Annotated in this window: 56 protein-coding genes (2 of these 56 cut by a window edge); 31 read left to right on the top strand and 25 right to left on the bottom strand. The window is 63.7% G+C overall.

Annotated features, from left to right (window positions below; all coding sequences use genetic code 11):
* A protein-coding gene (locus tag AC1RBA_RS05150) for a LysR family transcriptional regulator (protein ID WP_070288192.1) crosses the window boundary here: on the bottom strand, positions 1-703 show its 5' portion. The gene continues 215 nt to the left of window position 1, outside the view; the window shows 703 of its 918 coding nt (coding positions 1-703); it begins with the start codon at positions 701-703; its stop codon lies off the left edge, out of view.
* 119 nt (positions 704-822) lie between these two features.
* Here AC1RBA_RS05150 and mdcA point away from each other — a divergent pair, with 119 nt between their 5' ends.
* The 9 genes from mdcA to mdcH are packed head-to-tail and all read left to right on the top strand — an operon-like array spanning position 823 to position 8,130.
* A complete protein-coding gene (gene mdcA, locus AC1RBA_RS05145) occupies positions 823-2,496 on the top strand; it encodes a malonate decarboxylase subunit alpha (protein WP_492416994.1) in 1,674 nt (557 codons plus the stop codon).
* Positions 2,496-3,383: a triphosphoribosyl-dephospho-CoA synthase gene (locus tag AC1RBA_RS05140; RefSeq protein WP_492416992.1), complete on the top strand. Its 888-nt coding sequence runs from the start codon at positions 2,496-2,498 to the stop codon at positions 3,381-3,383. Before mdcA ends, AC1RBA_RS05140 begins: the two co-directional genes overlap by 1 nt.
* A complete protein-coding gene (locus AC1RBA_RS05135) occupies positions 3,370-3,678 on the top strand; it encodes a malonate decarboxylase subunit delta (RefSeq protein ID WP_492416990.1) in 309 nt (102 codons plus the stop codon). Before AC1RBA_RS05140 ends, AC1RBA_RS05135 begins: the two co-directional genes overlap by 14 nt.
* Positions 3,675-4,529, top strand: coding sequence for a biotin-independent malonate decarboxylase subunit beta (locus AC1RBA_RS05130; RefSeq protein WP_492416988.1), 855 nt, complete (start codon positions 3,675-3,677; stop codon positions 4,527-4,529). The genes AC1RBA_RS05135 and AC1RBA_RS05130 overlap by 4 nt, the downstream gene beginning before the upstream one ends.
* Entirely contained in the window at positions 4,526-5,338 is an 813-nt protein-coding gene (gene mdcE / locus AC1RBA_RS05125; protein ID WP_492416986.1) for a biotin-independent malonate decarboxylase subunit gamma, read from the top strand. Before AC1RBA_RS05130 ends, mdcE begins: the two co-directional genes overlap by 4 nt.
* A gap of 54 nt (positions 5,339-5,392) precedes the next feature.
* Positions 5,393-5,821 (top strand): malonate transporter subunit MadL, encoded by a 429-nt coding sequence (madL, locus tag AC1RBA_RS05120; protein WP_492416985.1) that lies wholly within the window; start codon positions 5,393-5,395, stop codon positions 5,819-5,821.
* Positions 5,814-6,578 carry a malonate transporter subunit MadM gene (gene madM / locus AC1RBA_RS05115; RefSeq protein ID WP_099408301.1) on the top strand — a complete coding sequence of 255 codons (765 nt, stop codon included), beginning with the start codon at positions 5,814-5,816 and terminating at the stop codon, positions 6,576-6,578. The genes madL and madM overlap by 8 nt, the downstream gene beginning before the upstream one ends.
* Entirely contained in the window at positions 6,578-7,186 is a 609-nt protein-coding gene (locus AC1RBA_RS05110; RefSeq protein ID WP_492416984.1) for a malonate decarboxylase holo-ACP synthase, read from the top strand. Before madM ends, AC1RBA_RS05110 begins: the two co-directional genes overlap by 1 nt.
* Positions 7,183-8,130 (top strand): malonate decarboxylase subunit epsilon, encoded by a 948-nt coding sequence (gene mdcH / locus AC1RBA_RS05105; RefSeq protein ID WP_492416982.1) that lies wholly within the window; start codon positions 7,183-7,185, stop codon positions 8,128-8,130. The genes AC1RBA_RS05110 and mdcH overlap by 4 nt, the downstream gene beginning before the upstream one ends.
* On the opposite strand, the gene AC1RBA_RS05100 is transcribed toward mdcH, so the two are convergent.
* Both AC1RBA_RS05100 and AC1RBA_RS05095 read right to left on the bottom strand, forming a co-directional pair.
* Positions 8,127-10,430 (bottom strand): TonB-dependent receptor, encoded by a 2,304-nt coding sequence (locus AC1RBA_RS05100; RefSeq protein ID WP_492416980.1) that lies wholly within the window; start codon positions 10,428-10,430, stop codon positions 8,127-8,129. The two genes, mdcH and AC1RBA_RS05100, sit on opposite strands and share 4 nt — an antisense overlap.
* Positions 10,431-10,768: 338 nt before the next feature.
* Positions 10,769-12,016, bottom strand: a complete 1,248-nt coding sequence (locus AC1RBA_RS05095; protein WP_492416979.1) for a PepSY-associated TM helix domain-containing protein — start codon at positions 12,014-12,016, stop codon at positions 10,769-10,771.
* 238 nt (positions 12,017-12,254) lie between these two features.
* On the opposite strand from AC1RBA_RS05095, the gene AC1RBA_RS05090 reads away from it, so the two are divergent.
* The 6 genes from AC1RBA_RS05090 (at position 12,255) to AC1RBA_RS05065 (ending at position 17,891) form a co-directional block, all read left to right on the top strand.
* The gene (locus AC1RBA_RS05090) at positions 12,255-13,085 is read left to right on the top strand and encodes an alpha/beta fold hydrolase (protein ID WP_230506006.1); all 831 of its coding nucleotides are present in this window, start codon (positions 12,255-12,257) and stop codon (positions 13,083-13,085) included.
* 11 nt (positions 13,086-13,096) lie between these two features.
* Positions 13,097-14,629 carry a hybrid sensor histidine kinase/response regulator gene (locus AC1RBA_RS05085; protein ID WP_492416977.1) on the top strand — a complete coding sequence of 511 codons (1,533 nt, stop codon included), beginning with the start codon at positions 13,097-13,099 and terminating at the stop codon, positions 14,627-14,629.
* Positions 14,630-14,639: 10 nt separating this feature from the next.
* Positions 14,640-15,482, top strand: a complete 843-nt coding sequence (locus AC1RBA_RS05080) for a hypothetical protein (protein ID WP_492416976.1) — start codon at positions 14,640-14,642, stop codon at positions 15,480-15,482.
* A gap of 183 nt (positions 15,483-15,665) precedes the next feature.
* Positions 15,666-16,187 (top strand): hypothetical protein, encoded by a 522-nt coding sequence (locus tag AC1RBA_RS05075; RefSeq protein ID WP_492416975.1) that lies wholly within the window; start codon positions 15,666-15,668, stop codon positions 16,185-16,187.
* A 42-nt stretch (positions 16,188-16,229) separates the two neighbouring features.
* Complete coding sequence (locus tag AC1RBA_RS05070; protein ID WP_492416974.1) at positions 16,230-17,123, top strand: hypothetical protein; 894 nt, start codon at positions 16,230-16,232, stop codon at positions 17,121-17,123.
* 69 nt (positions 17,124-17,192) lie between these two features.
* Entirely contained in the window at positions 17,193-17,891 is a 699-nt protein-coding gene (locus AC1RBA_RS05065; RefSeq protein WP_492416972.1) for an aspartate/glutamate racemase family protein, read from the top strand.
* Between the two features lie 80 nt (positions 17,892-17,971).
* Here the strand turns inward: AC1RBA_RS05065 and AC1RBA_RS05060 are convergent, their stop codons facing one another.
* The 5 genes from AC1RBA_RS05060 to AC1RBA_RS05040 all read right to left on the bottom strand — a co-directional run bounded on the left by AC1RBA_RS05060 (position 17,972) and on the right by AC1RBA_RS05040 (position 22,679).
* Positions 17,972-18,811, bottom strand: a complete 840-nt coding sequence (locus tag AC1RBA_RS05060) for a DUF3037 domain-containing protein (protein WP_492416970.1) — start codon at positions 18,809-18,811, stop codon at positions 17,972-17,974.
* Positions 18,808-19,548, bottom strand: coding sequence for a HipA family kinase (locus tag AC1RBA_RS05055; RefSeq protein ID WP_492416968.1), 741 nt, complete (start codon positions 19,546-19,548; stop codon positions 18,808-18,810). The genes AC1RBA_RS05060 and AC1RBA_RS05055 overlap by 4 nt, the downstream gene beginning before the upstream one ends.
* Before the next feature lie 166 nt (positions 19,549-19,714).
* Positions 19,715-20,932, bottom strand: a complete 1,218-nt coding sequence (locus tag AC1RBA_RS05050; RefSeq protein WP_492416966.1) for an MFS transporter — start codon at positions 20,930-20,932, stop codon at positions 19,715-19,717.
* A gap of 294 nt (positions 20,933-21,226) precedes the next feature.
* Entirely contained in the window at positions 21,227-21,643 is a 417-nt protein-coding gene (locus AC1RBA_RS05045) for an SRPBCC family protein (protein ID WP_492401568.1), read from the bottom strand.
* Between the two features lie 19 nt (positions 21,644-21,662).
* A complete protein-coding gene (locus AC1RBA_RS05040) occupies positions 21,663-22,679 on the bottom strand; it encodes an aldo/keto reductase (RefSeq protein WP_492416964.1) in 1,017 nt (338 codons plus the stop codon).
* A gap of 103 nt (positions 22,680-22,782) precedes the next feature.
* Between AC1RBA_RS05040 and AC1RBA_RS05035 the strand changes: the two genes are divergently transcribed.
* Both AC1RBA_RS05035 and AC1RBA_RS05030 read left to right on the top strand, forming a co-directional pair.
* Positions 22,783-23,706: a LysR family transcriptional regulator gene (locus AC1RBA_RS05035; protein WP_492416962.1), complete on the top strand. Its 924-nt coding sequence runs from the start codon at positions 22,783-22,785 to the stop codon at positions 23,704-23,706.
* Between the two features lie 30 nt (positions 23,707-23,736).
* Positions 23,737-24,195, top strand: a complete 459-nt coding sequence (locus tag AC1RBA_RS05030) for a DUF421 domain-containing protein (RefSeq protein ID WP_070218644.1) — start codon at positions 23,737-23,739, stop codon at positions 24,193-24,195.
* 19 nt (positions 24,196-24,214) lie between these two features.
* On the opposite strand, the gene AC1RBA_RS05025 is transcribed toward AC1RBA_RS05030, so the two are convergent.
* The 3 genes from AC1RBA_RS05025 to AC1RBA_RS05015 form a co-directional block, all read right to left on the bottom strand.
* The gene (locus AC1RBA_RS05025) at positions 24,215-24,688 is read right to left on the bottom strand and encodes a DUF6328 family protein (protein ID WP_492416960.1); all 474 of its coding nucleotides are present in this window, start codon (positions 24,686-24,688) and stop codon (positions 24,215-24,217) included.
* A gap of 73 nt (positions 24,689-24,761) precedes the next feature.
* Entirely contained in the window at positions 24,762-25,469 is a 708-nt protein-coding gene (locus AC1RBA_RS05020) for a hypothetical protein (RefSeq protein WP_492416959.1), read from the bottom strand.
* Between the two features lie 103 nt (positions 25,470-25,572).
* Positions 25,573-25,785: a hypothetical protein gene (locus tag AC1RBA_RS05015; protein WP_492416957.1), complete on the bottom strand. Its 213-nt coding sequence runs from the start codon at positions 25,783-25,785 to the stop codon at positions 25,573-25,575.
* A gap of 217 nt (positions 25,786-26,002) precedes the next feature.
* On the opposite strand from AC1RBA_RS05015, the gene AC1RBA_RS05010 reads away from it, so the two are divergent.
* Positions 26,003-26,467, top strand: a complete 465-nt coding sequence (locus tag AC1RBA_RS05010) for a YidB family protein (RefSeq protein ID WP_306798511.1) — start codon at positions 26,003-26,005, stop codon at positions 26,465-26,467.
* A 165-nt stretch (positions 26,468-26,632) separates the two neighbouring features.
* On the opposite strand, the gene AC1RBA_RS05005 is transcribed toward AC1RBA_RS05010, so the two are convergent.
* Positions 26,633-27,658, bottom strand: coding sequence for a LacI family DNA-binding transcriptional regulator (locus tag AC1RBA_RS05005; protein WP_492416956.1), 1,026 nt, complete (start codon positions 27,656-27,658; stop codon positions 26,633-26,635).
* A gap of 445 nt (positions 27,659-28,103) precedes the next feature.
* Here AC1RBA_RS05005 and AC1RBA_RS05000 point away from each other — a divergent pair, with 445 nt between their 5' ends.
* The 5 genes from AC1RBA_RS05000 (at position 28,104) to AC1RBA_RS04980 (ending at position 32,686) form a co-directional block, all read left to right on the top strand.
* Complete coding sequence (locus AC1RBA_RS05000; RefSeq protein ID WP_070218648.1) at positions 28,104-29,354, top strand: Hsp70 family protein; 1,251 nt, start codon at positions 28,104-28,106, stop codon at positions 29,352-29,354.
* A 119-nt stretch (positions 29,355-29,473) separates the two neighbouring features.
* Positions 29,474-30,103 (top strand): 3'-5' exonuclease, encoded by a 630-nt coding sequence (locus tag AC1RBA_RS04995; protein ID WP_492416953.1) that lies wholly within the window; start codon positions 29,474-29,476, stop codon positions 30,101-30,103.
* Positions 30,104-30,279: 176 nt separating this feature from the next.
* Complete coding sequence (locus AC1RBA_RS04990) at positions 30,280-31,668, top strand: tetratricopeptide repeat protein (protein ID WP_492416952.1); 1,389 nt, start codon at positions 30,280-30,282, stop codon at positions 31,666-31,668.
* 101 nt (positions 31,669-31,769) lie between these two features.
* Positions 31,770-32,246, top strand: coding sequence for a DUF4262 domain-containing protein (locus tag AC1RBA_RS04985; protein ID WP_070218649.1), 477 nt, complete (start codon positions 31,770-31,772; stop codon positions 32,244-32,246).
* Positions 32,243-32,686 (top strand): DUF6386 family protein, encoded by a 444-nt coding sequence (locus AC1RBA_RS04980; protein WP_492416949.1) that lies wholly within the window; start codon positions 32,243-32,245, stop codon positions 32,684-32,686. The genes AC1RBA_RS04985 and AC1RBA_RS04980 overlap by 4 nt, the downstream gene beginning before the upstream one ends.
* 18 nt (positions 32,687-32,704) lie before the next feature.
* Here the strand turns inward: AC1RBA_RS04980 and AC1RBA_RS04975 are convergent, their stop codons facing one another.
* Complete coding sequence (locus AC1RBA_RS04975) at positions 32,705-34,492, bottom strand: GGDEF domain-containing protein (RefSeq protein WP_492417174.1); 1,788 nt, start codon at positions 34,490-34,492, stop codon at positions 32,705-32,707.
* Between the two features lie 410 nt (positions 34,493-34,902).
* Between AC1RBA_RS04975 and AC1RBA_RS04970 the strand changes: the two genes are divergently transcribed.
* Positions 34,903-37,098, top strand: coding sequence for a prolyl oligopeptidase family serine peptidase (locus tag AC1RBA_RS04970; RefSeq protein ID WP_492416947.1), 2,196 nt, complete (start codon positions 34,903-34,905; stop codon positions 37,096-37,098).
* Between the two features lie 93 nt (positions 37,099-37,191).
* On the opposite strand, the gene AC1RBA_RS04965 is transcribed toward AC1RBA_RS04970, so the two are convergent.
* From AC1RBA_RS04965 to AC1RBA_RS04940, 6 genes are all read right to left on the bottom strand, one after another.
* Positions 37,192-38,079 carry an STM4011 family radical SAM protein gene (locus AC1RBA_RS04965; protein WP_492416946.1) on the bottom strand — a complete coding sequence of 296 codons (888 nt, stop codon included), beginning with the start codon at positions 38,077-38,079 and terminating at the stop codon, positions 37,192-37,194.
* Complete coding sequence (locus AC1RBA_RS04960; protein ID WP_492416944.1) at positions 38,073-39,452, bottom strand: STM4012 family radical SAM protein; 1,380 nt, start codon at positions 39,450-39,452, stop codon at positions 38,073-38,075. Before AC1RBA_RS04960 ends, AC1RBA_RS04965 begins: the two co-directional genes overlap by 7 nt.
* Positions 39,449-40,306 carry an STM4013/SEN3800 family hydrolase gene (locus AC1RBA_RS04955; protein ID WP_492416943.1) on the bottom strand — a complete coding sequence of 286 codons (858 nt, stop codon included), beginning with the start codon at positions 40,304-40,306 and terminating at the stop codon, positions 39,449-39,451. Before AC1RBA_RS04955 ends, AC1RBA_RS04960 begins: the two co-directional genes overlap by 4 nt.
* Positions 40,299-41,381, bottom strand: a complete 1,083-nt coding sequence (locus AC1RBA_RS04950; protein WP_492416941.1) for an STM4014 family protein — start codon at positions 41,379-41,381, stop codon at positions 40,299-40,301. The genes AC1RBA_RS04955 and AC1RBA_RS04950 overlap by 8 nt, the downstream gene beginning before the upstream one ends.
* A 21-nt stretch (positions 41,382-41,402) precedes the next feature.
* On the bottom strand, positions 41,403-42,329 hold the full coding sequence (locus AC1RBA_RS04945) for an STM4015 family protein (RefSeq protein WP_492416939.1): 927 nt from the start codon (positions 42,327-42,329) through the stop codon (positions 41,403-41,405).
* A 169-nt stretch (positions 42,330-42,498) separates the two neighbouring features.
* Complete coding sequence (locus AC1RBA_RS04940; RefSeq protein ID WP_070218654.1) at positions 42,499-43,074, bottom strand: helix-turn-helix domain-containing protein; 576 nt, start codon at positions 43,072-43,074, stop codon at positions 42,499-42,501.
* Between the two features lie 222 nt (positions 43,075-43,296).
* Here AC1RBA_RS04940 and kbl point away from each other — a divergent pair, with 222 nt between their 5' ends.
* Genes kbl through AC1RBA_RS04925 form a run of 3 tightly spaced genes read left to right on the top strand, consistent with a single transcriptional unit; the run spans position 43,297 to position 46,958 of the window.
* On the top strand, positions 43,297-44,523 hold the full coding sequence (gene kbl, locus AC1RBA_RS04935) for a glycine C-acetyltransferase (RefSeq protein ID WP_492416938.1): 1,227 nt from the start codon (positions 43,297-43,299) through the stop codon (positions 44,521-44,523).
* Positions 44,524-44,543: 20 nt separating this feature from the next.
* Complete coding sequence (locus AC1RBA_RS04930) at positions 44,544-45,509, top strand: NAD-dependent epimerase/dehydratase family protein (protein ID WP_492416937.1); 966 nt, start codon at positions 44,544-44,546, stop codon at positions 45,507-45,509.
* 48 nt (positions 45,510-45,557) lie between these two features.
* Entirely contained in the window at positions 45,558-46,958 is a 1,401-nt protein-coding gene (locus tag AC1RBA_RS04925) for an L-serine ammonia-lyase (protein WP_492416936.1), read from the top strand.
* Between the two features lie 213 nt (positions 46,959-47,171).
* Here AC1RBA_RS04925 and AC1RBA_RS04920 read toward each other — a convergent pair whose 3' ends face one another.
* Entirely contained in the window at positions 47,172-47,912 is a 741-nt protein-coding gene (locus AC1RBA_RS04920; RefSeq protein ID WP_492416934.1) for an AAA family ATPase, read from the bottom strand.
* A 269-nt stretch (positions 47,913-48,181) separates the two neighbouring features.
* Here AC1RBA_RS04920 and thrC point away from each other — a divergent pair, with 269 nt between their 5' ends.
* From thrC to AC1RBA_RS04905, 3 genes are read left to right on the top strand one after another with little or no spacing between them, the layout of a single operon-like run.
* Positions 48,182-49,663: a threonine synthase gene (gene thrC, locus AC1RBA_RS04915; RefSeq protein ID WP_492416932.1), complete on the top strand. Its 1,482-nt coding sequence runs from the start codon at positions 48,182-48,184 to the stop codon at positions 49,661-49,663.
* On the top strand, positions 49,663-50,889 hold the full coding sequence (locus tag AC1RBA_RS04910; protein WP_492416930.1) for a molybdopterin molybdotransferase MoeA: 1,227 nt from the start codon (positions 49,663-49,665) through the stop codon (positions 50,887-50,889). Before thrC ends, AC1RBA_RS04910 begins: the two co-directional genes overlap by 1 nt.
* A gap of 10 nt (positions 50,890-50,899) precedes the next feature.
* A complete protein-coding gene (locus tag AC1RBA_RS04905) occupies positions 50,900-51,154 on the top strand; it encodes a MoaD/ThiS family protein (protein ID WP_492416928.1) in 255 nt (84 codons plus the stop codon).
* A 47-nt stretch (positions 51,155-51,201) separates the two neighbouring features.
* Here the strand turns inward: AC1RBA_RS04905 and AC1RBA_RS04900 are convergent, their stop codons facing one another.
* Positions 51,202-51,435, bottom strand: a complete 234-nt coding sequence (locus AC1RBA_RS04900) for a hypothetical protein (protein ID WP_070218662.1) — start codon at positions 51,433-51,435, stop codon at positions 51,202-51,204.
* Between the two features lie 154 nt (positions 51,436-51,589).
* Here AC1RBA_RS04900 and AC1RBA_RS04895 point away from each other — a divergent pair, with 154 nt between their 5' ends.
* Positions 51,590-52,831: a TIGR03862 family flavoprotein gene (locus tag AC1RBA_RS04895; RefSeq protein WP_492416926.1), complete on the top strand. Its 1,242-nt coding sequence runs from the start codon at positions 51,590-51,592 to the stop codon at positions 52,829-52,831.
* A 160-nt stretch (positions 52,832-52,991) separates the two neighbouring features.
* On the opposite strand, the gene AC1RBA_RS04890 is transcribed toward AC1RBA_RS04895, so the two are convergent.
* The 4 genes from AC1RBA_RS04890 to hpnE all read right to left on the bottom strand — a co-directional run.
* A complete protein-coding gene (locus AC1RBA_RS04890) occupies positions 52,992-53,798 on the bottom strand; it encodes a head GIN domain-containing protein (protein WP_070288222.1) in 807 nt (268 codons plus the stop codon).
* A gap of 10 nt (positions 53,799-53,808) precedes the next feature.
* Positions 53,809-54,600 carry a DUF1700 domain-containing protein gene (locus AC1RBA_RS04885; protein ID WP_492416924.1) on the bottom strand — a complete coding sequence of 264 codons (792 nt, stop codon included), beginning with the start codon at positions 54,598-54,600 and terminating at the stop codon, positions 53,809-53,811.
* A gap of 28 nt (positions 54,601-54,628) precedes the next feature.
* Positions 54,629-54,784 (bottom strand): hypothetical protein, encoded by a 156-nt coding sequence (locus tag AC1RBA_RS04880; RefSeq protein ID WP_175445145.1) that lies wholly within the window; start codon positions 54,782-54,784, stop codon positions 54,629-54,631.
* 124 nt (positions 54,785-54,908) lie between these two features.
* On the bottom strand, positions 54,909-55,203 hold the end of the coding sequence (gene hpnE / locus AC1RBA_RS04875; protein WP_492416922.1) for a hydroxysqualene dehydroxylase HpnE. Its footprint extends 1,076 nt past the window's final position; only the last 295 of its 1,371 coding nucleotides appear in the window; its start codon lies off the right edge, out of view — the gene reads right to left on this strand; its stop codon occupies positions 54,909-54,911.

Genomic DNA, 55,203 nt, shown 5'->3' with positions numbered 1-55,203 from the left:
GCGAGAAGATGTCGCCCACCCTCATGGCCGTGTCGGGCACGAAGCCGGCCAGCTCGAATGCGTGGTTGAAGCTTTGCGAGGTGACGAATCCCTCGTTGAGCGTGACGAATTTGTCGTCGCGCAACTGTTGCAAGTCCACCGAGGCCGCGCCCGCATAGGGCGAGGCGAGCGGCGCGGCCAGGAAGATGTCGTCTTGGAACAGGGGCACGGCCACCAGGCCCGCATGCTGTTCGTCTTCCTGCACGCCGATGATGATGGCGTCCAGCCGGCCGTCGGCCAGGCTTTGCAGCAGGTCGCGGTTCGAACCCAGGGTCAGGTCGATGTCCAGGCCCGGCCGGCGCAGTTTCAGGGCGATCACCAGCTGCGGGATGCAGTGCAGGGTCAATGAATACAGCGAACCGATCTTCAGGCGCACGGGGTTGATGCCCGACATTTCGCGCACCTTGCGCACGCCTTCCTCGCATTCGGCCAGCGCGCGCCGCGCCGATTCGGCAAAGGTGTAGGCCGTATGCAGCGGGATCAGGCTGCGGCCCTCGCGCTTGAACAGGGGGCAGCGCAAGCCGTCTTCCAGCGAGTGCAGGGCGCGGTGCACGCTGACCGTGCTCTGGCCCAGCGCATCGGCTACCCGCGCCAGGTTGTTCAATTCCATGAAGCTGAGAAAAACTTCCAGCTTTTTCAAGGTAATTTCTTCGTTGATGGCCATGCCTACCCTTTTTAACGGCAGTTCATTAACTTCAGAGTAATGAACATGCTAGCAGATTGATTGTCGCGCTGGCGCTTTCGTTCTATCGTCTGGATTCGATAGCTCATTCCGGAGGCATGATGTCAACCGCCACAGCAGCGCCAGTGCAGCGGCAAAAACAATGGGACACGCGGCGCACCGAGAAACGCCGCCGCCTCGACGCCGTGCGCCACTACGCGAGCGGCCCCGTGCTGCAACAGGGCGACATGGTCGCCGTGCTCGAAGCGCTGCTCGCGCCGGGCGACCGCGTCGTCCTCGAAGGCAATAACCAGAAGCAGGCCGACTTCCTCGCCCGCATGCTGACCCAGGTCAACCCCGACAAGATCCACCATCTGCACCTGATCATGCCCAGCGTCAGCCTGCCCGAGCACCTGGACCTGTTCGAACGGGGCATCGCCCGCAAGCTCGATTTTTCGTTTGCCGGCACGCAAAGCCTGCGCATCGCCCAGTTCCTGCAGGATGGCTTGCTCGAGGTGGGCGCCATCCACACGTATATCGAACTGTATGCGCGCCTGTTCGTCGACCTCACGCCCAACGTCGTCATGGTGGCCGGCTACATGGCCGACCGCCAGGGCAATCTGTACACGGGCCCCAGCACCGAGGACACGCCGACCCTGGTGGAATCGGCCGCCTTCCGCGACGGCATCGTCATCGCCCAGGTGAACCAGATCGTGGACGACGTCAGCGACTTGCCCCGGGTTGACGTGCCCGGCTCGTGGATCGATTTCGTCGTGCAGTCCGACAAACCGTTCTTCATCGAACCGCTGTTTACCCGCGACCCGCGCGTGATCAAGCCCGTGCACGTGCTGATGGCCATGATGGCGATCCGCGGCGTGTATGAAAAACACCAGGTGCAGTCGCTCAATCACGGCATCGGTTTCAATACGGCCGCCATCGAGCTGATTTTGCCCACGTATGGCGAGCAGCTGGGTCTGAAGGGCAAGATTTGCCGCAACTGGGTGCTGAACCCCCATCCCACCCTGATCCCCGCCATCGAAACGGGCTGGGTCGAGAGCGTGCATTGCTTCGGCGCGGAGCTGGGCATGGAAGGCTATGCGGCCGCGCGGCCCGACGTGTTCTTCACGGGCCGCGACGGCTCGATGCGCTCGAACCGCGCCCTGTGCCAGCTGGCGGGCCAGTACGCGGTCGACCTGTTCATCGGCGCCACCTTGCAGATGGATGGCCTGGGCAATTCGTCCACCGTGACGAATGGCCGCCTGGCCGGCTTCGGCGGCGCGCCCAATATGGGCCACGACCCGCATGGCCGGCGCCACCCGACGCCGGCCTGGCTCGACCTGATCGAGACGGACGACCCGCTGGCGCGCGGCAGGAAGCTGGTGGTGCAGATGGTCGAGACGTTCCAGGACGGCGGCCAGCCGACGATCGTCGAATCGCTCGATGCCGTCGCCGTGGGCCAGGCCAGCGGCATGCCGCTCGCGCCCGTGATGATCTACGGCGACGACGTCACCCACGTGCTGACGGAAGAAGGCATCGCCTACCTGTACAAGGCCCGTTCGCTCGACGAGCGCAAGGCCATGCTGGCGGCGGTCGCGGGCGTGACGCCCATCGGCCTGCGCCACGACCCGAAAACGACGGCGGCATTGCGCGCCGACGGCCTGATCGCGCTGCCCGAGGATATCGGCGTGCAGCGCGGCGCAGCGAACCGCTCGCTGCTGGCCGCGAAAAGCATCGCCGACCTGGTCGAATGGTCCGACGGCCTGTATCAACCACCCGCCAAATTCAGGAGCTGGTAATGAGCACGATGATGACGACGATGACAATGACGCCGGTGCGGGAACGCTCGTTTGCGCTGGGGCGGCAGGTGCTGCAGGCGCTGCTCGATGAAGTGACCCTGACGCCGAAACCGGGCCTGGTCGATTTGCGCAGCCGGGGCGCGCACACGGACTTGAACTGGGCCCTGATGTGCCATTCGGCCTGCGTGCTGGAACCCGTGTTTGCCGCCATGGCCGACGCCGGCGCGCAGAGCGAAGACGACGACCTGCTGCGCCAGCGCATCGGCGCCATCGGCCGCGATGGCGAGGCGTTGATGCTGGCAGCAACGGGCGGCGTGAACACGCACCGGGGCGCCATCTGGGCGCTGGGCCTGCTGGCGACGGCGGCGGCGCAGCAGGGCGCGCGCGGCGCGTCGCTGGCGCCGCACGCCGTGGCGGCGCGGGCCGGCGCGCTGGCCCGGTTGCACGATCGTGGCGCGCCTGGCGCCACCGGCAACAAGGGCGAGCTGGCGTGCCGCCAGTACCAGGTGGACGGGGCGCGGGGCCAGGCCCGCGCCGGCTTTCCCCTCGTGACGGGTGCCGGACTGGCGCAGCTGCACGCCTCGCGGGCGCGCGGCGACAACGAAACGACGGCGCGCCTGAATGCCTTGCTGGCGATTATCAGCCAGCTGGACGACACCTGCGTGCTGTCGCGCGGCGGCGAGGCGGCCTTGCTGGACCTGCAGGCGGGAGCGGCGCGGGTGCTGGCGGCCGGCGGCGCGGCCACTGCGGCCGGCACGCAGGCGATGCTGGCGCTGGAATCGGTGGCGCTGGCGCGCGGCGTGTCGCCGGGCGGCGCGGCCGATCTGCTGGCGGCGACCCTGTTCCTGGACAGATTACAAGAAGGAGAAGCGCATGGAGACGCGTGACTACACATTCCCCGCCGGGCGGCCGGCATCGGGGCGCGCGCTGGCCGGCGTCGTCGGTTCGGGCGACCTGGAAGTGCTGCTGCAGCCCGCCGACGATGGCGTGACCCGCATCGTCGTCAACACCTCCGTCGACGGCAAGGGCGCCGTATGGTACGCGCTCTTGCTGCGCGTGTTCGGCGGCGAGCCGCTGCCGGCGGCGCGCATCGTCATCAACGATTGCGGCGCCACGCCGGGCGTGGTGCGCATGCGCATCGAGCAAGCCTACGAAGAATTGCAAGCGGGGAGGGCGGCATGAGTACATTACAACAACTGCTTGAGCGCGACAGCTTCATCGAACGGGGGGCGCGCAGCCGCGCTAAAGCCTTGCTGGATGCGGGCAGCATGCGCGAACTGCTCGATCCGTTCTGCGGCATCGCGTCGCCGTGGCTGCCGCAGCAGGGCGTCACGGCCCAGGCGGACGACGGCGTGGTGGTGGCCAAGGGCCTGTTCGACGGCCAGCCGGCCGTGGTGCTGGCCATCGAGGGCGCCTACCAGGGCGGCAGCATGGGCGAAGTGGGCGGCGCGAAGATCGCCGGCGCGCTGGAACTGGCGGCGCGCGACAACCGCCAGGGCGTGCCGACGCGCGCCGTGATCCTGTTCGAGACGGGCGGCGTGCGCCTGCAGGAAGCCAACCTGGGCCTGGCGGCGATTGCCGACATCCATGCCGCCATCGTCGACCTGCGCCGCTACCAGCCCGTCATCGGCATCACGGCCGGCACGGTGGGCTGCTACGGCGGCATGTCGATCGCTGCGGGCTTGTGCAGCTATTTAGTAGTGACGCGTGAAGCGCGACTGGGTCTCAATGGCCCCGCCGTGATCGAGCAGGAGGCGGGCGTGGACGAATTCGACTCGCGCAACAAGCCATTTATATGGAGCCTGACGGGCGGCGAACAGCGTTTTAAGAGCGGCCTGGCCGACGCCTATGTGGCGGACGACACGGCGCAGATGCGCGCCACGGTGGCCGAACTGTTCGCGCGCGGCGTGCCGGCCCGGCACCGCAGCGACCAGGCGGAAAGCTACCTGGCGCGCCTGGCCGATGTCGACGCGGCCGTGCAAGCCACGCCGGAAGCCGTACGTTTGATCTACAGCAAAGGAGCCGCAGCATGAACGCCATCACCGATACGAGCCGCGGCGCCGTCTGGCTGGCGGCACTCACGAATAACACTGCGCCGCTGGACGGCTATCCGCCTTCCGTGCGCGTGGTCGACGCGCCGCTGGCGGGCGAGCCGGCGCGCTACCTGGCCGTGCTGCCCGACCCGGACAACCGTTTTACGCGCGCCCGCACGGGTGAAATCGGCCTGGTCGAGGCGTGGCAGCTGGCGCGCGCCGTGCAGCAGGTGGTTGTTGAAGACCGCGACCTGGCCGTCAAGCGGCCGTTTGTTGCCGTCATCGACGTGGCCAGCCAGGCGTATGGCCGGCGCGAAGAGGCGTACGGCATCCACCAGGCGCTGGCCGGCGCGGCGGGGGCTTACGTCGAGGCGCGCCTGGCCGGCCATCCCGTCATCGGCCTGATCGTCGGCAAGGCCATGTCGGGCGCGTTCCTCGCGCACGGCTATCAGGCCAACCGCCTGATCGCGCTCGACGATCCGCAAGTGATGGTGCACGCCATGGGCAAGGCGTCGGCCGCGCGCATCACCCTGCGCACGGTGGCAGCGCTGGAAGCGCTGGCTGCGACGATTCCACCGATGGCTTATGACGTCAAGAATTACGCGACCCTGGGCCTGCTGTGGCAAACCTTGCAGGTGGCACAGCCGGACGCGCCGTCGGAGCTTGATCTGGCGCAGGTGCAGGGCAGCCTGCAGGCGGCGCTGGCCGACATCCGCGCCGATCCGGAAAGGGATCTTTCCAGCCGCCTGGGCGCGCCGCACCGCCAGGCGTCGGCAAAAGTCAGGGAGGTGCTACGGCAGCAGTGGTAAGTGAAATAACAGAGAAGACACCAAGTCATTCCTATTCCAATAACGGAGACAATCATGATCATTTACGGAACCGCACTGCTGGCCTTGTGCCATTTGCTCGGCATCTTCCTGGGCGACCTGCTCGGGCAGCTGATGGGCGTCAAGACCAACGTGGGCGGCGTGGGTATCGCCATGCTGCTGCTGATCTGCGCCCGGCTCTACATGCAGCGCCGCGCATGGCTGCCGCAGATGACGGAACGGGGCGTCGAATACTGGGGCGCCATGTATATTCCCGTGGTGGTGGCCATGGCGGCGCAGCAGGACGTGGTCGCGGCGCTGCGCGGCGGGCCGGTGGCCGTGCTGGCCGCCATCGGTTCCGTGGTCGTCTGCGGCGCCGTGATCTCGCTGATGAACCGGATGGAAACCGCGCGCATGGAAAACCCGGCCGCAGTCGCCGCTACCGATTCGGACCAGATTCTCGTCAAGGAGCACCGTCATGCTTGAAATCTTTGAAAAAGCCGCCATCCACAATGGCCTGGTGACGGCATTCGCCTTTGTCGGCCTGATCATGCTGGTCTCAATGGCGCTGTCGAAATACCTGACCTTCGGCCGCGTGCACGGCTCGGCCATCGCCATCGTGATCGGCCTGGGGCTCGCTTACTGGGGCGGCGTGCATAGCGGCGGCCACAAGGGCCTGGCCGATTTATCGCTGTTCGGCGGCATCGGCCTGATGGGCGGCGCCATGCTGCGCGATTTTGCCATCGTCGCCACCGCCTTCGAAGTGCAGGCGACCGAGGCGCGCAAGGCGGGCCTGATCGGCCTCGTGGCCCTGCTGCTGGGCGTGGTGCTGCCGTTTCTCGTCGGCGCCGGCGTCGCTTACGCGTTTGGCTATTCGGACGCCGTCAGCATGACCACCATCGGCGCCGGCGCCGTCACGTACATCGTCGGCCCCGTCACGGGCGCGGCCATCGGCGCCAGCTCGGACGTCATGGCCCTGAGCATCGCGGCAGGCCTCATCAAGGCCATCCTCGTGATGGTGGGCACGCCCGTCGCGGCGCGCTTCCTGCGCCTGAAGACGCCCCGTTCGGCGATGGTCTTCGGCGGCCTGGCCGGCACCGTCAGCGGCGTGTCGGCGGGCCTGGCCGCCACCGACCGCAAACTGGTGCCGTATGGCGCGCTGGTGGCCACCTTCCACACGGGCCTGGGCTGTCTGCTGGGACCTTCGCTGCTGTTCTTCGCCGTCAAGGCGGTGGTGGCCTGATGGACGCCTGGCGCGCGCATGATTTGCTGTGGGTGTCCGGCTTGCCGGACGGCGCATCCATGCCTGCCTGGGCCGATACCGGGTGGCTGGCCGCCGCGCCGCTGGTGGTGCGGCGCGCCAGCTGCGGGCCCGGGCGCATTCCCGTGGGTGTGCGCGGCCTGCTGCGCAGCGAGCGGCAGGCGTGCGAAGTGGAGGCGGTCGCCGTCGTGCGCCGCGTGACGCCGGAAATGCTGGCCTGCGCGCCAGTGCCTGATTTCTCCTGCGCCGCGCTGGACGCATTGCGGCAGGTCGCGCCCCTGCTCGACGCCACGGGCTGGGCCTGGGGACCGACGGGCGGCGTGGGATTTGCCCTGGCCAGCGGCTTGCCCGTGCTGCGGGCCGACAGCGACCTCGATCTTGTGCTGCGCCTTGCCGCGCCGCCGGACGCCGCGCAAGCCGAGGCCCTGCGCGCCATCGCGGAGACTGTCACGGCATGCCGGCTGGACCTGCAGATCGACACGGGCCATGGCGGCTTTGCGTATGCCGAGTGGGCGGCGGGGCGGGGCCGGGTCTTGCTGAAGACGGATCGCGGTCCCGTGCTGACGGCCACGCCATGGGAGCCGGCATGAGCGTGCTGTTCACCTTTCCCGGCCAGGGCGCCCAGACTCCGGGCATGCTGCACGCGCTGCACGCGCTGCCCGGCGACGCGGCGGTGGCCGATACCCTGGCCGAGGCGGCTGAAGTGCTGGGCTGCGATCCCTTGACGCTGGACACGGCTTGCGCGCTGGCGTCGACGCGGGCCGTGCAACTGTGTCTGCTGATCGCGGGCGTGGGCATGGCGCGCTCCTTGCGCGCGCGCGGGGCGCTGCCCGACATGGTGGCCGGCTTTTCCATCGGCGAGTATGCGGCGGCCGTCGTCGCCGGCGCGCTCGATTACGGCGATGCCGTGCGCCTGGTGGCGCGGCGCGGACAGTTGATGGAGCAGGCGTATCCCACCGGTTACGGCATGGCGGCCATCGTCGGCCTTGATCTGGCGCAACTCGAACCCTTGCTGGCCCGGGTACACGGCGCCGCCACGCCCGTGTATATCGCCAACCTGAATGCGCCGCGCCAGATCGCCATTGCCGGCAGCGAACCTGCCTTGGAGGCCGTGATGGCGCTGGCCCTCGCGCATGGCGCCGGCAAGGCCAAGCGCCTGGCCGTCAGCGTGCCGTCGCACTGCCCGCTGCTGGAAGGCGCCGCGCTGGACTTGCGCGCGGCTTTCGACGGCGTGGCCATGCGCCGGCCGTCGCTCGTCTACCTGAGCAGCAGTGCGGCGCGCGCGCTGTTCGACCCGGCGCGCATCCGCGACAGCCTGGCCGCCAACATGGCGCAACGCGTGCAGTGGGCCGCTACCGCGCGCCTGGCGTGGGAGCGGGGCGCCCGGCTGGCGCTGGAAATGCCCCCGGGCAGCGTGCTGACGCGCCTGACGTCCCCTGACTTCACGGATGGCGTGGCCGTCTGCTGCGACGGCAACCGGGGCGACAGCCTGCTGGCGCTGGTGGGGCGGGAGCGCAACGGCAGCGTGCCTTAAAGCCTGGCGCTCAGGCCAACTTGGAAGCCACGGCCCGGCAAGGGCGCGATGTATTTCAGTGGAGAGTTGTGCGGCCTGGCATCGACATTGAGCAGGTTGCTGCCGCTGATGAACACCTCGACGCTGGCAAACGGCGAATCCGGCACCTGCAGTGCGCGGCTTACCTGGAAGTTCACCATGGTGTAGCCGTCGAGCGGCACTTCCTCGCTGACGCTCTTGCCCAGGTACTTCTGCTTGTCGTAGCGGGTGCCTGACAACCGCGTCTTCCAGCCCTGGTTTTCCCACTGCAGATTGGCGCCGTAGCGGTTGGTGGGCATGTTGGGCAGGTAGGCGCCGTCATTGTGCGCGCGCAGCTTGTCGGGATTGTCCGCCTTGTTCTTGACCAGGTCAGCAAATGCGGAGAGGTTCAGCTTGCCGTAGGCGCCGAGTTGAACGGTCTGTGAGGCATCGATCTCGAATCCCTTGACCGTCGTATCGGTCTGCTTCCAGTATTTTAATGGCAGGCGATTGGCCATCTGGGCGCCCGAATGGCCAAGGTAGAGATAGTTCTCGTATTTCATGACGTAGCCCGTCGCGGACAGCTGGAAGCCGCGATTGGCGAACAAACCGGTCAGTTCCGTATTCCTCGCGCGCTCGGTCTTCAAGTCCTGATTTCCCTCTTCCTGGGTCATGATCGAATAGTGGCGGTTGCTCGCATACAACTCATTGACGTCGGGCGCTCTTTCCGACGCCGAGTAGCGCAGCTTTGCGCCGAACAGCTGGCCAAGCCTGGTTGAAGCGCCCAGGCTGTAGCTGTTCAGGCTGAACGACTTGTCCTCGAGTGTGGAGTTGCTCGCATTCCTCGACGTCCTGAATCCGCTCTTGCGGATATCGTGCTCCACGTTTTCATGGCGAAAGCCCGCATCGAAGGTGGCCCAGTCGAATTCCAGGTTTTGCTTGACGAACAGGGCGCGGCTGAGCGTGCTTGCGTCGGGCAGGTACAGTTGCGTCCCGCTGCCGGTGATATCCCTGGCCTTGTAGCTGAGGCCAAGCAAGCCGCTCAAGGGACCGGCGCGCCGCTGCGCCAGCAGGAGCTCGGCTTGATTCGTGTCAAACCGGTAGTCGTTGGCTTTGGTAGCGCCAAGACGCTCTCCCGACGCATTGTTCAGACGAGACACGCGCAATTGCGCGCTTTCCAGGTACGCAACAGGGTCGCGCAGATGCGCTTCCAGCGCATATTTATCCTGCTTGATGATCACGCCGACGGGCAGCCCCTCGTCATAGTTCGCCCCGAACGACTTGTTTTCCATGGAAAAGCCCGGCACGCCATATTCGCTTTCCTTCGCATCGAGGCTGACGGCCACGTAGCCGCGATCGAAAAAGTAGGTCGTGCCGATGCCAAAGTGGGCATTGCTGGCGTGGCTGTTGCCCAGGGTGCCGTGGTAATCGGGCGTGACGTCCTGGTTGATCTTGTTCTGGGTCATCGATGGCGTGCCCGGCACGTAGGCGGGGTTGGCCGGGTTGACGTAGGTCTTGCGCTGCCAGACGGAGGTCGGCTGATTGGTATAGAAGGAAAAATCGCCGTCCGCCCAGTCCGGATTTTCCTTCATGAACTGGTCGATAAACGGCTGCGACGCCTTGTTGTAGACCTGCTGGATCCGCGCTTCTTTCTGGCAACTGTCGGCCAAAAACGTATTCACGCCGCCCTTCGCAGGGAACAGCTGGCTGTTGCACACGCCGGCCTTGCTGTTGCCGGGAATATCGTAATGGCCGATCTTCTGGAATGACAGCTGCAGATTCGTCGAGAAGCGCTGCCCGTCGTTGAAATTCGCGCGCAAGCCTTGCGCATCGGCATCGTTGAAGCCCTTGCGCAGCACCAGTTCCACAACCTTCCGCGTGCTCTCCATCTTGCGGGAAACGAGGCCCGAATCGACGTCGACGCTGCCGCCGATCGCATTGCCGCCGAAACGCACGCTATCGGATGATTTGTTGACGGTGACGCTGCGCGCAAACAGGGGATCGAACGGGATGTTGATGTCGCCGCTGAGCGCATTCATGCCGAGGATGGACTGGCCGTCTTCGAGGATCTGCACGCGGCTGCCGCTCAGGCTGCGGATCACCGGTGCGCCCGCATTCGGCCCGAAGGCGCTGCTTTGCACGCCCGAGACATGCTCGAGCATGCCGCCCAGCGTCCAGTTCTGGGCTTGCGTATTCTCGACCAGAACGACGCTGTCGATGTTTGAAGGCTTGTCTGCCCGGACCTTGATGGTTTGCAGGGTGACGTCGTCTGCCGCATAAGCGAGCGGGGCGGTGGACAGCATGGCAGCTGCGAATACGTGATGGCGCATGGATCTCTCTAAAAAGGCGGAATGGGGTGCTGGCGCGGGATGCAGGCGCAGCGCGATGGCATAGATGCAATCGAGTTGCAATAATAGCCGGCACGCCATGCTAATGCAAGTAAACTGCATTTGAGTGTTTTGGATGGCTGGCGCACGGCAAGCGCGCAGCGCAGACGGCCGGCATGTGCCGGCGACTGTGGTGCAAAGTGCGGAGGTGCGAGGGGCGTTGCGCATTGCACATGATCGTGCCGGTGGCAAAGCGTGCGGCGCAGGCTGAGTCAGTCCGCCTGCGCCCTATGGGGCGCTACTTGAGGTGGGTGTCAGCGGCTTTTCGCCTGCAGCCGGCGTGCGCGGCGCTTTCTTTCCCAGATGACGATGCCCGTCACCGACAGCATGGCGACCATCAGCCCCATGCAGGACATCAAAATACGCCCCGGCAAGCCGAGGATGCGGCCCGAGTGCAGGGGGAATTGCAGTTGCACGAAGACGTCGGCGGCCGTGCCTTCCCACGGCTTGTGCTGGCCGATGATGCTGCCGTCCATGCCGTCGACGTACAGGTTCGACAAGCCCATGCCGGCCGCGCCGAACTCGTCAGCCGGGTCGAAGAACGAGACGTTGTAGAACAAATAATTGCCGCCGTAATAAATGCCGCCGATGGGCGCCGTGATGCCGCGCTGCACGGCTTGCTTTTTCGCGATGTCCACCGCCTGCTCGAAGCCGATGACGGGCGTGATGTAACTGCCGTACGGCGCCGGCGTCTGCGTTTCGTATGGTCCCGGCGTGGTGGTGGAGACCAGCGACATGACGGGATAAAACACTTCGCGGTACAGGTTCAGCGAGAACGACGTGAACGCGACGACGATGATGACGGCCCACACCCACAGGCCGCCCGCGCGGTGCAGATCGAAATTGAGCTTGTAGCCGCCGGCCGCCCAGCGCACCACCCACGACGGTTTCCACCGCTGCCACCAACTGGCGGCGTCGCGGTGGCGCGGCGCCTCGTCCGGGGCGCGCTGGCGCAAACGGCGCGGCGTGGTCAGATACAAGGCCACCATGCTGTCGAGCAGCCAGATGAGGGCCACGCTCCCCATCAGCCAGTAGCCCCAGCGGTCCGTGCCCCAGAACGCGGGCACGTGCAGGCTGTAGTGCAGGTGGCGCAGGAACGGCATCAGGCTGCGGCGCGACAGGGAAATGGCCGTCGAATCGCGCGTGCCCGTGATCTGCGCCGTGACGGGGTCGATGTAAACGGTGTTGTAGCCGAGCACGAACGGTTTATCCGTGGCCGGATCGGTCAGCGGGCGCACCATGAAGGCGGCCGCATGGCCTTCTTCCAGGCCCAGGGTTATGTAATTGACTTCCACGCGCGAATCGGCGGCCGCGACCTTGTGCGCCAGCGCGAACGGCGCCTGCAGGGGGCCGCGGCCCGGGGTGTCCATGATGTCGGCGTTGAGCCATTCATCGAGTTCATGGTCCCACGACGTGACGGCGCCCGTGAGTCCCGCGACGATGAGGAAGAGGGCGATGGTCAGGCCGGCCCAGCGGTGTATGACAGTCCAGAAAGCGCGCATGCGGTACAAACCTTCAACATGAAACCGGCTTGTTGCCGCCAGCAGGCGCCAGAGCGGCGCACAGGAAAACGCCAGGCATACGCCTGGTAGTTTGATAATGGGAATCGTTCTCATTATCCGCCGTGGCCAGGCGTTTGTCCAGCGCCAATGGTGTTGCCCAAGGTCAAATCGCGCATGTTAAGATGCTAGCAATAAATTAATTTACATTCCACATGGAAATATCCAAGGCTGAAGCGGCATGCGTATAGAAGATCGGAACAATGTCCGCGTAAGCGAACGCAGCGGTGCATCGCAGGCAGGCGCGGCAGCCACCATGGTATTCATGCATGGTTTTGGCTGCGACCAGACCATGTGGCGCTATCTGGAGCCGCTGTTCCGTCCCCGTTACCGCACCGTGCTGTTCGACCTGGTCGGCAGCGGCGCTTCGGATTTAGGTGCCTATGATTTTGATCGCTATGCGCGGCTCGACGCGCATGGCGCCGATTTGCGCCAGATCATTCATGCCGTCGGCGGCGGCCCCGTCATTTGCGTGGGCCATTCCGTCAGCGCCATGAGCGCCTTGCTGGCCAGCATCGCCGAGCCGGACCTGTTCGCCGCGCAAGTCATGCTGGCGCCGTCGCCGTGCTATGTCGACGATGCGGCGGCCGGCTACCGGGGCGGCTTCAGCCGTGCCGATATCGACGACTTGCTCGATGCCATGGACAGCAATTACCTGGGCTGGTCCGCCGGCATGGCGCCGGCCATCATGGGCGCGCCCGGCCAGCCGGCGCTGGGCAAAGACCTGGCAAGCAGCTTTTGCCGCACCGATCCCGCCATCGCCCGGCATTTCGCGCAAGCGACGTTTTTGTCCGATCACCGCGCCATCTTGCCGCACAACCGCACGCCGGCCCTGATCGTGCAATGCAGCGACGACTTCATCGCGCCGCCGCCCGTGGGCGTGTACTTGCGCGAAACGCTGCCGCACAGCAGCCTGCACGTGGTCGAGAATATAGGCCATTGCCCGCACATGAGCGTGCCCGATGCCAGCTACCGCGCCATCCGCCACTTTCTCGACGGCCTGCACCTGTAATGCGGGACGCGATGCCTTCCTTGCCTGATACCAGTACCTTGTTCCAGCACGCGGCCTGCGGCTTGTTGCTGTGCACGGCCGACGGGACCATCGTGCAGGCGAACGCCACCTTTTGCGGCTGGCTCGGTTATGGCGCCGGGGAATTGCTCGGGAAAAAGAAACTGCAGGACTTGCTGACCATCGGCGGGCGTGTGTTCCATCAGACGCACTGGCTGCCGCTGATGCAGGTGCAGGGCAGCGTGTCGGAAATCCTGCTCGACATGCGCCAGCGCCACGGGCAATCCATCCCCATGCTGTTCAACGCCGTGCGGCGCGTGCACGAGGGCGTGCGTTATGACGAGATCGCCGTCTTTGTCGCCAGCGACCGCCGCAAATACGAGCAGCAGCTGCAGTTGGCGCGCAAGGAAGCAGGCGAGCTCAACGACCAGTTGGCGGCCGCCGACCGGCGCAAGGACGAGTTCCTGGCGACCCTGGCGCACGAGTTGCGCAATCCGCTGGCGCCGATCCGCAACGTGCTGGAAGTGCTGCGCCTGGCGCAGCTGGACGACCCGCAGCTGCGCTGGGCCCGCGACGTGCTGGGACGGCAGGTGGGGCACATGACGCACCTGGTCGACGATCTGATGGAAGTGTCGCGCATCACGCGGGGGCGCCTGGAATTGCGCCGCGCCAGCGTGGAGCTGGCGCCCGTGGTGGAAGCGGCCCTGCACAGCGTGGCGGAGCTGGCGGCGCAGTCGGGCCACAAGGTGCACGTGGAGCAATGGCCGCAGCCGATCTGGCTCGACGCCGATGCCACGCGCCTGGGGCAGATGATCGCCAACCTGCTGACCAATGCCGTCAAGTACACGCCCGCCAACGGCGTCATCGGGCTGGAAGTGGCCTGCACGGATAACGAAGTACACATTACCGTGCGCGATTCGGGCATCGGCATCGCGCCCGAACACCTGGACACCGTCTTCGACATGTTTTCGCAGCTGGAGCCGGCCCTGTCGCGCGCGCAGGGCGGTCTGGGCATCGGCCTGTCGCTCGTGCGGGGGCTGGCCGAATTGCATGGCGGCAGCATCAGTGCGCGCAGCGACGGCGTGGGGCAGGGCAGCACGTTCGAGCTGCGCCTGCCGCTGCCCGCCGTGCCCCTGCAAGCGCCGCCCGAGCCCAATCGACGCCTGCTGGCCGGCACGCGCGAGGGCAAGGTGCTGGTCATCGACGACAGCGCCGACGCGGCAGAAAGCCTGGCGCTGGCGCTCGACATCCTCGGTTATGAAGTGCGCACGGCCTACGATGGCGCGGCTGGCATGGCGGCGGCGCAAACTTTTATGCCGCGCGTGATCCTGCTCGACATCGGCTTGCCGCACATGAACGGCTACGACGTGGCGCGGCTGTTGCGCAGCGAGCCCTGCGGCCAGCACGCCATCCTCGTGGCCGTCACGGGCTGGGGCCAGGACAAGGACCGCAAGATGGCGTCCGACGCGGGCTTTGACTTGCACCTGACCAAGCCCGTAGATTTTTATGAGCTCGATGCGGTGCTGCAAAAGATGCTGCAGGCGTAGTGAGCGCCATATGCTGTATCAACAATCATCGCGCAGCGTGATCCAGGAAGAATGGCATCTGCCTGACTTGCTGGATGGCGCCCGCGCGCTGCACGATGCCTTGCTCAATTATGCAGGCGATGGCGTGTATGCGGACCTGCTCCTTCCCTGGTTGCGCGACAATCCGCAGCTACTGGGCTGGCTGCGTTCATTTGCGCAAAGGCAAGGAAATCCTGTTCCGCCGGCAAGCAAAGAGGAATTGTGGGTACTCCACGCGTTCAGCCGCATAGGCCAGGTGCTGGTCTTGCCCTTGCAACAGGGGCGCGGCAATGGCGAAGGCTGGGCCGGACCACCGCTGTCGCTCGCCGAGTATGAGGCTTTCGTCGAGGCGCTGGGCATGACGGTGCTGCGGCCGGCACAATTTTCGCCTTTTTATCACGAGATAGTCGAGCTGCAGCCCGCTGGGTCTGCGCATGCGCGCGCCGCGATCTTGGCGTGGCGATGGCCGTGCGTGATGCTCGGCAACATGCTGTTTTCGCGTGGCGGCGTCGATGTCTGCGCTGGCAAGATAATTTTCAAGCCCGGCATCGCCGACGCATCGACGCTGTACTGGGCTGACCGCCGCAAGGGACGCCCTGTCAACGACCTGTCGCATGGATGGGGCAGCAATTCGCAATGGCGCACGTCATTCCGCCGCGACTATGTCGTCGGCGATACGCGACTTTACAATGTGGATGGCAAGTATGATCTGGCCACGAAAGGGGCCGATACGGCAGATGACGGCCGGTTTCCGGTGCTGACCCTGGCGGAAAGAATTGAGCTGCTGACGCAGCGATGCCTGGTCAGCAGCACGAAGGCCCATGATGAGCTGTAGCCCTATGACGACTGCTGGCGCGATTCGGCAGACAACGGCGGCGTGCGGGAGCGGTGGCCGCGCTGGCTGTCAGCCTTGCTCGGCAGCGGCAGGCGGGGAACAAATGCGTGAAACCGCGATACGGGATGCAAGCGAACTCCACCCGGTGTCGGCATGACAATCACCGGTATTGAATGGAAAAACATGGAACAACTGACAGAATTGGAAATCGCCTTTTTTCAACTGCACATGGGTTTTGGCCCGGCGGACCGCTGTGTCGACTGGGCCGTGGAGCGTTTGCGCCTGGATGAGGAAGGCGACGACCTCGAGGTCGTGCTGCTGGCCAGCGCCCGCGGCCGCGATGAGGTGCTGCCCCTGGCCGAGGCCATCATCGAGCGCTACCGGGGTGTGCAGCGTATCAGTGACCAGTTTCTGGCGGGAAAATTCATCGTCGAATTGCGCGCCGCTTATCTGGCGGGCAGGGAAAGCGTGTCGTCGCTCGACGCCATCCTGACCCGCCTGTACCCGGCGCTTCGCTATCCCGACTGGCTGGTCATGCTGAGCCGCAATTGCGAGTATGCGACGGACGTACCCGATTTCGAGCAGCCGTTCGAGGATGAATTCCACTATATCTCCAGCCTGTGGGCGCAGGCGGAGAGCCTGGCCGCGTTCGAGGGCGAATACAGCCGCGCGACGTCGGACCGGCATGATGTCCTGGGTGGCTGATGGCCGCACCGGCCTTGCCTACATTTCTTAAGAAAAGAAGCCATGCAACTGATGAAAATTGTCCACGTATCCGATGCCGCCGGCGCAAAGAATAATGAAGATCTAGTAACGGTTTATGCGCACAATGCGGGAATCGTGGATATCCTGATTTTTGATGGCGCAAGCTCGGTGTCCGAAAAGAATTATTTCGATTCAGTAGCGGGGGATGCCGCCTGGTTCGTGTCGACTTTTGCCGCCTTGTTGAGCGAGGTGGTCGCGCCCGGCTTGAGCCAGCACGACAGCATCAAGCTGGCCTTGGCGGGTTTGCAGCGCCAGGTGCAGGCGCGTCTTGATCTGGCGCACATTCCTGCATATGCCTATCCTGTTGCCGCCGTGACGTGGGCGCGTATTGTCGAAGGTGACGCTGGCGCCGCTGTACAGATATATGCCCTCGGCGATTGCAAGGTGTTTGTCTCCAGCGCAGCCGGGGACGTGCGCGATATCGATCCCTATGAGAATGCGCAGGAGGACATACTGAAAGCGGCCATTGCGCAGTTAAAAGCGCAAGGTATCGAGGACAAGGCGGAAGTATTCGCGGCCTTGCTGCCGATGCTGCGGGACCGGCGCGCATTTCAGAACTTGCATGAAGCGCCGGGCATACTGTGCATGTATCCGCAAGGGGAATTCAAGGCCAGGCAGTACGCGTTTGACATGGACAGGCAATCGCAGCTGCTGGCAATGACGGATGGTTTTTACCGGCTGGTCGATACCTATGGCCTGTATTCCATGGAAGGGCTGGTGCGCCGTTGCCGTGAAACGGAGCTGGACGCGCTGCTGCGGGAATTGCGCCAGTTTGAACAGGATAATCTGGCGTCTGGAGCGCAATCTGTCAAAAAGTCCGACGATGCCTCCGCCGTGCGTTATGGCCCGCGCGCGCTCCGTCTTGATGTTGCATAAGCCTGTCCCCGCGTCTGCTTGACTTGCCTCAACATATAATTTGCGCCATGCATTTTGATTGGAATTGACGTGCAACACAAAACGATAGGCTTGATCGGCGGCATCGGCTGGGCTTCCACCCTGGAATATTACCGCCTGCTTAATGAAATGCTGGTGGCGCGCATCGGCCCCGCGCACAGCGCGCGCATCATGCTGGTCAGCATGGACCAGGCCGATTTCGTCGCGCACGCGGCGCAGCCCGATTCCCGCGCCATCGAGCAATTCCTCGTTGCGCAAGGGCAACGCCTGCAAGGCATGGGCGCGGATTTCTTCCTGCTGTGCGCAAACGGCGCCCACCGCTTCGCCCCGGCCGTCGTGCCACGCATCGGCTTGCCTTTTATCAGCATCGTCGAGGAAACGGCGAAGCGGGTGCGGCAGTCGGGTGTGCGCGAGGTCGGCTTGCTGGGCGTCAAACAGACCATAGCGGGCCGCTTTTATCACGATGCGCTGGAGCAGCAGGGCATCGCGACGGTGACGCCCGATGCGGCCGACCAGGAAATCCTGCACGACATCATCTATACGGAACTGGTGCAGAATATCTTTACCGACGCCAGCCGGAACATCTTCCTGGGCATCATCGGGAAACTGCGGCGGCAAGGCGCGCAGGGCGTGATTTTGGGGTGCACGGAAATACCGCTGCTGATCCAGCCCGGCGATGTCGACTTGCCGCTATTTAATACCACGGCGATTCACTGCGAGGCGGCGGTGGCGTTTGCCATTGCGGAGTAGCGATCCTGGACATGCATGGGCATTTTGAGCGGTACTGCCACGTTCAAGATCGCTACTACTATGATGATCAGGCGCTATAGTCAGCTTCTGTCAGTAGCGAATTTGAGAATTTGACGTTCATCGTCTGCGGCCACGACCTGTACATTTTCAGTCAGCAAATCTTGTCGAATCTCCTGGAATGCATAGTAAGGCTTGGTGTTGGCTGCCGGTTGCGTAACCGGGAACAGCACTTTTGGTGGTAGTGCATTGCGTTTGCGTAAGCGCCGTACTTTATCAACCCATTGACCGCCATGCGTGAGGATTTTGGTGCTATCGCCTTGGGCAAGGTACAAGGGCTTGATCACTCGCTCAGCTTTGCCTTCAACCATGTCGACAAAGGGGAAGTTTACGGCGAAATCGTCCGTGCCAACCTTTTCACGTTGATATCGTGCGCCGACTTGCGCATTGAAGAGGAGTTTGCGAACATTGTTTTCCAATAAACGCTCTTGATATTCTTTGGTTACAAAGTTGCGTTCGACATAATGATCAAATAGCTGCAGAAGTTTGGCCTTGGGATCCTCGGCCAGGACGACGCGCTGGTCGGCAAACTGCAGCATCGCTTCTCGTGGGCGAACTACTTCAGCAAACAGATTTCTTGCGAGCACTACGTCGGGCTGCGTTTTTCGTCCATCCAATGCCAGTCGACGAAGCTCAAGAGCGAAGCGATCCATCTCTTCTTTAAAAAGTTGGCGGCCATCCAGGTAGATTTGACGGTCAAGCTGATGAAAGAATTGCGTGATACGGCCATACCGCTTCAGTATGCGGAAGCCAAAGAAGCGCGCTTCGGGGGCGATCAGTGCGATACCGACGTTGGCGAACTCTCCGGTTTCCACAAACGGGCGAAATCGCAAAAGAGCATATTGGCAGGCGAACTTTTTCATGGGGTATTCCAAAAATCTTCTTGGCGGCAACGCTGCAGGCAGGTCTCGATTTCATCCCACGTCACATCTGCTGGTACGCCATCATCAACATACCACCAAGAGTTGGGTATGTTAGCACGGATGCCCGCCAATCTTGACAAAATTGCCCCTAACTTGCTTGCGTAGTGCTCGCGTTGAAAATGGTCGCTGAAAATGTCGTTCCACCTGCTCGCAAATACATGCGTTTTCAGGAAGTTGCTTGGATTGAAGTGCCGATCAAAGGCTTGGTTATGGTCGATCACGACCAATTCTGAGTTCTGCATGTCCCAAAGCAAGTTAGGATTGCCGCCACGTTCGGTCAAATGACGATCTTCGTTATGCAACCACCAATCAAAAACCAACACATCGCTTGCCAGTTGATCCGGCACAAGGTCTCGTGTGATCGCTGTCAGCTCTTGTGGATGTGGAAGTTCTCTCGAGGCAAATACTATCCCGCTACCGAGTTGGCTGATATTGGGAAATGCATTTGCCTCAATGAGTTCTTCAGCCACTTCGGCCAATGCATATTCTGCGATCGGAAGGCCAAATTCCGTCGCCAGCTGCGCCGAGACCCACTCGCAAATCTGGCTGCGTCGACCAGCTCCCTTGCCTTTGATAAAGTAAATCGCTCCGTCGTCGCCTCGGCAAATAAATGGTTCTGTTATGCCTTGCTGCGCTCGACCGAGGACCTCGTCAATGAAGATCGTCGCTGTATTCACAGATGCCAGCTTTCAGATTTGTACCTGGCGATGACTGCTTCGTTCATGGCTGCACGCTTCATCATGTAAAGAAATCGGATGCGCAGGAATTGCGAGAACCGATCTCTATTTATGATATAGGAAATGATAACGATACAAATAAAATTATCATACCTATGTGTACTCATCAAGCCGGCTGCACACCGCCCACAGTCCGGCTGCGGTTTTCCACCAGCACGGAAATGCCGAGCACGACGATGCCGCCGCAGGCCAGCATGGCGCCGACCCAGCCCGTTGAGCGCAAGCCCATGCCCATGGCGATGGCGATGCCGCCGGCCCAGGCGCCCAGCGCGTTGGCGATGTTGAAGGCGGAATGGTTGAGGGCGGCGGCCACGGTTTGCGCGTCGCCGGCCACGTCCATCAGGCGCGTCTGCACGGCGGGAGCCACGGCGATGCCAGCGCCGATGGCGAACAGGTTGATCGCCGTCAACCAGACATTGCTGCTGGTATAGGTAAAGGCGGCCAGGGCGGCCACGTTCCACAGCAGCACGCCGAAGATGGTCCACAGGCGTGAGCGGTCGGCCAGCCAGCCGCCGATCAGGTTACCCACCGTCATGCCCACGCCGATGATGGCCAGCAGGATCGAGATGACGAGGGGCGAGACTTTCGTGATTTCCAGCAAGGTTGGCGTAATAAACGTGTAGACGGCGAACATGCCGCCGAAGCCGATCGCCACCATCAGCAGGGTCAGCCACACTTGCAGGCGGCGGAACACGCCCAGTTCGCGGCGCGGGCTGGAATCGCCGGCGGCGACCATCGGCACGAAGATGCGCACCATCAGCATGGTCAGCAAACCCAGCGCGGCGACCAGCAAAAAGGCCGAGCGCCAGCCCAGGGTCTGGCCGATATAGGTGGCCAGCGGCACGCCGAAGATATTTGCGACCGTGAGGCCCATCAGCACGCGGGCAACGGCCTGGCCGCGCCGGTCCGGTTCGGCCAGCGCGGCCGCCACCAAGGCTGCCACGCCGAAATACGCGCCATGCGGGATGCCGGCGACGAAGCGGGCGACGACCAGCAAGCCGTAGTTGGGGGCGATGGCGCTGAGCAGGTTGCCGCCGGCGAACATCAGCATCAAACAGATCAGCATCAGGCGACGCGGCATGCGCGCCAGGAAGATGGTGATTAATGGCGCGCCGATGACCACGCCCAGCGCGTAGGCGCTGATCATGTGACTCATCTGGGGCAAGGTCGTGCTCAGGTCGTCGGCCACCACGGGAAGGATGCTCATGGAGGCGAATTCGCCCGTGCCGATGGCGAGGCCGCCGATGGCCAGGGCCAGGTCGGCATAGCCGGCGCCAAAAGGCGCGGTGACGCGCGGAATCAATGGGTCTACGGAGGCGTGCATGTTCTTGTTGTTTGGGTAAAGAATGACAGGGTGGAGAGGTGCGCGGTGGCCCGGCCGGAAGTGGCAATGCACCACCAGAGTCGACGGCTGGCCGGTATTTTCGGGCGATGAGAACTGCCCAAAGACAACATTGTAAAAGATTCGGGCAAGCTCTGCTGGGCGGCGGCTAAAATCTGCTGCACTGCACACAACAGCGATGGCGCTTGTTGTTAACGATAACACGGAATGGGTGCGATTCCGCCACAGGGCAGGCGAAGAAAACCTGGCTGTGGCGGAAATGGTCTTCCCGGCTTGTTACTTCGCCAAGGATTGCTGCAGCGCTTCCAGTCCCGCCACGTAGATGCCGTGGAACAAGTCGGTTACTTCCTGCTCGCTTGCGCCCACGGGCGTGAAGCGGCCCGACCAGGTGACGCGGGCGCCAGCGCCGCCCGCCAGAGGTTCGACTTGCAGGGTCGACAGGTAATCCGTGGCGGGAAACGGCGCTTGCAGAATCGAATAGCTGTAGCTGCGCGCCGTGTTGTCATACGTTTCCAGCTGCTCGACGATGACGTCGCCTGCCGGGGTGGCCAGGTGGCGGATGCGGCCCCCGTCGCTCAAGGTGCTGCTGGGAATATAGGGCAGCCAGTCGGGCAGCGAGTCGAAGCCGCCGATCAGCTGCCACACTTGCGCCGGCGTGGCGGCGATGTCGATCGAGGTGGTGGTATGGGCCATGGTTGGTTCCTTGTATCTATTAGTTGGAGCCGGTTGGCAGCGGAGCATGGGCGGCTACCAGCTGTTCGGCGCGCATGTCGTGCCAGAACGCGGCGGGGATGACGCTGTGCAATGCTTGCTGATCTTCGGCCAGGCGTTCGGGACGGCTGGCGCCGGGGATCACGGCGGCCACGGCCGGATTGGCCAATGAAAACTGCAGGGCGGCTGCCTTCACGCTGACGCCATGGCGCGCGGCAATCGCCTTGATACGTTCCACTTTGACAATGATCTCGGGCGAGGCCTTCTGGTATTCGAAGTGCGCGCCGCCGGCCAGGATGCCCGAGCTGTAGGGGCCGCCCACGATGATGTCGACGTTCTGGCTTGCCGCGGCCGGCATCAGGCGCTGCAGCGCCCGTTCATGGTCGAGCAGGGTGTAGCGCCCGGCCAGCAGGAAGGCATCGGGCTGCGCTTCGCTTAAATCGAGGGTCAGTTCCAGCGGTTCCACCTTGTTCACGCCCACGCCCCAGGCCTTGATGACGCCTTCTTCGCGCAAGCGGGTCAGCACGCGGAAGGCGCCCGTGCGGGCAATCTCGAATTGCGCCAGCCAGTTGTCGCCATGGAAGTCTTGCGCGATGTCGTGGACCCAGACGATGTCGAGGCGGTCCGTGTCCAGGCGCTTGAGGCTGTCTTCGATCGAGCGCAGGGTGGCGTCGGCCGAATAGTCGTCGACGATTTTGTTCTTGCGGCCGAATTCGAACAAGCCGCCTTTTTCGCCCAGTTCGCGGGCAGCCGGGTCTTCCAGTTCGTCGAGGATGAGGCGGCCGACCTTGGTGCTGAGCACGTAATCGTCGCGGCGGCGCTGCTTCAGGGCGGCGCCCAGGCGCAGCTCGGCCAGGCCGGCGCCGTAGAACGGGGCCGTATCGAAATAGCGGATGCCTGATTCCCAGGCGGCGTCAACGGTGGCCAGCGCTTCTGCCTCGGGAATGTTGCGGAACATATTGCCCAGCGGCGCCGTGCCGAAACCCAGTTTGCCTGTCAGTAAGTGTTTGATCGTCATGGTGTTTTTCCTTCAATCAGTGAGTCAGTGAGGACAGAATAGCTGGACAAGTTAAGCCTGTCCAAGACATAATTGGCGTAACTTGAGTCCTGAAAGGTCTGGCATGTTGGACATACGCCAATTGCAATATTTCATCGCCGTCGCCGAGGAAGAACACGTGGGACGGGCCGCCGAGCGCCTGCATATTTCCCAATCGCCGCTGAGCCGGCAAATCGCCCAGCTCGAAGAGAAGCTGGGCCTGACCTTGTTCGAGCGCAGCGCCCAGCGCATCCGCCTGACGCGCGACGGCCACACTTTCCTGGCCGAAGCGCGCGCTTTTATTACCCACGGGAACCGGCTGGAAGCGATGGCCAAGCGCCTGGGGCGCGGTGATGAAGGGGGGTTGTGCATCGGCTACATCGAAAACGCCATGCATGCGGGCGTCTTGCCGGACGGCTTGCGTACCTTGCGCGCCACGCGGCCGCAAGTGCACGTTGCCCTGTATAACCTGCATTCGGCCGAGCAGATCGAGGGCTTGCGCCAGCGCAGCCTCGACATCGCCTTGCTGTGCGAACCGCCGTTGCCGAACGACCCGGACCTCGATTGCGCGCAGGTGCTGAGCGACCCCATGCTGCTGGCAATGCCGGAAACGCATCCACTGGCAGGCAAGGCCGAGCTGACCCCGACCGACCTGGCGGGCCAGGAGTGGATTGCCGTGCTGCACAAGGAAAGCGTGCTGAAACACGATAACTTCATCGCCGCCTGCGCGCGCGCCGGCTTTACGCCCGATATCCGCATGGAAGCAACGGAGCCGCTGACGGCGCTGGGTCTGGTGGCGGCGGGCCTGGGCATGGCCATGATCCAGCACAGCCTGCGCCAGCACGCGCCGGCCGGCGTCGTCGTGCGCGAGCTGCCGTGGTTCAGCTACCGCACGCCATTGTGGCTGGCCTGGCACAAGGTGAATTTGCGCCCGCTGGTGGGGATCTTCCGTGCAACCTTGCTGGAACAAGCCAGCGGTGTGGCCATGGCGGGGCAAAAAGACGTATAAATAAGGCAATCATCTGTCGGGAGGATTGCCATGTTCGATCTGGAGGTGCCGGTGTGGGAACTGGTGGTGCGCGCCGTCATCGTCTACCTTGCCTTGCTGCTGATGGTGCGCATGACGGGCAAGCGGACGGTGGGGCAATTCACGCCGTTCGACTTGCTGGTGGTCATGTTGCTGAGCGAAGCCGTATCGAATGCCTTGTCCGGTGGCGACGATTCCGTTCCCGCCGGCCTGGTGCTGGCCTTGACCCTGATCTGCCTCAACATGCTGATTGCGTGGATCACCTCGCGCAGCCGCAAGCTCGCCGAGCTGGTCGATGGCACGCCCGTGCTGCTGGGCCGCGATGGCGTGATTTTCGATGATGTCGTCAAGAAATGCAGGGTGGCGGGCGGCGATGTCGAGCAAGCGCTGCGCGAGGCCGATTGTCCCTTGCCGGACATGAAATGCGCGTTCCTGGAAGCGGACGGCAAGATCACCATTCTGCAAAAATAGCCGCGGCGGCCAGCCACGCCTATATTTTCTTGCTGCGTTTTAAGTGCAGGGGCAGCAGCCACCACAGGCAGACGATCAGCGTGCCCATCAGGATGCTGGCGACGATGCCGGGCAGGTGGCCAAAGACTTCCGACATCACCAGATTGGTGCCCAGAATAAACGCCAGCGCGAGCGAAAAGGCGCCGCACATCATGATGCGGTCGGCCACGCGCTTGAAGCGTTCGCGGTCTTGCAGGGGGCGCATCACGCGGTGCTGGATGGCTGGCGCGCTGAGCAGTACCAGACTGGTCATGGAGAGGAAAAACGTCAGCAGGAAGACGACCTTTTCCGTCTGCACGATCTTCGCGAAGCCGCCATTGAAGGGCAGGATGATGAGAAAGGCCGTCAGCATCTGCGCGCCTGGCAAGAGGATGCGCAATTCGCTGAGCAGGTCGGACAGGTCGCCATCGTCGCTTGGCTGGTCATCGTCTTGCTGCTGTCGCGCGTGTGGCATGGGGTAGTCCTTGAGGTAGTGATGGGACCAGTCTACGCGCAGGCGCCCGCGCTGACTGTGGGCGCGCGCACCTTCAGAAGCATTGCGCGATGTGTTGGCGCAAGCGCCACAGCGGTGTCGAGACGATGGCCGTGGCGCTGTGCGAGGCGTCATGGCCGCAATGGCCGCAGCTGTGGCGGCGGTGCGGCGCCAGCGCGAAGCTGCCCAGGTCCAGGTGCGGATGGCCGCAGCGGGCGCAGTCGCTGCAGTCCAGCGGCGTGCCTGCCTGCAAGGCGGCGGCGTAGGCTTGCGCGGCGGGCGGCGTGAGGTTCAGCTGGACGATGTCGGGCGGGAACAGGCCAGGCAGGGCGCGGCAATCGATGGCCAGCGCGGCCGCGTCGCGCGCCAGAAGGCTGCCGCCGTCATTGGCCAGCGCGCGCAGTTGCAGCAAGCCATCGGGGGCTAGGCGCAAGGTGGTGGCGTGAAAGCGGCCGGGGTCGAACAGTTCCGGATACAGCACATAGCCCATGGGGCTGGCGTGCTGGCGGCAGCGCATCTGCCGCGTCGCCTGCCAGTCGGCCAGGTCGGCCTTGGCGCCCCAGTAGCACTGGTGCGTGCGGCACCAGTGGCGCGCCGCGCCGTTGCGAAATTTTCCAGCCGGCAGCAGGTCGCACAGCACGATGGCATCGCAGCCCGCGCCGGCGCGAAAGTGCCCGGTGATATGCTGCGTGGTGACGGCGAGATGGCCCGTGCTCGCTTGCAGGGGCCAGCAGATGCCGGGCAGGGTCAGCGGCGTGGGCAAGCGCGCCTCCGCGCGGCGACCGGCTTGCCAGCCGCCATGGCGTAAAAAAGCCCGCCGGCTGGGGCGGGCCGTGCTGACGGGAATGCCTGCGGCATGGCCCGGTTTATTCTTCCGTATCGGCCAGGGTGACGATGGCGCGCGCCCACTTCGAGTATTTCAGGTTCGCCAGATCGCGCACGGTCTTGATATTGAACGCCTGCTTGAGCAGTTCCGCATCCTTCTCGCTCACGCCTTGCAGCGCATTGACGGGGGCATCGGCAATTTCCTTGAACGTCTTTTTTTCGTAGGCTTTGTCTACCGCTTTATTGATGTTCATGTGTTGATACTCCTCAGTAAGTAGGAAAATTAATTCTACACGGTTTTGTAACTCGTCAATTTACGCTTGCATGTTGTGCCGAACTAAATATGATGGAGGTGGGTGAGGCTGCGGCCGAGCCTGGTTTTGTTCCGCCTGTTAAATTGTAATTATAGCATTTGAATTATGTATAGTATAATTGTTGCGTGTGTCGGCGACTATGCGCCGGCCTTACCGGATGCCGCTGTATGCGGCACCAATTGACAGCGTTCAGGAGAATACGATGAGTTTGCTAGATCAACTTGCAGGACAGGCGATGAGCGCTTTGGGCAACAAGGGTGCGGACGGCGAAGCCTCGTCGGGACTGATGGCCAGCGTGATGGACCTGGTCAACCAGCATGGCGGTTTGCCCGGCCTGCTGCAGAAATTCCAGGAAAGCGGCCTGGGCGACCAAGTGGCCAGCTGGATCGGCACCGGCGCCAATGCGCCCGTCTCCGGCGATCAGATCAAGGATGCGCTGGGCGCCGACACGATCACCGAGATCGCTGCAAAAGCGGGCGTCGCCCCGGACGCGGCCTCGGGCGGCCTGGCCGCCTTGCTGCCCCAGCTGATCGACAAGCTGACGCCGAACGGTCAAGTACCTGAAGGCAATGACCTGGTCAGCCAGGGCTTGAATATGCTCAAGGGCAAGATCTTCGGTTGAGCAGCCAATGCCACAACAAAAAACCTCGCAGCGATGCGAGGTTTTTTTATGTGCAAGGTTTTGTGTGCGAACTATGAACGTCTGAAAAACGCCCAGGGCTAGGCGCCGCCCCGAAGACAGTACGCGAGTACGGCGAGGGGCAGGCAACAACGCCATGGGCGTTTTTCAGGCGGCGGCCATCATGCCGAAGTGGGGAGGCGCGCCGGTCAGCCTTGCCGTACTCCCTTCCACCAGATACGAACAATAGCGGCGCCGCTCGGCGATGCCGCCGCGCCGTTCCATCAGCTCGCCCAGCATGGCGACGGCGTCGGTGGCCATTTTTTGCACGGGCTGGCGCAGGGTGGTGATGTCGTAGCTGAGCCAGCCCGATGCTTCCAGCGCGTCGAAGCCGGCCACGGACATTTGCAGCGGCACCTGGATGCCCATCTGGTGGCGTGCCGTGTCCAGGCAGCCGATGGCCATGATGTCGTTGCCGCAAATGACGGCGTCCGGCACGCGTCCCAGGCGGTCGATGACTTTGCGCAAGCCATGGCCGCCGCTGGCGTAATCGTAGTTGCCGCTGACGACGATGGGCGCGGGCAAGCCCAGTGTGAACAGCCGGTCCAGCACGCCGGTCTTGCGCTCCTGCGCGACGGCCGAGTCGCCGGGGCCGTCGATGACGGCGAACTGGCGGTGGCCCGCCTCGGCCAGGCGCGAGACGAGCAGGCGCGCCGCTTCGCCCTGGTCGCACAGCACCGCGTGCACGGCGTGTTCGCGCGGGCTGCGGTTGAACAGCACCAGCGGCACGTCGCGCCGGCCGAATTCGGCCATCTGCTCGTCCGACAGGCAGGCGGCCACGACGGCGCCATCGACCTGGTATTGCCACACATCGCTCAAGACCTTGCCGATGTCCGCTTCGCGCTCCAGGGTAAACAGCAATAAACGCTTGCCCTGGCGGGCGATTTGCTGGCTCAGGTCGGACAACACTTGCGGATAGTACAGATTGGCCAGGTTGGAAATGATGACGGCCACCAGATTCGAGCGGCGCGTGATCAGGCTGCGCGCGGCCGCGTTGGGAATGTAGTCGAGGCTGATGGCCGCCTGCATGACCTTGGCATGCGTGGCGGGCGAGACGCTGGCGCCCGGCTTGAAGCAGCGCGACACGGCCGATTGCGACACGCCGGCCAGCAGGGCCACGTCATACGAGGTCACGCGCCGTCCGGCACCGGGTATGGCGCGGGCAGTGGTGCCGGGTGTCCGGGCTACAGTATTCTTTTTTCGCATATTGGTCTGGCAAGCAACCTGTCTCAAAGTATTCCTGCAGGCCCGGCCGCTTGTGGCGGCCTGGGCGGGAAAAATGAGCATAGCGAAAATATTTCCATGTGGCAAGACTGTTTTCTTATCCATGTTGCAAATAATTTGATTGAATGGCAAGTGGTATGCATGCCCTTCCATGGTCATGGTCGCAGGGGCCGCTGCCATAGGGGCGGAGGCGTCCCGTCGGGTCCCGGCATCAATTTTCCAACAGGAGCTTTTGCGCGCGGCCCGTACCGAATGCAAAGCAAGCTTGGGATGTTCACCGGGCTGAACGGGTTTTTCTGGTGCAATGGCCTGCCTTCTGATAACATAACGCCCCTTTATTCAGGGAAGGGTCGACATGGCCAATGCTTGCGGCGTCGATTTCGGCACGTCAAATTCCACGGTAGGCTGGGCGCGTCCCGGGCAGAGCACCATGCTTGGCCTGGAAGATGGCAAGACGACCTTACCGTCCGTTGTCTTCTTCAATGCGGAAGACGAGGAAGTCAGTTTTGGCCGCGCGGCGCTGGCCGGGTATCTGGCCGGTTACGAGGGGCGTCTGATGCGCTCGCTGAAAAGCTTGCTGGGCACGAGCCTCATCGATGGCCAGACGGAAGTGGGTGGCCGCGCCTTGCCGTTCCGCATGTTGCTGGCGCAATTCATCGGCGAAGTGAAACGCCGTGCCGAGCAGTCCGCCGGCCGCGAATTCACGTCCGCCGTGTTCGGCCGTCCCGTCTTCTTTATCGACGATAATGCGCAGGCCGACCAGCTGGCGCAGGATACCCTGGCCGAAGTGGCCCGCTCCGTCGGTTTCAAGGACGTCGCCTTCCAGTTCGAGCCGATCGCCGCCGCCTTCGACTACGAGTCGCAAATCGACAAGGAAGAGCTGGTGCTGATCGCCGACATCGGCGGCGGTACTTCCGACTTTTCCCTCGTACGCCTGTCGCCGGAACGGGCGAAAAAGATGGAACGGCGCGACGATATCCTCGCCACGGGCGGCGTGCACATCGGCGGCACGGACTTCGATAAATACCTGAGCCTGTCCTCCGTCATGCCCTTGCTCGGCTATGGCAGCCGCCTGCACAACAATAGCGAAGTGCCGTCCAGCTATTATTTCAACCTGGCGACCTGGCACACGATCAACCTGGCCTACACGAAGAAGATCTGGGTACAGCTGGCCGACGTGTGCCGCGATGCGCGCGAGCAAGACAAAGTGAAGCGGCTGCAAACGCTGATCGACGAGCGCGCCGGCCACTGGCTGGCCATGAAAGTGGAAGAGGGCAAGATCGCCCTGTCCGACGCGGCCGAAGTGCAGCTGGAGCTGGACCGTTTGTCGCCCGCGCAAAGCCTGTTGCTCAAACGTGCGCAATTCGACGACGCCATCGGCCACCTGTGCGGCTCCGTGGAAGAAACCGTGCTGCGGCTGCTGCGCGACGCGGGCGTGGCGCCGGACGCCGTCGACACCGTGTTCTTCACGGGCGGCTCGAGCGGCGTGCGCTTGTTGCGCGAAAAGATCGCCGCCCTGGTACCGGCCGCGCGCAAGGTCGAGGGCGATTTGTTCGGCAGCATCGGTGCGGGCCTCGCGCTGGACGCCGTGCGCAAGTTCGGCTGATAAAATGTGCATGGCGGCGTTGCCGCGTCTTGCCGTACTAGTGTACTGTCTGCGACGCGGCGCCTTGCCCTGCGCATTTTATCGATACACCCACTGTTGCACCCACGAAAGAGCGCCCCATGCATGTGTTTGACAAACCGATCGTCATGATCGACTTCGAGACGACCGGCTTGTCGCCCGACATGGGCGACCGCATCACGGAAGTGGCGGCGCTGCGCATCGAGGGCGGGCGGATCACCGACCGCTATGTGACCCTGATCAATTGCAATGCGCGTATCCCCGCGTTCATTACGGGCTTGACGGGCATCACGCAGGCCATGGTGGACAAGGCGCCGCCCGTGGCCGAGGTGGTGCCGCAATTGCTGGACTTTATCGGTAGCGACGCCTTGTCGGCGCACAATGCCAGCTTCGATGAAAAATTCCTGCGCGCCGAAAGCGCCAGGCTGAACCTGACGCCCGCGCACCAGTCGCTCGTGTGTTCCTTGAAACTGTCGCGCCGCGTGTTTCCCGGCATGGCCAGCTACAAGCTGGGCTTGCTGTCGAGCCAGCTGGGTATCGCCTTCAAGAGCGCCGCCCACAGGGCCGAGTCCGATGCGGAAGTGGCGGCGCAAGTGCTGATCCATATCGGCCGCCACTTGCGCAGCAGCTACGGTATCGCCGATGTCGATGCCGACCTGCTGGTGTCGCTGAACAAGCTGGCCACCGGCAAGGTGCCGCAATTCCTGCAAAAGCATTCATCGCGCCGCTGAGCGCCTTAGCCTGTCTAAGCAGGCTCATCAAAACGATATAATTTTGTTATTTCCTTTGAGCCTGCTCAAGTCCTTCCCCCGCATCGAATTTAAAATTTAAGCAACACACGATTTCGCCGCCCTGGGCCGCCGTTTTGCGCGTGCTGCCGGCAAGCGCAATGTGGATGGGGGCGCACATGGACAAGCACCATACTGCCAGAGATAGCCACGAAGCATATATCTGGTTCCGCACGGCTGCCGAGCAGGGCAATGCGTATGCCCAGTTCAATCTGGGATTGATGTACAAGAAGGGCGAAGGCGTGGCGCAGGACGATACGCGCGCCTATGTCTGGCTGCGCCTGGCCGCGCTGCAAGGGCTGGCTTTCGCGCAGAACCATCTGGGTGCCCTGTATTACCACGGGCGCGGCGTGGCGCAGAGCGATGCAGACGCCGTGCTGTGGTTTCGCCGCGCGGCTGCCCAGGGCGATGCCTCGGCCCAGCAAAACCTGGGGCAGATGTACCGCAAGGGGCGCGGCGTGCTGCAGAGCGACGAGCTGGCCCTGGCGTGGTTCTACCGCGCTTCCGAGCAGGGCGTGGCCAGTGCGCAATCCTTGCTGGGCGAAGCGTATGCGCAAGGCCTGGGAGCGAAAAAAAACGATGCGCTGGCCCTGGCCTGGTTCCGCAAGGCGGCCTTGCAGGGCGATGCCCAGGCGCAGCTGAACCTGGGGCTCGTCTACAAACGCGGGCAAGGCGTGGCGCAAAGCGATGCCCAGGCGCTGGCCTGGTTCCGCCAGGCCGCCGCCCAGGGCCTCGCCGTGGCGCAGCGGCAACTCGGCGTGGCATATGCGGAAGGGCTGGGCGTGGCGCCCGACCAGCTGCGTGCCTACGCCTGGCTGCAGCGGGCGGCCGAGCAGGATGACGCCGACGCCCAGTTCAACCTGGGCCTGATGCTGGCGCGCGGCCAGGGCGTGGACAAGGACGAGGCGCGCGCCGTCGTCTGGTACCGGCGTGCCGCCCTGCAAGGCCATTGCATGGCGCAATACAATCTCGGCGGCATGTTTGCCGGCGGGCGCGGCGTCGCCCGCGATTTGCGCCAGGCGCTGGACTGGTATGCGAAGGCGGCGGCCCAAGGCGCGTCGAATGCGCAATTCAACCTGGGCGTGATGTATGCCAACGGCCAGGGCGTGGAGCGCGACGAGGTGTGCGCCGTGCGCTGGTACCGCACGGCTGCCGAGCAGGGCGATGCCAGCGCGCAAAATAACCTGGGCGTCATGTATGCGAATGGTCATGGCGTGCCGCAAGACGATGGCCTGGCCGTGCATTGGTATGCGCGCGCGGCGGGCCAGGGCCATGCGCTGGCGCAGTACAACCTGGGCGGCATGTATAACAGCGGGCGCGGCGTGGAGAAGGATCGCGTTTGCGGCTATATGTGGCTGGCGCTGGCGGCCGAGGGGGGCGATAGCGGGGCGGTCAGGGCCAGGGAAGCGGCTGCCACCAGGCTGGCGCCGGCGCAGCTGCAGGAGGCGCAGCAGCGCGTGCGGCAATGGCATCAGGTGCGCTCGCCGCCGTTGCCGCCGGTCGAATGACGCGCCGGCGCCGTGCGCGCAGCGATGCGCGCTGCATGCGATAATTGCCCAAGAGCATGCCGCGAAGGCGGCGCGGTTTTCAGCACAGTGAAAGGTGGAGCATGGTAAGGCAGGCAGGTGAGGATGCATCCGAGCAAAAAGTTATCGACGACATCGCCACGCATGGCTGGCATGGCGTCCACATCGGTGCCGATGAAGAGGGGCCCGGCTATGCTTTTACCATAGGCGCCGGCCACAGCTTCGGCCAGCCTGAATTGCTGATCATGGGCTTGCCGCGCGCCATGGCCCACCAGATACTCGACGTGGCGCTCGATGCCGTGCGCAGCGGCGCCATCACGGATTTCACGGCCACCACGGACGCCTTGCTCGAAGGCCATCCCTGCGCCTTCGTGCGCGTGCCCGTCGAGCAATACCGCAACTACGTCGGCTATGCGCGCTGGTATTACCAGGGCGATGATTTTACCTTGTACCAGATCGTCTGGCCGTCGCGTGATGGCCATTTTCCGTGGCAGGCGCAAGCGAGCGCGCAGTACGTGGAGAGCCAGCCCCTGTTGGGGCCGGCGCCGCTGGCCGCATGACGGCAGGCACCTCCGTCCGCATTCTGACCGGCACGGCGACCTTGTGCGTGTTCGACCCGGCCCTCCTGCGCCACAAGCTCGACGATGACTGCGACTGGTGGAGCCTCCCCAGCGCGGAACTGGCGGCCGTGAATGCGGGGCAGGCGGCGTTTTTCAACGTGGGCGGCGACGGCGCGTATGACGTGGTTTTGCACGGGGAACTTGCCGAGCCGCATGCGAGCGTGCACCTGGCCATCGTCTCGGGCCGCGTCTTCATCGGCGCCGGGGAAGACGTCACGGGCGGCGGCCTGGAACCGGACACGGCATACGGCGGCCTGTTCGTGGACGTGTCGGCGGGCAGCTACCGCGTGCAGGCACGCCGCGATGGCGCGCGCATCAGCCTGGCATTCGTGCCCGATGCGCGCAGCAGCAATGCGTTTGCCGACCTCGTGCGTATTTGATGCGCCGTTGCACCTTGGCTAGGCGTCCATGCGGGCCACGGCCGCGCCTTGCCGCCGGTCCAGGAACAGGCTGTTGCCGTGGATTTTCTTCGCCTGTTTCTTCGCTTCCGCCGCCTGGGTGGCGATCTGATGGTGCGTGTAATACTGGTGCGCCTCGACCTTGATCGCGCCCAGCGACAGGCTGATCAAGGAATAAAACACTTTTTTGCCTTGCCGGTCTTCGCTGATGTAGCCGCCCCGTTCGCAGTCGCTGGTGCTGTAGTAGGCGGGGATGGCGGCCGCGAAGTCGTCCAGCATGGCCTGGCAGCGCGTTTCCCAGTCTTCGCTCTGGAACAGAATCATGAAATCGTCGCCGCCGATGTGGCCGATGAAGTCGCGGTTCGGGTCGCAATGGCTGCTGAGAATTTCTCCCGTCAGCTGGATCACGTCGTCGCCCTTGCGGTAGCCGTACACATCGTTGAAGGGCTTGAAGTGGTCGAGGTCGCAATAGCAGACCCAGAAGCGGCTGCCGCTGTGCAATAAGCGGTCGATATGTTCGTTGATGGGCACGTTGCCGGGCAGTTGCGTCAGCGGGTTGGCGTACCGGGCCGCATTGATCTGCATCTGCGTGATTTCGCGCATCAGGTCGTGCCCCGTGCCCATGCCCAGGTAGCGGCCGTGTTCGGTAATGATGAAGCCGTTGAACAGGTGGTGAGCATCAGACTGCACCATGGTGTAGCTGAGTTCCTGCAAGCTCGTCTCGTGGTCGGCGATCAGGGGCGTGGCATCCATGAACAGGCTGCATGATTTCTTGCCGTACAGTTCGCGCTGGTAGGGGCGGGCGAAGTGGTCGATCATTTCGAAGCGGCTGATCAGGCCCAGCGGCACGCCGTCGTCGACGACGGGGATGATCATCAACTTTGGTTCTTTCAGGAAAATGTCGTAGACCTCGTTATTATTGAACTGCGGCGAGACGGCCGCCACCTTGTTCAGCAGCTTGCGGATACTGGCGCCGTTCTTTTCCAGGCTGCTGCGTTGCGGATACACGGCCACGCCATTGCGCCCCAGCGCCTGCACCACTTCGGCGGGCAGCGCGCGCGCCGGCACCGCGTTGGGCCGGCCCAGGTGGTAGCCTTGCCCGAACGCCACACCCAGGTCGCGCAAGACCAGCAATTCCGTCTGCGCCTCGATGCCTTCGGCGATCACCAGGGTGCCCGATTTTTCCGCGATTTCCTGGATCGAGCGCACGAACTGCAGTTTCACGGGGTCGTTGTTGATGCCCTGAATGAAATGCATGTCGATCTTCACGTATTCGGGCCGCAGTTCCGACCACAGGCGCAGGCTGGAAAAGCCTTCGCCCAGGTCGTCGATGGCGATCTGGAAACCCATGTTGCGGTAGTGCAGCACCGCTTCGCGCATCAGCTCGTAGTCATACGTGGGCTGGTTTTCCGTCAGTTCGATGATGACACGGTCCGGGTTGATGCCGATGTGCTCGATGTATTCCAGGGTTTCGCCATGGCGGGCATTGCGCAGCAGCAGGCATTCGGGACTGACATTGAGAAACAGTTTTCCTGGCAACTGCAGTTCGGCGAAGCGTTCAAGCACGACTTGGCGGCACAGGTGTTCCACTTCCAGGGTCAGGTCGTGCGCGCGCGCCACCTTGAACAGATTCATCGGCGCGTGCAGCGGGCTGTCGGACGGACCCCGTATCAAGCCTTCGTAGCCGATGATGTCGCCGCTGTGCATGTGGATGATGGGCTGGAACAGCGCGCTGAGCTTGCGGCCCGCCAGGATCTCGTGCAAGGCATCCGTCCCTTCGATGCTCATGCTGGCCGATGGGGGTTTCAGGTAAGCCACGTTCGATGGCGTCGCGGGGGCCGGCGCGGCGGTGGCGGAGGGGAGGGCGAGAGTGTACATAGGCGGACGTGGCGGCACGGCCTCTGGACGGGCCATGAACATGTTGCCGATAGTAAAGAAGATTTATGACAGCTTGATGAAACGACTTTGCTTTTGATAATGTTTCTTGTATGAACGTCAGTTTGCCGATTCCACCGAAAGCGAGATTTATCATGGTAATCCATGTGAATTTGCCAAACAAAAGACGGCAAATCCATCGGATAACTGTGCTTTAAAAGTAGCAATCCGCGCTATGATTTCTCTTGGCGAAAGTCAACATGGGCAGCCGCGGTGTGTGTGCGGCTTGCTTTCCTCGACATCCAACAATGAGACAACAACCCATGCAATTACGTAGTGCAACCCTCATATTCAGCTTGCTCGCCGCTTTCGGTGGCAATGCCCTGGCGCAAAACGCCGCGATGCCATCGTGCCCGGCCGGCGACGGCGCTCCCGTGACGTATCCGGTCAGCAAAAAAGTCGATCAGCAAGACAGCTATTTCGGCACCACCATCGCTGATCCGTACCGCTGGCTGGAAGATGCCAACAGCGCGGAAACGGGCGAGTGGGTCACGGCGCAAAACAAGCTGACGCAGTCGTACCTGGGCACCATCCCCGAGCGCGCCGCGATCAAGCAGCGCCTGACCAAGCTGTGGAATTATGAGCGTTTCTCTACGCCAACGAAGCAGGGCGGCCGCTACTTCTACAGCCGCAACGATGGCTTGCAGAACCAGGCCGTGCTGTACACGGTGAAAAAGCTGACGGACGAACCGCGCCTGCTGCTGGACCCGAACACCCTGTCCACCGATGGCACGGTGGCGCTGGCCGGCACCTCGATCAGCCCGAACGGCAAGTACCTGGCCTACGCCACGTCCGCGTCCGGTTCCGACTGGAACGAGTGGAAAGTGCGCGACATCGAATCGGGCAAGGATTTGACGGACCACATCAAGTGGGCCAAGTTCTCGGGCGCTTCGTGGACCAAGGACAACACCGGTTTCTTCTACAGCCGCTATGACGCGCCGAACGAAGCGACCAAGCTGGCCGATATCAATTATTTCCAGAAACTGTATTTCCACAAGATCGGCACGCCGCAAAGCGACGACGTGCTCGTCTTCGACCGTCCCGACCAGAAGGAATGGGCGTTTGGCGGCAGCACCGTCAGCGATGACGGCAATTATTTGATCATCACGGCCACGCAGGGCACGGAACGCAAGAACCGCGTTTTTTATAAGGAATTGCGCCAGAAGAACGCCAAGGTCGTGGGCTTGCTGGAAGAGTTCGACGCATCGTACTCGTTCATCGACAATGACGGCCCCGTCTTCTTCTTCAAGACGGACAACAAGGCGCCGAAATCGCGCGTGATCGCCATCGATACGCGCAAACCTGCTCCTGCCGACTGGAAAGAGATCGTGCCGCAAAGCGCGGAAACCCTGGTCGCCGTCAACCTGATCAACAACCAGCTGGTGCTCGATTACTTGAAAGATGCGCAAACGCAAATCAAGATCGTCGATCTGAACGGCAAGCTGGTGCGTGAAGTGGCCTTGCCGGGCATCGGTTCGGCCGGTGGTTTTGCGGGCAAGCGTGGCGACACGGAAACGTTCTACTCGTTTACCAGCTTCACGACGCCGGCGACCATCTATCGCTACGACATGAAGTCGGGCAAGAGCACGGTGTACCGCCAGCCGAAAGTCGATTTCGACCCGAATGCCTTTGAAACGCGCCAGCAATTCTTCACCAGCCGCGACGGTACCAAGGTGCCGATGTTCATCGTCTCGAAAAAAGGCATGAAGCTCGATGGCACGAATCCGACCTACCTGTACGGCTATGGCGGCTTCAATATTTCGCTGACGCCGAGCTTCTCCGTGGCGAATCTTGCCTGGGTAGAAATGGGCGGTGTCTACGTGATGGCCAACCTGCGCGGCGGCGGAGAGTACGGCGAAGCGTGGCACCAGGCTGGCACCAAGCTGAACAAGCAAAACGTGTTCGACGACTTTATTGGCGCGGCGCAGTGGCTGGTGGACAACAAGGTCACCTCGCCATCGAAGCTGGCGATCGGCGGCGGCAGCAATGGCGGCCTGCTGGTGGGCGCGGCCATGACGCAGCGTCCCGACCTGTTCGCCGCGGCGATTCCGCAGGTGGGCGTGCTCGACATGTTGCGTTTCCACAAGTTCACCGTGGGCTGGGGCTGGGTACCTGACTACGGCTCGTCGGACGACGCCGAACAGTTCAAGGCGCTCGTGAAATACTCGCCGCTGCACAACCTGAAGGCGGGCGGCTGCTATCCGGCCACCATGATCACCACGGCCGACCACGACGACCGCGTCGTGCCTGCCCACAGCTTCAAGTTTGCCGCCGCTGCCCAGGCAGCGCAAGGCGGTCCGGCACCCGTGCTGATCCGCATCGACAGCAAGGCGGGCCATGGCGCCGGCAAGCCGACGACCAAGCAGATCGAAGAAGTGGCCGACCGCTGGGGCTTCCTCAGCCGTTCGCTGAAGATGACGCCGGCAGTGGCGGAGCCGGCCAAGGTGGCGGCGCAGTAAAACCGGGTAGGTCGGATTAGCGCGGCATCGCCGTGCGTAATCCGACACCACCTGTCATGTCAGCACGATGTCGGATTACGCGGCGTGCCGCCGCTAATCCGACCTACGCTGGCCTGCTTCCGTAATCCTCGCCAGCACCCCCTCCCCAAACACCGCCTGAAACGGCAAATCCTTGCGCTGCGCATAGCCGATGTAGCAATCGCACTTGAAACGCGGACAGCTGCGTTCCTGCAGCATGTCGGCCAGGTGATCCTCATATAAATTCCCCAGCCGCTCGGGCACGAAGTGGCAGCGCGCCAGTTCGCCGTCGCCATCGACGGACAGCGACGCTTCGCCCGCCAGGCACGGTTTATTGCGCGAGGGAGACGGGCGGCGGTTTTGCGCGAACCACGGGTCGACGGCGTCCAGTTCGGCCAGGTCTTGTTCGCTGTAGTAGCCGGGGCCACGGCGGTCGTAGGCGTTCAGCCACAGGTAGACGTGGGCGGGCAGCGCCGCGCGCAGGGCGCGGATGGCGTCCAGGTGCTCGTTCATGGCGACGACGCCGACGGAGTAGCGCACGCCCATGGCATCGAGCTTCGCGCAGCGGGCGAGAAAGCGGGACAAGGTCGTCTGGTCCGGGTGGAAGGTGCACCACAGGCCGACCTTTTCCAGCCCGTCCATGTTCTCCAGCCAGTCCAGGGGGCCGGACAGATTCGTCTGCAGCGCCACTTGCCGTACGTGCGGCAGGCTGGCCAGGGTTTGCATCGCGCTCCGGTAGTGGCGCCGCACCAGCGCCTCGCCCCAAGGCGTGAACAGCACGCCGATGGGGCGCGTCTGCTGCCCCACCCAGCCGGTAAAACGCGCCACTTCGCGCGCGTCGCGGGCCAGCGCGGCGCGGCTGTCGCGCTTCTTGGCGAACGGGCAGTAGCCGCAGGCGTAATTGCAGCTGGCCAGCGTGCCCCGGTACAGCAGGGACAAAGCGCCAGGCTGCGTTGTCAGCACGTCTGGCCGCCTTCGGCCATCAGCGCGCGCACCGTCTCGGATGCCAGCCAGGGGCCGATGGTGTCGGCGTAGCTGTAGCCCCGGTCATTCAGGCGCAGCAGCGGGCCATTTTCTTCCACTAATTCCAGCGCGTGCAGCTCGGCCAGCTGCGGCAAGTCTGCTTCGCAGCGGGAGCCGAAGCGCGCCGCGTAGGCGTCGCGGTCGAGGCCCGGTTCCGTCAGCAGCGACTGGATCACATAGCGCCGGCGCTGTTCTTCGTCATCGAGCTGGTAACCGTGTTCGGCCTGCGCGAAGCGCGCCTCGTCGAGCGCCAGGTAGTTGTCGATGATGTTGATGGTGTCAAGCCGCGCCACCGCGTATTCGCTCGAATAATGCAGGCGCGACGTGTAGGAGCGGGCGCCCGCGCCCAGGCCCACCATGCCGTCGTTCTGGCAGCAGTACGAGGGACCATTCTGTTCCGGCGCATGGGGGGCACGGAACATGCGCATCGAGACCTGCTCATAGCCCTGCGCGCGCAAATGGTCGCGTGCGGCCGCGTACAGGGCCAGACGGCTGTCGCCATCGCGCGCCAGCATGATGGGGTTGAGCGACTGCGCGCCCTGGCGGCGCGCTACCTTGCCGAGACCCGTCTGTTCGCGCACATACAGCGGATACAGATAGAGCTCTTCGGGCCGGAAGGCCAGCGCGCTGTCGATGGAGGCCAGCAGGCTGGCGACGGTTTGCCCCGCGATGCCGTAGATCAGATCCAGGTTCAGGGTGGGAAAACCGGCCGCGCGTATCAGACCGATGGCGTGATGGACGGTGGCGTTTTGCTGCGGACGGGCCAGCGCGCGCATTTCGCCGGCGGCAAAGCTCTGGATGCCCAGGCTGACCCGATCGATGCCATGCGCGCGGCACACGGCCAGCCGTTCCGCCGTGATGGTTTCGGGCGACGCTTCGATGCCGGCCGGCGTGTGCTGCAGGTCGATGCCGAGGATGTCGCGCGCGCCGCACAGCAGGGTGTCCAGCTGCGCGGGCGACAGGTAGGTGGGCGTGCCGCCGCCCAGCGCGAAGCGGGCGAAGCGCCGTTCGCCCAGCGCGCCGTTGAGTGCGCGCATCTGCACCAGCACTTGCTGCACGTAGCGCTCGACCATGTCGGCGCTGGGGCGGGCCATGGCGAACAGGTTGCAAAAGCCGCAGCGCATCTCGCAGAACGGGATGTGGATGTAGGCGAAGAGGGCGGAACGGTCCTGCTGCGCCCACAGTGGCGCCAGCGGCGCCGACTGCGGCAAGGCGCGGTAGGCGGCCTTGTGCGGATACGAATAGGAATATGCCTGGTAGGGCGTGTGGCGCATGCGCTGCGCCAGGGTGCCCGGCTGTTCGGATGGGTTCACGGTGGGGACTCCTGGGGTGGCGGCGTTGAGGCGGCCGTATCTGGTTGAATAAAAAAGTGCGCATACGGCACGTTCCACACGCTGTCGTGGGCGACCCTGTGGCCCCGGTAGCCGTCTTCGCCATACGCGCTGCCGTGATCCGAGCAGACGATGGCGAACGTGGGCGCGCGCGCGGCGCAGGCGGCGAACAGGGGCGCCAGCGCCCCGTCCACATAGCGCAGGGCGGCGGCATGGCTGTCGAGGTTGTCGGCGCGGCAGCCGGGCAGGTAGGCGCGGTTGGGTGTATGCAGCGCGCTGACATTGATGAACAAAAAAGTGCGTTGATCGTTTTGCGCCAGCAGCTGGGTCGCCAGCGCCACCTGCTTTTGCGTCGAATGGCGGCTGGCCACGCCCATGCCCGCGCTCCAGTGGCTTTCCTGGAACAGCGCCGGCAGCACGCAGCCCAAGGCGGTCTGCTTGTTGAAGAAGCCCACGCCGCCGATGCAGATGGTGCGGTAGCCGCGCGCGGCCAGCGCGGCGGGCAGGTCCGCCTGCTCGAAGGCGTATGTGTGCGGCGACGTCGTTTCGCTGCCCGCAAAAGCACTGGCGAACAGGCGCGGGTGGCGGCCCGGCGCGGCCGGCGTGGGCAGAAAGCCCGCGAAGAAGGCCTGGTGCGCCGCATAGGTAAACGTGGCGGGCGAGTGGCGCCGTTCCCAGCCGCCCGGTGCTAAAAAACGCCCCAGCACGGGCAATTCGCCCGCCTCGTACAGGGCTTGCGCCACGTCGTAACGCAGGGTGTCGAGCGTGAGGAAGACGATGTCGTGGCTGCCGACGACGGCGTGCATGTCGGGGATGATCGGTGTTTCTTTAAGCATGGGCCAGTTGTGCCGTGTAAGTATCGATGCCTTGCCAGAGCAGGCCGGGCAGCAGGTCGCCGAAGGCGTTCGCTTCCAGCACATGGGCCTGGCCGTGGCGCACCACGAGGTCGTAGCCCGTCACGTGGCTGGCGGGGAAGGCGCGCGCGGCCAGGGCGGCGGTGTCTTCCAGCGCGGCCAGATCGGCTGCGTTCAAGAGGCCGGACGCGTCGCCGCGCCGGTTGTCAAGGTGCAGATTCGTCATCATCTGCTGTCCGATGCGCGCCACGCGGTGCGCTGGCTGGCCCGCCACGGTCACGACTCGCAGGTCGTAATGGCTGTCGCCGCAGCGGGGCTTGTTCAGCCACCCTTCCGCGTACAGCTCCTGCGCGGCCAGCGCGTCGACGAGGGCGGCGATGTCGGCGGTCGTCTCGTAGCGCGCCATGCGCTTGACGTTGAACAAGCGCGTCTGGCCGGCCCCATGCTGCAAGGCGGCCGAGGTGGTGGCTTGCTGGCGCCCGGCCCGGTTGCGCCGGTAGGCGACGACGCCCGATGCGGACGAGCCGTAGCGCGGTTTCAAATAGACGCGGTCCAGGTCATGCTGGTGCAGCAGCGCCTGCAGATGCTCGTAGCCGTGCACGGGTCCCAGCAAGTCAGGTATCGGCACGCCGTGCGCGGCCAGGTGGCGCTGGCACGCCAGCTTGTCCGTCATGCGGCTGATGTCGGACGGCGCATTGAAGACGCGCGTGTGCGGCAGCTCAAGCAATTGCGCCGCCAGGGCAGTCATGGCGGAAGTAAAACCGGCAAACCACGCATCCATGGCCAGCAGTTCGCCGTGTTCGGGCGCGGCGACCGGCGGACGCTCCAGCAGCCTGCAGCCTGCCTGCAGCAACAGCCGGTGGGCGGCGGGATCGTCGCCGGGCGGTTCGATTTTCATAAGGCCGGGCTGGCGCAAGGCTTCCTCGAGCAGCGCCGGCTGCGCCAGCCAGTCGCGCCATTCCAGCACTTGCGCGGGCGGCAGGCGCAGTTGCGCGCGCGCCGCCTGCATCAGGCGCACGCGCTTGCTGCCCTGTGTCGCCAGCAGGGTGAGGTGCATGTGCAAAGGGCGAGGCTCCGCTTATTCGCCCACGGCCACGTAGCGGTAGCTTTCGCCGTCGTCTTCATCGGCTTCCTGCGGGTCGTCCAGCACCACCTCGAAAGGCAGCGCCTTGAGTTTCGCCTGGTTTTCCTCGGAAATGTAATGGTGCGACAGGTCCAGGCGCTTCAGGTTCCCCAGCTGCGTGTGATTGAGCACGGCCACGGCGCCCAGGTCGCCGATGGTGCCCAGCGACAGGTCCAGGGTGTCGAGCTGTGCCACCAGCGGTTCCTCGGCCAGCCAGACGGCCAGGTCGTCGGCGATTTCCGCGTCGCGCAGGCCCAGGTATTTCAGGGTCGGCACGGTCAGTTGCGTCAGCACCTTGCGGTACAGGTCCACGTCGCCGGAAAAGCCATAGTCGTCCGTGCCCAGCCACAGTTCCAGGTGTTCCAGCTGCGGCATGCTCGATTGCGCCAGCGCTTCGGCGATCTTTTGATCGAGGCCGCCTGCTTCGATGGTGAAGCGGCGCAGGTGCTGGTGCGCGAACGGCTCGATGACGAGTTCATTGCCGCCGCGGATGCGCAGCTCTTCCAGCAGCGGGAAGGCGTCCAGCAGCGGCTTGTAGCTGCCTTGCACGATCCACGAGATTTCGCATTCCTCGTACGTCATGTCGCCGATGAACAGGGCGCGCAGCTTCGGCAGCTGCGGCGCGTGGGCGATCAGCGCGGCCATCACTTCGTCGGCGCCCGATTCGTACGGGTCGCCCCACATGCCGATGATCAGCGCTTCGAGCGCGCCCTTGTCGGCCTTGGCGAGGAAGCCGGCGATCAGCTCGTCCATCTTGCGCTTGTCGTCGTATTCGAGCGACAAACGGTAGACGATGCCGGGCGAGGCGTCGAACGGCAGGTCCGGGTCGTACTGGACGACTTTCTTGTCGTGGAAGGTGGTGGTGCTGTCGGAAATGGTCATCGCTGTGGCTCCGTGTGGGCGGTGGAGGCCTGGATGCCGGGCGCAGTGTGGCGGAGGGACGAGCCGGGATGTGCCGCGACGCTCTGCGAAGACATCCAGGCCTGGAAATCTTGTCTATACTAAAATCTTAGCATAGCCATATGGACATATTGCGCACTGCTGGCGTGCCTTATCGATGGATCACCACCAGCAAAGCCTTGCCCTCCGTCTTGCCCAGGTTGCGTATCGTATGCGGCTGGTCCGCTGGATAGCGTGCCGTGCCGCCATTCTTGACCTTTTTCTTCGCCGCGCCCACTTCCAGTTCCAGGTTGCCGTGGATGACCGTCAAATGCTCGGTGGTTCCCGGGTCGTGCGGCTGCGACGCCAGTTCGCCACCGGGCGCCAGGGTCACTTCATACCATTCGTATTTGCCGGCCAGTTCCATCGGGCCCAGGATGCGCAGCACGTAGCCCGCGTGGTCGCCGGGCAGGGTGGGGGTTTCGTGGGCATCCGTGATGCGGATGGTTTCCACGGCTTTTTCCGCGCTCGACAGCAATTCGCCGATCTGCACGCCCAGGGCGTTGGCCAGGCGCCACGTGATGGCGATGGTTGGATTGGCCTTTTCGCGCTCGATCTGCGACAGCATGGACTTCGACACGCCCGCGATGCGCGACAAATCCTCGAGTGTCAGGCCGCGCGCCAGGCGCAGCCGTTGCAGGGTGGCACCCACTTCAGGGGGAGAATTGGTCGAAACGCTGGTTTTCATCGGCAGGTGGCTTGCAAAGTTCAAAAGGCTTGGGTAATATCCACTATATTGAATTTTAGTTCGAAATAGTGGATTTTGAAGGAAATCACGGAAACGTGTAGACTTCAAACAGCGCTTCACGGTACAGCATTGTGCGCGCACCGGTCAAGCGGCGGCTTTTCCCCTATGGCGGCTGAAACCACACGCACACCACACGCATACATCAGGGACACAAGGAATATCATGAGCGAGCAAGCGAAGAACACCTTTTTCAGCGGTCTGCAACAGAATCTCGATCAACTGCGCCAGCAGGGCTTGTACAAGCCCGAGCGCGTGATCGCCTCGCGCCAGGGCGCTGAAGTGGTGTGCGACGATGGCCGTACCCTGATCAATATGTGTGCAAACAACTACCTGGGCCTGTCCGGCGACCTGCAGACGCAGGAAGCATCTATTGCCGCCACGCAAAAATACGGCTACGGCCTGTCGTCCGTGCGTTTTATCTGCGGCACGCAAACCGTGCATAAAGAACTGGAACAGGCGATTTCCGCCTTCCTGGGCACCGAAGACACGATTCTGTACGCGGCCGCCTTCGACGCCAACGGCGGCGTGTTCGAACCGCTGTTCGATGAAAACGACGCCATCATCTCGGACGCGCTGAACCACGCTTCCATCATCGACGGCATCCGCCTGTGCAAGGCCGGCCGCTACCGCTATGCGCACAACGACATGGCCGACCTGGAAGTGCAGCTGCAAGCGGCGATTGCCGCCGGCAAGCGCCATAAAGTCATCGTCACGGACGGCGTGTTCTCGATGGACGGCACGATTGCGCAACTCGACAAGATCTGCGACCTGGCCGACCAGTACGGCGCGCTGGTGATGATCGACGAATGCCACGCTTCCGGCTTCATGGGCGCGACGGGCCGCGGCACGCACGAACACCACAATGTGATGGGGCGCATCGACATCATCACGGGCACCCTGGGCAAGGCCCTGGGCGGCGCCATGGGCGGCTTTACCTCGGCGCGCAAGGAAGTCATCGACACCCTGCGCCAGAAATCGCGCCCCTACCTGTTCTCGAACACGCTGGCGCCATCGATCGCCGGCGCTTCGCTGTCGGTGCTGGAGCGCCTGGCCAAGTCGACGGAACTGCGCGACCGCCTGCATGACAACACGGCGTTCTTCCGCAGCGAGATCGAACGCATCGGTTTTACCATCAAGCCGGGCACCCATCCGGTGGTTCCCGTGATGCTGTTCGACGCGCCCGTGGCACAGAAATTCGCCGCCCGCCTGTATGAACTGGGCGTGCTGGTGACGGGCTTCTTCTACCCGGTCGTGCCGATGGGCCAGGCACGTGTCCGTGTGCAGCTGTCCGCCGCGCATACCCGCGAGCAGCTGGTGCAGGTGCTGGCCGCCTTCGAGCAGGCCGGCAAGGAACTGGGTCTGCTGACCACCACGACCACGACCAATTAACAAGAATTCAGGAAAATAGCATGGAACGCATCTTAGTCGTTGGCGCAAACGGCCAAATCGGTAGTGAACTGGTGGGCGCGCTGGCGCAGCAGCACGGCGCGGACAACGTCATCGCCAGCGACATCGGCACGAACAATCTGTACCAGGCCAGGCGCTACGCGCAGCTGAACGTGCTGGACAAGGACGGCCTGGCGAAGATCATCGCCGACGAGAACATCACCCAGGTGTACCAGCTGGCGGCCATGCTGTCGGCCACGGGCGAAGCGGCGCCGCTGAAGGCGTGGAGCCTGAACATGGATGGCTTGCTCAATATCCTGGAACTGGCGCGCGAGCGGGGCGAGGCGGGCAAGCCGCTGCGCATCTTCTGGCCATCGTCGATCGCCGCCTTCGGCCCGAACACGCCGCAAGTGAACACGCCGCAAATGACGGTGATGGACCCGACGTCGATGTACGGCATCAGCAAGCTGGCCGGCGAGCGCCTGTGCGAATACTACTTCAACAAGTATGGCGTGGACGTGCGCAGCATCCGCTACCCTGGCATCATCAGCTACAAATCGCCTCCGGGCGGCGGCACCACCGATTACGCGATCGCCATCTTCCATGCGGCCTTGCGCGGCGAGCGCTATGACTGCTTCCTCGATGCGAACACCACCTTGCCGATGATCTACATGCCCGACGCGATCCGCGCCACCATCGAACTGATGGACGCGCCGGCGGCATCGATCAAGATCCGCTCGTCCTACAATGTGGCCGGCGTGTCGTTCAACCCCGAGCAGCTGGCGAAGGCCATCGTGCGCATGGTGCCCGACTTCAAGATCAGCTACAAGCCGGACAGCCGCCAGGCCATCGCCGACAGCTGGCCGCAAAGCCTGGACGACAGCAAGGCCAGCGCCGACTGGGGCTGGAAGGCGCAGATCGGCGTCGAGCAGATGGTCACCGACATGCTGGCCAATGTCGATGCGGGGCAGGCGGCCAAGGCGGCCTGAATTCAGCACCGGCATTCATAAAAACATACTAATATAAAGAGACACTACATGGATATGAGCGTATTTGACCTATTTAAAATCGGCATCGGGCCGTCGAGTTCCCACACGGTGGGGCCGATGGTGGCGGCGCGGCGTTTTCTGGTCGAATACGGTCCGCTGGACCAGGTAGTGGGCGTCGAGGCGGCACTGTATGGCTCGCTGGCGCTGACGGGCGTGGGCCATGCCACGGACAAGGCCGTCATTCTTGGCCTGATGGGCGAAACGCCGCAGGACGTGGCACCCGACGAAGTCGACAGCAAGCTGGCCGCCATCGAGGCGGCCGGCGAGATCGCGCTGCTGGGCACGCACGTGGTGCCGTTTACGGCGGCCACGGGCTTGATCTGGCACAAGAGCGAATCCTTGCCCGAGCACCCGAACGGCATGCGCTTTACGTTGAAACTGACTGACGGCAGCCGCGTCGACAAGGTGTATTACTCGATCGGCGGCGGTTTTATCCGCGAGGCGGGCGAGGCGCAGGCGGAAGCGGCCGTGGAATCGGCCGCGTCCGCCCGCGTCGTCTTCCCCTTCGACACCATGGAGCAGTTGCTGGCGCATGGCGTGGAAAGCGGCCTGTCGATCCCTGAAATGCTGCGCGCGAACGAGTGCGTCAAGCGCAGCGACGAGGAATTGAACGCGGGCCTGGACCGCATCTGGCACGTCATGCGCGACTGCATCGCGCACGGCCTGGAAACGACGGGCAACCTGCCGGGCGGCTTGAACGTCAAGCGCCGCGCCGCCAAACTGTGGCGATTGGCGCAGGAAGCGAAAGCGTCGGACAACCGCGCCAACGACTTGCCGCACGACGCCGTGCACCTGGTCAGCCTGTACGCGATGGCTGTCAATGAGGAAAACGCGGCGGGCGGCCGAGTGGTCACGGCGCCGACCAATGGCGCCGCCGGCATCATCCCGGCCGTGCTGCGCTACTACGCGCAGGATTGCCGCCCCAGCGATCCGGTCGGCGGCGTGCGCCGCTTCATGCTGACGGCCGCGGCCATCGGCATGTTGTGCAAACGCAATGCTTCGATCTCGGGCGCCGAAGTGGGCTGCCAGGGCGAAGTGGGCGTGGCCTGCGCCATGGCGGCAGCCGGCCTGGTGGCGGCCTTGGGCGGCACGAACGAGCAGATCGAAAACGCGGCCGAAATCGGCATCGAACACCACTTGGGCATGACGTGCGACCCCATCGGCGGCCTGGTGCAGATCCCGTGCATCGAGCGCAATGGCATGGGCGCCGTGAAAGCGATTACGGCCGCCTCGCTGGCGTTGAAGGGCGACGGCACGCACTTCGTCAGCCTCGACGAAGTCATCGAAACCATGCGCCAGACGGGCGCGGACATGCAGGACAAGTACAAGGAAACGTCCTTGGGCGGCCTGGCCATCCACGTGATTACAGTCAACCACGCCGCTTGCTGATGCGCTGGTGGTGGCGTCGGATTACGCGCGCAGCGCTAATCCGACCTACGCCATGACGCAAGCAACGCAGGTTGGCGCATGTCGGCGCCGGTCGGCGCATGTCGGCGTAGGTCGGCTTAGCCCGCAGGGCGTAAGCCGACATCACCAAATAAGTAAGTAAGCCGACATCACCAATGCAGCAAGCCCACATCACCAAAGCAGCAAACCACCACCTCACTCCTCCTCAAACAACTGCTCCAGCCTCCGCGGGTAGTTATTCAAAAAATCTCGCGTCACGGCATAGTGTTCCGTGTCTTCATACGCCACCTCATGGATGCCGCCGCCCGTAAACATCAGGATTTTCGCGTTCGGGTAGGCGAGCAGTATCGGCGAGTGGGTGGCGATGATCAGCTGCGAGTCATCCTGCACCAGCTGGTGGATCACCGATAAAGCCGCCATCTGGCGGCTGGGCGACAGGGCCGCCTCCGGTTCGTCCAGCAAATACAAGCCTTTTCCGCGCAGCTTGTTGATCAGGGTCGCCATGAACGCTTCGCCGTGCGACTGCGCGTGCAGCGACTTGCCGCCGTAGCTGCCCAGGTATTCCGGCATGGCGTCCATGTAGGTGGCGACGTTGAAAAAGCTTTCGGCGCGCAGGAAATAGCTGTCCTCGGGTTTTTTATAGCTCTTGCTCAGGCGCAAGTGTGCATGCAAGCCCGATTCCTCGTCCGACGGCAGGGCGATGCGCACGTTGCGCGTGCCGCCATCCTTGCCGAAGCCCAGCCTCACGGCCAGCGCTTCGAGCATGGTCGACTTGCCGCTGCCGTTCTCGCCCACGAAAAACGTCACGTCGGGGTGGAAATCCATGTGCACGAAGTCGCGGATGGCGGGGATGGTGAACGGATAGTGATCGAGGTCGACGACAGCGTCGGAGCGCAGCGCGGCGCTTTGCAGATATGGTTTTTTACTCAGCGACATGGCCGGTTTTCGACTCCATTATTGGCACTTTGCAGGGCAGAAAGCTCAGTGTGGCCTAAATCGTCGGCGCGCGCCAGTGCGTACGCGGGTCATGCTCGCCTGGCTTGATCTCATACAATTATGGCTTGTTTGATAATAAGCAGGCTCTCCAATTGTCACATCTTGATCAGGCTGGCGCCACGCGATTCGCCTTGGACGGCCGCTGGCACTATAATATCCGCTGCCATTCATGATCAACCGCACTCAGCTCAACTGGACTCTTCAAATCTATGCATTACGTGTCTACCCGCGCTGACAAAGCGCCATCGAATCCGCAGCAATTCTCCGACATCCTCCTGGGCGGCCTGGCCCCCGATGGCGGACTGTATCTCCCTGAACACTACCCGCAAGTCACTGGTGCCGAGCTCAATGCCTGGCGCACATTGTCGTATGCCGACCTGGCCTGCGAAATCCTGAAGAAGTTCGCCACCGATATCCCGGCCGCGGACCTGAAGGCACTGACGGCGAAAACCTATACCAAGGCAGTCTACAAGAACGCCCGCGCCGGCGAAAACGCGGCCGACATCACGCCGCTGCGCGTGCTCGAAGAAAACGTCGTCAAGGGCGGATCGACCACGCTGATGTTGCAGGCGCTGTCGAACGGCCCGACCCTGGCCTTCAAGGACATGGCCATGCAGCTGCTGGGCAACCTGTTCGAATACACCTTGGCCAAGCATGACGCCGAACTCAATATCTTCGGCGCCACCTCGGGCGACACGGGCAGCGCGGCCGAATACGCGATGCGCGGCAAGAAGGGCATCCGCGTCTTCATGCTGTCGCCGCACAAGAAAATGAGCGCCTTCCAGACGGCGCAGATGTTCAGCCTGCAAGACCCGAACATCTACAATATCGCCGTCGAAGGCGTGTTCGACGACTGCCAGGATATGGTGAAAGCCGTGTCGAACGACCTGCCGTTCAAGGCCCAACAGAAGATCGGCACCGTCAATTCCATCAACTGGGCGCGCGTCGTGGCGCAAGTCGTGTATTACTTCCGCGGCTACCTGGCGGCCACCACCAGCAACGAGCAGAAAGTGTCGTTCACGGTGCCATCTGGTAATTTTGGCAATATCTGCGCCGGCCATATCGCCCGCATGATGGGGCTGCCGATCTCGAAACTGGTGGCGGCCACGAATGAAAACGACGTGCTCGACGAATTCTTCCGCACGGGCGTCTACCGCGTGCGCAAGTCGGCCGAAACGTACCACACGAGCAGCCCGTCGATGGATATCTCGAAAGCGTCGAACTTCGAGCGCTTCGTCTACGACCTCGTGGGCCGCGACAGCGAGCGCGTACGCGCCCTGTTCACGAAAGTGGAAACGCATGGCGGCTTTGACCTCTCCGGCAAACCTGGCAGCGATGGCGATGAATTCAAGCTGGTGGCCAAATACGGCTTCAAGTCGGGCAAGTCCACGCACCAGGATCGCCTCGATACCATCCGCGACGTGGCCGACGACTACGGCATCACCATCGACACGCACACGGCCGACGGCATCAAGGTGGCGCGCGAGCACCTGGAGCCGAACGTGCCGATGATCGTGCTGGAAACGGCGCTGGCGGCCAAGTTCAACGAAACCATCCTCGAAGCGCTGGGCGTGGACGCGGAACGCCCGGCCGGCTTCGAAAACATCGAGGACTTGCCGCAAAAGTTCGTTGTGATGGGCACGGACGTGGAAAAAATGAAGGCGTACATCGCCGCCAATACGGGCTTGTGATGAGCGATCCGACTGCACAACGCAAACCCATGCTGTCGGTGGCCGAAGCGCAAGCCTTCATGCTGGGCGCGGCGCGCCCGGTGACCGAGGTGGAGCTGGTCGACACCATGCGCGCCAACGGCCGCGTGCTGGCCACGGCGCAAACGTCGACCCTGAACGTGCCCGAGCGCGACAACACGCAGATGGATGGCTATGCCGTGCGCGCCAGCGATTGCGCCAGCGGTGCGGCCAGCCTGCCCGTGTCGCAGCGCATCGCGGCCGGTCACGTGGGCCAGCCCTTGCAGCCGGGGACGGCGGCGCGCATTTTTACGGGCGCCCTGATCCCCGAAGGCGCCGACTGCGTCGTGATGCAGGAGCAGTGCACGGCGGCGGACGGCGTGGTGACGGTCAACCACGTGCCGCACGCGGGCGAATGGGTGCGCCGCCAGGGCGAGGATATCCGCGCCGGCGGCGAAATCCTCGGCGCGGGCCGGCGCCTGCGCAGCCAGGAAATGGGCCTGGCCGCCTCCGTGGGCCTGGCGCAGTTGCCGGTGCTGCGCAAGCTGCGCGTGGCCGTGTTCTTCACGGGCGACGAGCTGGCCATGCCGGGCGAACCTTTGGCGCCGGGCGCCGTCTACAACTCGAACCGTTTTACCTTGCGCGGCCTGCTGGAAAACCTGGGCTGCGAGATCACGGACCTGGGCATCGTGCCCGACAGCCTGGAAGCGACGCGCGCCGTGCTGCGCCAGGCGGCGCAGGGCAATGATTTGATCATCACCTCGGGCGGCGTGTCCGTGGGCGAGGAAGACCATATCAAGCCGGCCGTGGAAGCGGAAGGGCGGCTGAACATGTGGCAGATCGCCGTCAAGCCGGGCAAGCCGCTGGCGTTTGGCGAAGTGCGGGAGGCGTTCTTTATCGGCTTGCCCGGCAATCCCGTCTCCAGTTTCGTCACGTTTTTGCTGTTCGTGCGCCCGTTCATCCTGCGCCTGCAGGGCGTGGCGGGCAGCCTGGCGCCGCGCAGCTACAAGCTGCCGGCCGCGTTCGAGCGCCTGAAGGCGGACAAGCGCAACGAGTTCCTGCGCGCCAAAGTGAATGATGAGGGCGAGCTGGAATTGTTCGCCAACCAGAGTTCGGGCGTGCTGACGTCCACCGTGTGGGGCGACGGTTTGATCGATTGCCCGCCGGGGCTGTCGATTGCGCGCGGCGACATGCTGCGTTTTATTCCGTTTAACGAATTGCTGTACTAAGGAAGTATCGATGAAGATCAATCTGCGATTTTTTGCCAGCGTGCGCGAACTGGTGGGCACGGGCCACGAAGTGCTGGAAGTGGCCGGGCCGCTGACGGTGGGCGAGGTGAGAACCCGGCTGATTGCCCGTGGCGGCAACTGGGAGTACGCGCTGGCACAGGGCCGCGCGCTGCGCACGGCGCACAAGCAGGTGATGTGCGATGCCGACACCGTGATCGGCGAAGGCGACGAGGTGGCGTTCTTCCCGCCCGTAACGGGCGGCTGATCCCGTTTCTCAAACAAGACGGCCACTTCATCGAAGTGGCCGTTTTTTCATGACGATCTGGTTTTCGGTTTGTCCCCGCTGCACGTGGCGCAGGCGACGGCCTTCCTGTAGCGCCAGTATTTCGAGCCGATGAAGATGGCCGACGCCACCAGCGACCAGGCCAGCGCGCTGAGGATGTCGGTCTGGCTGGTCGTGCCCTTGCTGTACTCGACCACCGTCAGGATGATGAATAAGATCGAGCTGGCCAGCAAATAACGGGAAATCCAGAATCCTGCGCCCATGTGTTTCTCCTCTTGTCGTCGCGTTGTCGCGTGAAGTCAAGCCGCCGGTCGCTGCGGCCTCTGCGCGCAGTATGCATCATTTTTTGGCATTCTTGCCATCTCCGGGCCTTATCTCGACTAAAATGCCGGGGTTTTCACCGTCTTTCAGCCTGCCATGACCGATTCCAGCCTTCCTCCCTTTCACATCGCCGTCATCGGCGGCGGCCCCGCCGGCCTGATGGCCGCCCAGGCGGCCAGCGAGCAGGGGGCGAGGGTGGAGTTGTTCGACGCCATGCCGTCCGTCGGCCGCAAATTCCTGCTGGCGGGGCGGGGCGGCATGAACATCACGCACGCGGAAGGCTACCAGGCCTTCGTCTCGCGCTACGGCAGGCAGGCGCACCGCGTGAAACCGGCGCTGGACCAGTTCGGGCCGCAAAAGGTGCGCGACTGGGTGCACGGCCTGGGCGTGGAGACCTTCGTCGGCTCCTCGAACCGCGTCTTCCCCACGGACATGAAGGCGGCGCCCCTGCTGCGCGCCTGGCTGCACCGCTTGCGCGAAGCGGGCGTGCAATTTCACATGCGCCACCGCTGGACGGGCTGGCGCGACGGCCAGCTGGCCTTTGCCACGCCGGACGGCGAACGCCTGTGCGCCTTCGACGCCGTGATCCTCGCGCTGGGCGGCGGCAGCTGGGCGCGGCTTGGTTCGGACGGCGCCTGGGTGCCGCTGCTGCAAGGGCAGGGCGTGGCCGTGGAAGCGCTGGCGCCGGCCAATTGCGGCTTCGACGTGGACTGGAGCGAGCATTTCAGCAGCCGTCATGCGGGCGAACCGCTGGCGACCGTGGCCATCACGGCGCATGACATCGACGGCTTGCTCATCAAGCGCCAGGGGCAGTTCGTCATCACGGCGGGCGGCGTCGAAGGCAGCCTGATTTATGCGCTGTCGGCCGCGCTGCGCGAGCAGATCGCACGCGACGGCCACGCCACCATCTGGCTCGACCTGGCGCCCGACCACACGCATGAACGCGTGTTCGAGGAAGTGACGCGCCCGCGCGGCGCCCGCTCCATGTCCAGCCATTTGCAAAGCCGGCTGGGCATCAAAGGGGTGAAATCGGGCCTGCTGCGCGAATGCCTGAGCGCGGCCGACTTTGCCGACGAGGCCAGGCTGGCGGCCGCCATCAAGCTGCTGCCTGTCACGCTCAAGCGTGCGCGCCCCATCGATGAAGCGATCAGCAGCGCCGGCGGCGTGGATTTCGAGGGCATCGACGGCAGCATGCTGCGCGCCATGCCAGGCGTCTTCGTGGCGGGGGAAATGCTGGACTGGGAAGCGCCGACGGGCGGCTACCTGCTGACGGCCTGCCTGGCGCAAGGCAAGGCGGCCGGCGAGCAGGCCGTGGCCTGGCTGGAAAAGAATTGCTGAAAGAGAAATGCTTCAACGCCACGACGCAGCTCACAATCGTAGCGAGCGGCCCCGAGTTGTGGCTGAGAAGCGCAGCTGTACTCTGGTACGGGGCCGCCGAGGCAGCGAGCATCGCCAGCCGCAAATCGCGCCGCGCAGTAGATTGTGAACTGCGTCATCATTAATGCCAGATGATGTCGCCTGACCCGCTTTTCTGGGTCTCGCGCTGGCGCGGGTTGCCGTGCACGTGGATGTCGCCGCTGCCGCGCAGGGTCAGGTTGGCGGCGTCGCGCACGAAGACGGTGCTCTGGCCCGAGCCTTGCAGACTGACGCTGGCCTTGTCGGCCGCCAGGTGTTCGGCATCGATGTCGCCTGAGCCGCTCAGGTCGGCACGCAGGAATTTCGTGTTGCCGCTGGCGGCGATGCGCCCGGAACCGACCATTTCCAGCACGACGCTGTCGCTGTTGCCGGCATTGATATCGAGATCGCCACTGCCGTTGACGGTCGCTTGCACCTGCTTGTAGCGGCCCGTGAAGCTGACGTCGCCTGAACCCATAAGTTCCAGGATGAAACTGTCGCCGGAAAATCCCGTGATCCTGCTGTCGCCATTGCCGTGCACTTCCAGTCGCACGAGGCTTGGCAGCACCAGTTCCACCTGCAGCGGCTGGCGATGGTGGAACAGCATGCCTTTCGGGCCGATATGCAGGGTCGTGCCGTCGGCCGTCGTGTCGACGTTTGACAGCAGGCGTTGTTCGCCGCTCACTTTCAGCGATGGCGTGGCGCCGCGGCGCAGCACCAGGTCGATGGGACCGGCCAGATCGATGCTGTTGATATTGGCGGAAATCGGGCGCGTGTCGCTGCGCACGGCGCGGCCGGCAGCGCTGCTGGGATTGCTGATCCCCTTGGCGCGCAGCGCCGCATACGACATGGCGATCAGGACCATGGCCAGCAAGAGCATGGACAGGCCGACTTTGAGCAAGCGTTTCATGGCAGCCTTTCTAGTGACCTTTGAGCAGGGAGACATTCATGGCGATATAGCGCTTGATACCGATCAAGGTATAGCGCGTGACCACCAGACTGAGCAGGAATATGGCGATGCCGCCGAGCAGCATGCCGACGCCGAAGACGGTTTGTGTGGTGCGCGCATCGCGGTCCATGTCGGTGGAGATGCGGATGCCGCCGCCGGCCAGCGCTTCGGCCCGCTCCATCATGCGCGACGAAGCGCCGGGTGCCTCCGCTTCAGCCGGTTCACGCTGCAAGGGGCCGGGCACATGGTCGATTTCGATGCCCTTGTCGCCGATGGTGATGCGCGTTTCGCGCCGTTCGTCGCCTTCGCCGCCCTCGTCGCCATGAATGAAGACGTGGCGCAGCGGCCCCTCGAGCACCAGTTCGTTGGCGCCGGACAAGCCGCTGGCCGTGATGGCGATGCCGGCCAGGTAAAAGCTCAGGCCGGCCGCATACAGGGCGGCCAGCAGCGCCGCGTACACGGCGGCGGGCACGACCATGAACAGGTTGAAGATGGCCAGGCCCACCAGCGAGACGAGCAGGCGCAGCAGGTTGACGGGGGTTTTCTTTTGCTCGAACGCCTGGCGGTGGGTGCTGCTGCGCAAGGTGAGGGCGATCTTTTTCGGGTCGCCCAGGTCGTCGGCGATTTCGTGCTCGCTGCGGCCGGCCGCCGCGCCTTCGATGAAGGTCTGTTCGTAATAATCGAGGGTCTTGGCCACCAGGTCCGGCGGCAAGCCTGCCAGCGCGCGCCGCAGTGCCTCGAGATAGTCTTGCTTGTTCATCATATTCTTCCTGTTACTCCGCTTCGCCGCCTCAGCCCACCGCCGGCAGCAGCATGCTTGCCTGGCTCAGCAGCAATGGCGTTTGTGGCACTTGCTGTCCGTGAATGACGATGACGGTGGCGAGCAGCACACAAGCGAGCAGCGCCATGGCTTTCAAGCTGTTTTTCAAGTGCAAGGTGGGGTGCATGGTATTTTCCTTGGCATGGCCGTTGTCGATGATCAGACTGTACCCAAGCGCACGCGAGCGCACCAGCACGGTGCGACAGAATGCAATTTCGCGGGGGCGAGCGACGCCAGGGCGGGATGCACCGTCAAGTCTGTTTTGCCGCCTTGCCCGTGTTCGCCACCCTGGCCGCCGCCACGCCGCTGCGCACGGCCGCTTCGATGGTGGCCGGATAGTCCTGCGTCCGGTCATCATTGGCCGTGTAGTCGCCGGCCAGCAGCAGGCCCGGCATGCCGCTGGCATTGCCGGGGCGCGCCAGGTCCGGCGTGCAGGCAAAGGTGGCGCGCTTTTCCGTGATCAGCTGGGTCCAGGCCGGCTGCGCCAGTTCCGGGCGCTGCAGCACCTGCGCCAGCTGCGCAGCGATCGCCTGCGCCAGCGGGCCA

This window comes from Janthinobacterium sp. GW823-FHT03B06 (assembly GCF_058796955.1).
This window is presented reverse-complemented; position numbering and strand designations above follow the sequence as displayed.

Excerpts from the sequence above, each read along its gene's own strand:
- mdcA (WP_492416994.1), top strand. The coding sequence starts at position 823 with ATGTCAACCGCCACAGCAGCGCCAGTGCAGCGGCAAAAACAATGGGAC.
- AC1RBA_RS05140 (WP_492416992.1), top strand. The coding sequence starts at position 2,496 with ATGAGCACGATGATGACGACGATGACAATGACGCCGGTGCGGGAACGC.
- AC1RBA_RS05135 (WP_492416990.1), top strand. The coding sequence starts at position 3,370 with ATGGAGACGCGTGACTACACATTCCCCGCCGGGCGGCCGGCATCGGGG.
- AC1RBA_RS05130 (WP_492416988.1), top strand. The coding sequence starts at position 3,675 with ATGAGTACATTACAACAACTGCTTGAGCGCGACAGCTTCATCGAACGG.
- mdcE (WP_492416986.1), top strand. The coding sequence starts at position 4,526 with ATGAACGCCATCACCGATACGAGCCGCGGCGCCGTCTGGCTGGCGGCA.
- madL (WP_492416985.1), top strand. The coding sequence starts at position 5,393 with ATGATCATTTACGGAACCGCACTGCTGGCCTTGTGCCATTTGCTCGGC.
- madM (WP_099408301.1), top strand. The coding sequence starts at position 5,814 with ATGCTTGAAATCTTTGAAAAAGCCGCCATCCACAATGGCCTGGTGACG.
- AC1RBA_RS05110 (WP_492416984.1), top strand. The coding sequence starts at position 6,578 with ATGGACGCCTGGCGCGCGCATGATTTGCTGTGGGTGTCCGGCTTGCCG.
- mdcH (WP_492416982.1), top strand. The coding sequence starts at position 7,183 with ATGAGCGTGCTGTTCACCTTTCCCGGCCAGGGCGCCCAGACTCCGGGC.
- AC1RBA_RS05100 (WP_492416980.1), bottom strand. The coding sequence starts at position 10,430 with ATGCTGTCCACCGCCCCGCTCGCTTATGCGGCAGACGACGTCACCCTG.
- AC1RBA_RS05095 (WP_492416979.1), bottom strand. The coding sequence starts at position 12,016 with ATGCGCGCTTTCTGGACTGTCATACACCGCTGGGCCGGCCTGACCATC.
- AC1RBA_RS05090 (WP_230506006.1), top strand. The coding sequence starts at position 12,255 with ATGCGTATAGAAGATCGGAACAATGTCCGCGTAAGCGAACGCAGCGGT.
- AC1RBA_RS05085 (WP_492416977.1), top strand. The coding sequence starts at position 13,097 with ATGCCTTCCTTGCCTGATACCAGTACCTTGTTCCAGCACGCGGCCTGC.
- AC1RBA_RS05080 (WP_492416976.1), top strand. The coding sequence starts at position 14,640 with ATGCTGTATCAACAATCATCGCGCAGCGTGATCCAGGAAGAATGGCAT.
- AC1RBA_RS05075 (WP_492416975.1), top strand. The coding sequence starts at position 15,666 with ATGGAACAACTGACAGAATTGGAAATCGCCTTTTTTCAACTGCACATG.
- AC1RBA_RS05070 (WP_492416974.1), top strand. The coding sequence starts at position 16,230 with ATGCAACTGATGAAAATTGTCCACGTATCCGATGCCGCCGGCGCAAAG.
- AC1RBA_RS05060 (WP_492416970.1), bottom strand. The coding sequence starts at position 18,811 with ATGAAAAAGTTCGCCTGCCAATATGCTCTTTTGCGATTTCGCCCGTTT.
- AC1RBA_RS05050 (WP_492416966.1), bottom strand. The coding sequence starts at position 20,932 with ATGCACGCCTCCGTAGACCCATTGATTCCGCGCGTCACCGCGCCTTTT.
- AC1RBA_RS05045 (WP_492401568.1), bottom strand. The coding sequence starts at position 21,643 with ATGGCCCATACCACCACCTCGATCGACATCGCCGCCACGCCGGCGCAA.
- AC1RBA_RS05040 (WP_492416964.1), bottom strand. The coding sequence starts at position 22,679 with ATGACGATCAAACACTTACTGACAGGCAAACTGGGTTTCGGCACGGCG.
- AC1RBA_RS05035 (WP_492416962.1), top strand. The coding sequence starts at position 22,783 with ATGTTGGACATACGCCAATTGCAATATTTCATCGCCGTCGCCGAGGAA.
- AC1RBA_RS05030 (WP_070218644.1), top strand. The coding sequence starts at position 23,737 with ATGTTCGATCTGGAGGTGCCGGTGTGGGAACTGGTGGTGCGCGCCGTC.
- AC1RBA_RS05025 (WP_492416960.1), bottom strand. The coding sequence starts at position 24,688 with ATGCCACACGCGCGACAGCAGCAAGACGATGACCAGCCAAGCGACGAT.
- AC1RBA_RS05015 (WP_492416957.1), bottom strand. The coding sequence starts at position 25,785 with ATGAACATCAATAAAGCGGTAGACAAAGCCTACGAAAAAAAGACGTTC.
- AC1RBA_RS05010 (WP_306798511.1), top strand. The coding sequence starts at position 26,003 with ATGCCGCTGTATGCGGCACCAATTGACAGCGTTCAGGAGAATACGATG.
- AC1RBA_RS05000 (WP_070218648.1), top strand. The coding sequence starts at position 28,104 with ATGGCCAATGCTTGCGGCGTCGATTTCGGCACGTCAAATTCCACGGTA.
- AC1RBA_RS04995 (WP_492416953.1), top strand. The coding sequence starts at position 29,474 with ATGCATGTGTTTGACAAACCGATCGTCATGATCGACTTCGAGACGACC.
- AC1RBA_RS04990 (WP_492416952.1), top strand. The coding sequence starts at position 30,280 with ATGGACAAGCACCATACTGCCAGAGATAGCCACGAAGCATATATCTGG.
- AC1RBA_RS04985 (WP_070218649.1), top strand. The coding sequence starts at position 31,770 with ATGGTAAGGCAGGCAGGTGAGGATGCATCCGAGCAAAAAGTTATCGAC.
- AC1RBA_RS04980 (WP_492416949.1), top strand. The coding sequence starts at position 32,243 with ATGACGGCAGGCACCTCCGTCCGCATTCTGACCGGCACGGCGACCTTG.
- AC1RBA_RS04975 (WP_492417174.1), bottom strand. The coding sequence starts at position 34,492 with ATGAGCATCGAAGGGACGGATGCCTTGCACGAGATCCTGGCGGGCCGC.
- AC1RBA_RS04970 (WP_492416947.1), top strand. The coding sequence starts at position 34,903 with ATGCAATTACGTAGTGCAACCCTCATATTCAGCTTGCTCGCCGCTTTC.
- AC1RBA_RS04955 (WP_492416943.1), bottom strand. The coding sequence starts at position 40,306 with ATGCTTAAAGAAACACCGATCATCCCCGACATGCACGCCGTCGTCGGC.
- AC1RBA_RS04950 (WP_492416941.1), bottom strand. The coding sequence starts at position 41,381 with ATGCACCTCACCCTGCTGGCGACACAGGGCAGCAAGCGCGTGCGCCTG.
- AC1RBA_RS04945 (WP_492416939.1), bottom strand. The coding sequence starts at position 42,329 with ATGACCATTTCCGACAGCACCACCACCTTCCACGACAAGAAAGTCGTC.
- AC1RBA_RS04940 (WP_070218654.1), bottom strand. The coding sequence starts at position 43,074 with ATGAAAACCAGCGTTTCGACCAATTCTCCCCCTGAAGTGGGTGCCACC.
- kbl (WP_492416938.1), top strand. The coding sequence starts at position 43,297 with ATGAGCGAGCAAGCGAAGAACACCTTTTTCAGCGGTCTGCAACAGAAT.
- AC1RBA_RS04930 (WP_492416937.1), top strand. The coding sequence starts at position 44,544 with ATGGAACGCATCTTAGTCGTTGGCGCAAACGGCCAAATCGGTAGTGAA.
- AC1RBA_RS04925 (WP_492416936.1), top strand. The coding sequence starts at position 45,558 with ATGGATATGAGCGTATTTGACCTATTTAAAATCGGCATCGGGCCGTCG.
- AC1RBA_RS04920 (WP_492416934.1), bottom strand. The coding sequence starts at position 47,912 with ATGTCGCTGAGTAAAAAACCATATCTGCAAAGCGCCGCGCTGCGCTCC.
- thrC (WP_492416932.1), top strand. The coding sequence starts at position 48,182 with ATGCATTACGTGTCTACCCGCGCTGACAAAGCGCCATCGAATCCGCAG.
- AC1RBA_RS04910 (WP_492416930.1), top strand. The coding sequence starts at position 49,663 with ATGAGCGATCCGACTGCACAACGCAAACCCATGCTGTCGGTGGCCGAA.
- AC1RBA_RS04905 (WP_492416928.1), top strand. The coding sequence starts at position 50,900 with ATGAAGATCAATCTGCGATTTTTTGCCAGCGTGCGCGAACTGGTGGGC.
- AC1RBA_RS04900 (WP_070218662.1), bottom strand. The coding sequence starts at position 51,435 with ATGGGCGCAGGATTCTGGATTTCCCGTTATTTGCTGGCCAGCTCGATC.
- AC1RBA_RS04895 (WP_492416926.1), top strand. The coding sequence starts at position 51,590 with ATGACCGATTCCAGCCTTCCTCCCTTTCACATCGCCGTCATCGGCGGC.
- AC1RBA_RS04890 (WP_070288222.1), bottom strand. The coding sequence starts at position 53,798 with ATGAAACGCTTGCTCAAAGTCGGCCTGTCCATGCTCTTGCTGGCCATG.
- AC1RBA_RS04885 (WP_492416924.1), bottom strand. The coding sequence starts at position 54,600 with ATGATGAACAAGCAAGACTATCTCGAGGCACTGCGGCGCGCGCTGGCA.
- AC1RBA_RS04880 (WP_175445145.1), bottom strand. The coding sequence starts at position 54,784 with ATGCACCCCACCTTGCACTTGAAAAACAGCTTGAAAGCCATGGCGCTG.